Below are 56,108 nucleotides of genomic sequence, written 5' to 3'. Positions count from 1 at the left end.
CGCCTTCAGCTCCACCACCTCGCGGCTGAGCTTGGTATCGAAGGTTTGGGTACGGGTCTGGCTCACCGGGCCATTGAAGGCGGCCACCAGCAGCCGGCCGGCGGTGCTGTGCGACGTAAACAGCGCGTACACCGTGGTGCCCTCGGCGCACATACGAACAAAATCAAACTCCTCGTCCACTTCCAGCGGCAGCTCCTGCCGCAGGTGCAGGTCGCGGTCGTACTGCTGAAACGAGAACTTAGTTTTGTTCGACAGTGGCCGGTCGCGGCCTATCAGCACCACCACGGTGCTGTCTGGGGCCAGGGGCTGCACGTGCACCTCGCTTTCGTGGCGCTCCAGCAGGAGCTCGGTGCGGGCCGGCTGGTGGGGCGCGTTGGCGGGGGGCGGCAGCGGAAGCTTGTGCTGAGCGCGCACCGGTGCCAGGTCGGCCAGCGTGGCCAACGAAATCAACAGCAAAAGGTAGCGAAGTTTCATGCCCGTACGCCGTAAAAAGCAACCGTGAATACTTGTTTCTAACGCGCAGCTACTGCTTTAAAGTTACAACTGAATTCTGCGTTTTATCTGGCCGCTCAACCGGCTATTCGGCCCCCATCTCCAGGATGGCATCAAACTCCTCGGGCCGCACCGGTAGCACTGATAACCGCGACTGCCGGATGAGCGCCAGCTCGCCCAGCCGCGCATCGGCCTTGAGTTGGGCCAGGCCCACGGGGCGCGAAATGGGCTGCACCGGCCGCAGCGGCACGGCCACCCAGGGCGAGCCGGCCTCGGCCGTGGCATCGGGGTGGGCCAGGGCGGCTACTTCGGCCAGGCCCACAATGGCCTTTTCGCTCACGCTGTGGTAGAAGAGCACGAGGTCGCCGGGCTGCATCAGGTTCAGGTTGTTGCGGGCCTGGTAGTTGCGCACGCCGGTCCAGGCGGTGCCGTCTTCCTGCACGAAGGTGGCCCAGGAGTAAGCTTCGGGTTCTGATTTAACGAGCCAGTGTTTCAAGCGGTAAATGGGTAAGTGAGTGAGTGAGTAAATGAGTAAAGTAGGGCAATGGCGCGACACGCAAACGGCCGGCACTGGCATTGATGCCGGCCGGCCGTTGGTTTACACACCACAAAGAAAATAAAGCCGGGCGCAAATGCCCCGGTTTCTATAGGGCAAAGCCCAAATCGAAGCTGATAATATTGGCTTTTAGGTCGGCGCGGTCGGCGGCGAGGTAAATAGAGGAGCCGGTTTGCTGGTAGTTGGCGTAGCGTACATCCAGCGACTTGAAGCGCATGACGCGGGGCAGGCCCTGCGCGTTTTTGCCCGGTACGTGGAAGCGCCCGATGCCGTACACCGGCGAGTAGCGCAGGCCCAGGCCCACTTTGTTGGCCGAGAGGGCCGCCAGGTCGTAGTCGGAAGTATAATACGTGTCGTTGATGGAATGCTGAGCAAACGGCGCGAAATACTTGGCCGCCGTCTGGGTATGGTAGCGGTAGAAGGGGTAGGCCACGAAAAACGGCGTGATTTTCACGGGCAGCTCCAGCTCAAAGGTGTGGGCTACAACGCCAAAGTTGTCGTTGTAAAAGCGGTAGAATCCACGAATCTGCACCAAATCAGAGGCGTAGTAGTTCAGCCGCAGGCTCACCGGATACTTAAAGCGGGCGCGGGGCAGGTTTTCGATGCGGGCCGCCGTGGGGAAGCGCGGAATGAAGTTGTCGCTCAGGGTCGGAACGGTATTCTGCGCGGGGTTGTCGCGGAAATACACCCGGTGGAACGGCGTGCTCAGCAGCCCGTTTTGTGACACCAGCTCGGTGCTAATGGCCGCCTGCAAGCGCTTGGTGAGCACCTGCGAGTAGGTGGCCGTGAAGTTGTAGGTCTGGCGCGTGTCGGTGCCATACTGACTTTTGCCGCGACCATTGCCCGGCTCACGTAGCTCAATGGGTGTAATCAGCGTCACTTGGTCGAAGAATACCTGCCCGGCCAAGCTCAGCTGGCGGTTGCCGTCCTGCGAGGTTTTGGCGAAGGAGCCGGCCACGTTGAACGACAGGTAGTCATATTCTTTCGATACGCCCGTGCCCACGCCCCAGATGGTGCCCTTGGCTTTCTGCTCGCGGCTGTAGCCGAAATCGCCGTGGATGCGCACGTCGTGCGCCGAGGGCGTGCTCAGCGCAAAGTCAATCCGGTCAGTCGAGGCCGAGGCATAGAAATCGGCCCCCACGTTCACGCTCAGCCGGCTCACGGTATCCAGCGGCACATTCACGATGATAGCCGGGGGCACATCCGTGAGCTGCTGGGTGCCCCGGCCGCCTTCCACGGCCCCGTGGCTGCCGGTTTGCTGGTAGTAGCCGCCGATGATGTCGATGGTCGTTTCGTCGGCCGCACGGCTCACCGGCACCGAAGGGCTCACGGGCGCACCGTAGCCGTCGATGCGGTTCGGGTTTTGCGTGGTACCGGTCTGGGCCAGGGCCGGGGTGGCCAGGGCACTCAGGGCCAGCAGGGGGAGTAGTAGCTTTTTCAAGGAACTGGTTTTGTAGAACATTGTAAGAGAGCGTCATGCTGAGCGCAGCCGAAGCATCTCGCCTGTGGTAGTAATCAATGCTGGTTGCAACGAAGCGAGCGAGATGCTTCGGTTGCGCTCAGCATGACGCTCTTTTGTGCTTTGAATCAGTTGCAGCCGCAGCCGCCGCCTACTTTGCCGCCATTGGCCCCCCCGGCTCCCTCGCGGTAGCTTTCGAAGTTGGTTTCGGGCGTTTCCACGGTTTTGCTGGCCAGCTTCATGTCCTCGTCGTTGAGATACACTTTCTGGTAGGCTTTCACCGACACGCAGCTCGGCAGCGCCGCCCCGAAAGGCAGCAGCAGCAGCCCCAGCGCCAGGCGGGGATGCGCAGATAAGGAGATGGTTTTCAAAGTCATAGGAATTGCAAAAAATCAGGGACGGGCGGCCGGAGTCGCGCCGTGGTAGTAGTTCAATGTCATGCCCCGCGAGGCCAGCGTGCGGTTGTCGTCGGTTATCAGCGTGCAATCAATACCTTTCAGGCTGTTGATGAAAGCCAAACCGGCGGTTGGGCCTTTCACGAAGACGACTTCGTCTAATCCATCGGCGAGCTCCACATCGGAGCAGAGGATGGTAACCGAGCGCAGCCCGATAGACGGGTAGCCGGTGTGCGGGTTGATGATGTGGCCGTACACCTGCTTGTCCACCGTGAAATACTGCTCGTAGTTGCCGGCCGTCACCACGGCCATGTCCGTCACGTCCACCCAGGCGGCCATGCTGTTGGGGTGGTCGGGGTCGCCGATAGCTACGCGCCAGAGCGAGCCGTCGGCCTGCCGGCCCCAGCAATAGATGTCGCCCGAGCCATTCATCAGCCCGCCTTTGATGTCCATTTTGTCGATCACCTGCTTGGCTCGGCGCAGGCCGTAGCCCTGCAGAATGCCCGCTAAGTTGATGCGCATGCCTTTTTCGGGCAGGAAAACCGTGTGCTTCGCGGCATCCATCTGAATTTTCTGCCAGCCAATGCGCCGCACCGATGCCCGGACGGCCGCCGAATCGGGCAGGGCAGGGTGGGCATGCCGGTCAAACTTGTATAGCTTGTCGGCGCTGGCGAAGGTGATATCGAACGCGCCCCCGCTGAGCCGCGACAGGTTAAGGGTGCGGGTAATCAAATCGAACGTTTCGGCGGACACGGCCACCGGCTGCACGCCCGCCGCCCGGTTGATGCGCACCACTTCGGACGTGGAATCCCAGAACGACATCAGCCGGTCGATGCGCTTCACCTCGCCCAGGCCGGCGCGCAAGGCCTGTTGCCCCGCCGAATCATTCTCGGCCACCACCGTGAACGTAAAGTGCGAACCCATGAGGTGGGCGCTGCGCGTGAAGGTGTGGCGCGGGGCCGAAACGGTTTGGGCGCTGCCCGACCTTGCTGAAAACAGCATCACCAGCAGCGCCCAAACGGCTATTCCAGGTGTTAGTTTCATGTGCATGCTAGTCGCAAAGTCCAAAGGACCGACATTGGTTCGTGCCCGGCTGGCCCATCAGCCTTAAGATTTCCTAAAGCGTGGGCACCACCTTTTTCAGGTAGGCCTCGAAGGCAGCCGGGCCGCCGGCAATGTAGCCGGTTTTGGCCAGCACCTTGCCATCGGGCGCGATAACGACGGCCAGCGGGAAATCACCTTCCTTATTGAGCTGGGCAGCGGCGGCCTCGTTCAGCTTGAGCTGCGCGGCGGTGGGCTGGTTTTTTTTCATGCGTGGAAAATCGAAGTGCGCCAGCACCAGCTTATCCTTGGCATAGGCCATGAACTCGGGCTTGGCAAAAACTTCCTGCTCATACATAATGCAGGGCTTGCACCAGTCGGAGCCCGAAAAAACGGCCAGAATGGGCCGGTTGGTGGCCTTGGCTTGGGCCTGCGCCGCGCCGAGGTCGGAAATCCATTCGGCGGGCAGCCCAGCCGGAGCGGCCGGGGCCGCCGTTACTACCTGCGGCGACGAGGCGACGGGCGAAACTGGTGCGGGAGCGGGCTGCTCGGGTGCATTCGCAGGCCTGGGCGCATACTGGGGCTCCATTGCAACCACAGGGGCCGAAGGGGCTACCACAGTGGTTTTGCTGACGGTAGTGCCGGAAGCATCCGAAATCTTGGTTTTAACCTTGCTCTTGTTGGTCTTAACAGTGGTTTTCTGGGCTTGGGCCGGGGCCAGGCTAATGAGGGCCAGCCCGAGGGCAAAAGCCCGCACGGGACCAAAAGAATTGATGAGTGACATGAGGATATACACGTAGAAAGTGAGAGACTGTGAGCAATGCCGTCCATGCTCCGTCGGGTTCTACGACGGGCGGGGCCGGAAGTTGAAGCGCGGAGCCGAGGCGGGTTCGCTCGCTGCAGTATGCCAAAACTCCTGCCAGAAAATGAGTATGGCATGAAACGTCAGCCGCCGCCGCCGTTGGTGCTATAAAACCCAGGTTGGGAGTAGCCGTGTAGCGGCGGCAGGTTTGTAGCAGACCGGATAATAAGCGGGCGAAAGCCGCGTAGCGGTGACAGCTTACCAGCGGGAACGCCACCGCTACGCGGCTATTTCCAACCTGGAGCATAAAAGCCCTTTGTGAAGGGAAGCACCTTAGTTCACCCGCCGCAGTTCCAGTACCTTTTTGTCAAGCGACAGAATTTCAAAAGTATAGTCCGGCTGCTGGCCCTCGGTGAGGTGAATGCGCAGGCGGGTGTCACCGTCGGCGGTCCAGGTACCGGGGCGGCCGATAAGGCCGTCGGTGGGCGCGATATCGAACTGCTCAAACCGGCCGTAGGGCCTGATAGCGAAGCCCGTGCGGCCCCGCGTCGGTGGGAACTTGTGGGTATTGGGGCGGTACACCAGCGTATCGCCGTGGTTCTCTTCGTGCGCAGCCAGCCAGGTGCCTTCCAGCTGCTCAATAGAAGCGGGGGAGGAGGTAATAACGGCGGTTTTGGGGTGCTCGCAGGCGGCAGCCAGCAGGAGCGGTGCCAGCAGCAGCCGGGGCGAAAAAGGCGGTTTGGACATGGCAATGGGGTGGGCTGAGCGGGCTGTTTCGCGCTCCCGGCCCGGTGGCCAAGGTACTGCCTGCGGGCCGGGTACTTCCGAGCCGAGTGGGTTGGTCGCCCGTTGCCGCGCCACGTAAGCCCCGGGATAAACTACCTTCGTACCTCCCAAAGCCCCTTCCCCGTGGATAACCGCGCCCTCACCCGTGCCTTCAAGCTGGCCGCCCAGCTCATGGAGCTGCACGACGAAAACCCGTTCAAAATCCGCGCCATCGAAGGCACGGCCAGCGCCCTCGATGCCCTGAGCTTTCCGGTGGCGGAAGTGGAGCGCGCCGGCCTGCCCGACCGCACCGGCCTGAGCAAAACCGCCGCCGCCAAAGTGGCCGAGCTGCTCGATACCGGCACCTTCTCCGACCTGCAGCGCCTGCTGGACGTGACGCCGCCTGGCGTGGTCGAAATGCTGGCCATCAAAGGCATTGGTCCGAAAAAAATCCGCAGCTTGTGGCGTGAGTTGGGCCTCGAAACCATTGAGCAGCTGCGCGAGGCCGCCGAAACCGACCAGGTGAGCAAGCTCAAGGGCTTCGGTAAAAAGACCCAGGACAGCATTCTGGAGGCCTTGGAATTTGCGGGCCAGAGCAAGGGCAAGCTGCTCTACCCGCAGGCCGAAAAGCTGGGCAACGAGTTGGCCCAGCTGCTGCGCGATGGCCTGAAAACCGAGCAGGTGGCTGTGGCCGGCGAAATCCGCCGCCGCCTCGAAATCGTGGAAACCGTGCGCCTGGTGGCCGCTACCGAAAAGCCGGCCGCCGCCCACGAGCTGCTGAGCACCACGGCCGGCCTCACATCCGACCCGCGCCGCTCGGGGCCGTTTGCCTGGCGCGGCACGGCCACCGAATCGGGCACGCCGGTAGAAGTGCTGCTGGTGAAGCCGGAGGATTTTACCACCGAAGTTTTCCTGAATTCTGCCGCCGAGGCGCATCTGAGCGAACAGCTCACCACCTCACCAGCTCACCAGCTCACCCTGCGCCAGCTGGCGCGGCGCGAGAAATTCCAGCAGGAAGAAGCCTTGTACGAGCGCGCCGGCCTGCAATTCATCGTGCCCGAGCTGCGCGAAGGCCTGGGCGAAATTGCCCTGGCGGCCGATAAAAAACTGCCTCACCTACTCGAAGACGGTGACCTGCGCGGCTCCCTGCACAACCACAGCACTTGGTCCGACGGCAACCACAGCATCCGTGAGATGGCCACTTGGTTGCGCGACCACGGCTACGAGTACCTGGGCCTCTGCGACCACAGCCAGGCCGCCCACTACGCCAACGGCCTGAGCGTGGAGCGCGTGCGCCAGCAGCATCAGGAAATCGACCAGATGAACGCCGAGCTGGCCCCGTTCCGCATCTTCAAAGGCATCGAAAGCGACATCCTCAGCGACGGCTCCCTCGACTACCCCAACGATGTGCTGGCCAGCTTCGATTTCATTGTGGCCTCGGTGCACTCGAACCTGAAAATGGATGAGGCCAAGGCGACCAACCGCCTGCTGCGCGCCATCGAAAATCCTTATACGACCATGCTGGGCCACCCCACCGGCCGCCTGCTGCTGCGCCGCCAGGGCTACCCCATCAACTACAAAGCCGTCATCGATGCCTGCGCCCAGCACAATGTTATCATCGAAATCAACGCCAACCCCTGGCGGCTCGACCTCGACTGGCGTTGGGTACGTTACGCCCTCGACCAGGGCGTGCAGCTCAGCATCAACCCCGATGCCCATCACACCAACGGCTACGAGGACATGCGCTACGGTGTGCTGATGGGCCGCAAAGGCCATCTGACGAAGGAGATGACGTTCAACGCGAAATCAGTGGAAGAGGCAGCGGTTTATTTCGAAGCCCGCAAAGCCAGCATCACGCCGCCGCTGGAGTATAAGAAGTCGTTGTTTGAGTAGAACGAAACTCCCCTCCTTTTTTAAGGAGGGGATATTTTCACGAAGTGAAAATTGGGGTGGTGAGTCGTTGAATGATACCCGAACGATACCCGCCCAACTTGCTTCAGCGCATCGTTCAACGACTCACCACCCCCGTTCGCGCCTCTTCGGCGCTCACTTCCCCTCCTTTTTTAAGGAGGGGAAGTGAGCGTTCTGCCTTGCCTCAATGAAAATCCTCGTTCTCCGTTTCTCTTCCATCGGCGACATCGTGCTCACCACGCCGGTGGTGCGGGCGCTGGCCCAGCAGGTGCCGGGTGCGGAGGTGCACTTCGCCACCAAGCCCGGCTACCGCAGCCTGCTGGAACCCAATCCCTACATCGCCAAAGTGCACTGCCTCACCGGTAGCCTGGGCGAGCTGGTGGAGGCGCTGAAAGCCGAGCGGTTCGACTACATCGTAGACCTGCACAACAACCTGCGCACCCGCCTCATCAAGCTACGGCTGGGCGTAAAATCCAGCAGTTTCGACAAGCTGAACTGGCAAAAGTGGCTGCTGGTCAATTTCAAGATTGATAAGCTGCCGCGCGTGCACATCGTGCAGCGCTACCTGGCCGCCGCCGCCCCGCTGGGCGTGCACGACGATGGTAAGGGCCTCGATTACTTCATCCCCACCGGTCAGGAAGTGGCCCTGGCCACGTTGCCCGCCGGTTTTGCCACTGGCTACGTAGCCGTAGCTATCGGGGCGCAGCACGCCACTAAGCGCCTGCCTTTAGGCAAGCTGATTGAACTGTGCGAACGTCTGGCCCCACGGCCCATTGTGCTGCTCGGCGGCCCAGAAGATGCTCCCGAGGCTGAATTAGTGATAAGCGCTATCCGCTTTTTGAGCGAAAAATCTCACAGTAATAAAGTTGTGCAATCTTCAATTCACAACGGTTGCGGGCGCTACTCGCTGCACCAGTCGGCCTCGCTGCTGCGGCAGGCCGATTTTGTGGTAAGCCACGATACCGGCCTGATGCACATCGCGGCCGCCTTCGGCAAAGAGATTTTCAGCGTGTGGGGCAATACCGTGCCCGCCTTCGGCATGTACCCGTACCGCACCGAATTTAAGGTGCTGGAAGTAGAGGGCCTGAGCTGCCGTCCCTGCTCCAAAATCGGCTTTGCCAAGTGCCCGCAAGGCCATTTCAAGTGCATGCGCGAGCAGACCCTGAACCTGGAATTGCCGCCATTGCGCGATGGGCGCTAACTTGATACACCAACACCAACCCCCGTCGCCATGTCCGAAACCGAACCCTGCCAGCACCTTACCGCCGTCATCAAGCTCAAAACCGCCCCCGAGTACGCCTGTCCCGAGTGCGTAGCCCTCGGCGATACCTGGGTGCACCTGCGCGTATGCCAGCAGTGCGGCCACGTCGGCTGCTGCGACTCTTCCAGGAATAAGCATGCTACCAGGCACTTCCAAGCCAGTCAGCACCCGGTGGTATCATCGGCCGAGCCGGGCGAGCAGTGGCTCTGGTGCTACGTGGATGAGGAAATGGCGGAGTATTAGGTCTGAACCGCAGATTCGTCGGATTTAGCGGATTAATCGGATTTTGTGGTCGACAACTAGATTCATCAAACAAGAAAGGCAAAGAGGGACGAGGCTAATCGGCCACAAAATCCGATTAATCCGTTAAATCCGACGAATCCGCGGTTCAGACAATCATCCCAAACCCGCAGTAGCTGTGCAGCACTGCCGGCAGCTTGATGCCCTCCGCTGTCTGGTTGTTCTCCAGCAGCGCGGCCACGATACGGGGCAGCGCCAGCGCCGAACCGTTGAGCGTGTGCAGCAGCTGAGTTTTGCCGTCCACCTTGTAGCGGCACTTGAGGCGGTTGGCCTGGTAAGTCTCAAAATTCGAGGCCGAGCTTACTTCGAGCCAGCGGCCCTGGGCGGCGCTCCACACCTCCAAGTCAAACGTCAGGGCGCTGGTGAAGCCCATGTCGCCGCCGCAGAGGCGCAACACGCGGTAGGGCAGCTCCAGCTTTTGCAGCAGCCCTTCGATGTGAGCCACCATGGTGTCGAGGGCGGCATAGCTGTGCTCCGGCTCCGTGATTTGCACGATTTCTACCTTGTCGAACTGGTGCAGGCGGTTGAGGCCGCGCACATCGGCTCCCCACGAGCCGGCCTCGCGGCGGAAGCAGGGCGTGTGGCCGGCAATGCGCACGGGCAGCTTCTCAACGGGAATAATCTCGTCGCGGTAAATATTCGTCAGCGGCACCTCGGCCGTGGGAATGAGGTAGAGGTCGTCCTTGGCGTCGTGGTACATCTGGCCCTCCTTATCGGGGAGCTGGCCGGTGCCGTAGCCGCTGGCCTCGTTCACCAGAATGGGCGGCTGCATCTCGGTGTAGCCGGCGGCCCGGGCCTCATCCAGGAAAAAGTTGATGAGGGCGCGCTGCAAACGGGCGCCCTGGCCCTTGTACACGGGGAAGCCCGCGCCGGTGATTTTCACCCCCAGCTCGAAGTCGATGATGTCGTACTTCTTAATCAAATCCCAGTGCGGCACGGCATCGGAGCCGAGTTCGGGCTTGCTGCCGTGCTCGCGCACAATTTCGTTGTTGGCGGCGGCGCGGCCTTCGGGCACGCTGGCGTGGGGCAGGTTTGGCAGCTTATACAGGAGCTGCTGCTGCTCTTTCTCCACTTGAGCCAGCTCGGCGGCAGCGCTCTGCGTGTGCTGCTTCAGCTCGGCGGTGCGGGCCTTGAGGGTTTCGGCCCCGGCTTTGTCGCCGGACTTCATGAGGCCGCCGATTTGGCGGGCCAGCTCGTTGGCTTCGGCCTGGGCCGAGTCGTGGCTGGTCTGGAGCTGGCGGCGGCGCTGGTCGAGGTCGAGGATGGCGGCCACATCGGCGGGGCCGGTGGCGTAGCGTTTTTTGGCGAGGCCGGCCAGCACATGGTCGGTCTGGTCGCGGAGAACGGAAAGTTGCAGCATGAGGCAGGTTGGGGTAAGCCGGGCAAAGGTCGTAAGTAAAAACCGACCTCACCACCGCCTTGGCTGCGAAAGCTTTGGCACGACGCGCAACTTATTTTGCCCCATCCCGCGTTCAAACACTATTCGGAAGGCATCCGATTTGGCAGTTTGTCCGTAATGCGCTAACATTGCGGGAGCAACCGGCCGCCCTGGTCGGGCCCGCAGGCCACAGTGCCCGTCGTTGGTCCGTCTGTTTGCTGAATTTCCAGCGGCCCATTCTGCACCTCATTTTCCTGCGTATTCATCTCGCGCCGTGCGTTGCTCACTAGTAGCTTGTTCGGACCCCCGCGAATTAATATATTTCCAGCGGCCCCGCCGCCGTGTCGTAGCTGGCTTTTTGCGCCCCCAGTGGGCCATAGCGGGCAGCCAGCCCCCCGCGCTTTACAGCCAGATGTTCCCCCCTTATTTCCATTATGCATACCATTAACGAGTTGAAGGACCGGCTGCTGTCCGACCTCAAGGAAATTGCCGAAAACCTAAACGTTGGCAACTTTAAACGGCTCAGTAAGCAGGATTTGATTTATAAAATCCTCGACCACCAGGCTCTCACCCCCGGCGCGGCTCCAGTTCCAGCTATTGCTGCCCCGGCTGCCGTTGCTCCGGCGGCGGCCAGCCCGGCCGCTGTGGTGCCCGCCGCCAGTGCTGCCCGCCCAGCCCGCACGGCCACTCGCCGCGCCGCCCCCAGCACGGCCGAACAGCCTTTTTCCGATGTAGCGCCACCCGTGGCTAAGGCCCCAAATGCCCGCCCGGCCCGCGAGCCGCGCCGCGAAGCCGCCGTTGCCGTTGCCGAGGAGCCCGCCCCGGCAGTGGCCGTCGCGGTGGCCCCCACGGTTGAGATATTGGATTCTATTGAGGGCCTGGCCCTGGTTACGCCTTCCGAGGCCACTGGTGCCACCCTGGCCCAGGCACCGGCCACCGCTCCCGAAGAAGCTGCCGCCCCCGCCGTCAGCGCCGACGACCAGAATGCTGCCGCTCCGCGCCTCGACCGCCCCCGTCGGGAGCGCGTTGACCGTGCCGGCCGGCCCATCACCGAGCAGCGTGCTGCCGAAATGGCCGCCGAAAAAGCCGCTAATGAGGCTGCCGCCGCTGCTGCGCCCGCTCCCGAACCCAGCGCCGACAACCGCGAAGGCAATTCTAACGGCCGCCGCGAATTCGGTGGCAATGGCTTTGCCGACCGCCGCGAAAACCGCGCCGACCGTTTCGAGCGCGACAACCGCGAAGCACGCGAGCCCCGCCAGGACCAGCCCCGTGGCCCCCGCCAGGACCAGCAGCCCCGCGAAAACCGCGACAATCAGCAGCCCCGCAACGACCAGCCCCGCCAGGAGCGCGAGCCCCGCCAGGACCAGCCGCGCAACGACCAGCCCCGTGGCGAAGGCAACCGCAACCAAACCCGCGAGGAGCGCTACGCCCAGCGCGACCTGCAACGCCAGCAGCGCCAGCAAAACCCCGATGGCTCGCCCCGCCCCGACCAGCCCCAGGGCCAGAATCAAGGTCAGAACCAGAATCAAAACCAGCAGCAGAACCAGCGCCCACAGCGCCAGGAGTTGGATTTGGTGGTGCCCGGCGGCGGCACGTTTGAGCTGATGCCTGACGGCGGCTACGGCTTCCTGCGCTCGCCCTACTACAACTACCTCAGCTCGCCCGACGACGTGTATGTGTCGCCGCAGCAGGTGAAGCAGTTCGCCATGAAGCCCGGCGATACGGTGGTGGCCACCATCCGGCCGCCGCGCGAGGGCGAGAAATACTTCGCCTTGGTGGGCGTGGAAAGCATGAATGGCCGCACCGTGGAGGAAGTCCGCGACCGGGTGCCGTTCAGCCACCTCACCCCGCTTTTTGCCGACCACCGCATGAAGCTCACCACCAAGCCTAGCCAAATCAGCACCCGCGTGCTCGATTTGTTTGCGCCCATCGGCAAGGGCCAGCGCGGCCTCATCGTGGCTCAGCCCAAGACTGGTAAAACGGTGCTGCTCCAGGAAATCGCCAACGCCATTGCCGAAAACCACCCCGAAGTCTACCTCATGGTGCTGCTCATCGACGAGCGCCCCGAGGAAGTGACCGACATGGCCCGCACCGTGAAGGCCGAAGTGCTCAGCTCGACCTTCGACGAAACGGCCGACCGCCACGTAAAAATCGCCGAAATGGCGTTGGATAAAGCGCGTCGTTTAGTTGAATGCGGCCACGACGTGGTGATTCTGCTCGACTCCATCACCCGCCTGGCGCGGGCTTACAACACGGTGCAGCCCAGCTCGTCGCGCATCCTCTCGGGTGGTATCGACGCGGGCGCGCTGCAAAAGCCCAAGCGTTTCTTCGGTGCGGCCCGTAACGTGGAAGGCGGCGGCTCGCTCACCATCATTGCCACGGCCCTCATCGAAACCGGCTCCAAGATGGACGAGGTTATCTTCGAGGAATTCAAGGGCACCGGCAACATGGAACTGCAATTGGACCGCAAGCTGGCCAACAAGCGCGTGTTCCCGGCCATCGACATTCCGGCTTCCGGCACCCGCCGCGAAGACCTGCTGATGAGCAAGGACGAGCTGAACCGCGTGTGGGTGCTCCGCAAGTTCATGTCGGACATGACGGCCACCGAGGCCATGGAATTCCTCAAGGACCGCATCAAAGGCACCAAGGATAACGAAGAATTCCTGCTGGCGATGAACGGCTAAATAACCTGGTTATCAAAAGCGAAAAGGCCCGCTGCAGCAATGCAGCGGGCCTTTTTTGATGAGTCAGTACAGCCTAATCGTTTGAATTATTCATTTTATTAAAATAATTTAATCGACTCAAATGGTCCTGAAAAAGCCCGCCACATTGCTGCGGCGGGCTATCAGTAGAATAACAATCGTCGATAATAATAAATGGACGTATAAAAATTGTCCACTTGAATAGGGTTAGATATCACGGAGCAAACTGTGGGCTGGAAGAATAAATTCACCACCGTCGAAAATAAATTTTACCTGTTCCGCATAAGTCGCCGGACGAGCAATAGGGCGCTATTTTTGGCAAAAAAACTGCGTATGAATCCCGAATCTCTCGTCCAGCTGCCCGAGTTGCTCTACGTTCACGACCCGTTGTGCGGCTGGTGCTACGGCATGAGCTCGGTTATCAACCAGGTGCAGCGGGCGTTTGCGGGGCGCGTAGATGTGTCGGTGCTGTGCGGCGGCATGGTGCGCGATGCCGATGCCGGCCCGATTGGCGAAAGCTGGGACTACATCCGCCAGGCCCTGGGGCAGGTGGAAGACGTAACCGGCGTAGCCTTTGGCGAACCGTTCAAGGCGCTGGGCGAGGCCGGGACTTACTACTACGATTCCGAGCCGCCGAGCCGGGCCATTGTGGCGTTTCGGCAGCTTACGCAGGACCCGGCCCGCGCCGTGGCTTTTGCCCACGCCGTGCAAACGGCCTTTTTCCGCGACGGCCATGATTTGAACGCCGCCACTACGTATGCGCCGCTGCTGGCCCCGTTTGAAGTGGATGAGGCCGAATTTCTGCGGCGCTGGGCGGCACCCGAAACGGCTACGGCCACCCAACAGGAGCTTGCGGCCGTGGCCCGCATTGGGGTTCAGGGTTTCCCCACGGCCGTGGTGCGGATTGGAGAGCAGGGCTACGTGCTGGCTCGGGGCTACCAGCCGTTTGAGCAGTTGCGGGCGGGGCTGGAGCAGCTGTTGCGCGAGGAATCGGGGCGCTAACGCAGCCGCTACTGTAGCCGCACAGTTTGCTTTTTTAGGGGCGACCAGGTAATATGGCGGCGGTCTTCCTTGCCTTTCAGGTACTCGAAGCCGATGGCATCAGGCCGTTTGGCCAAGTCAGTCCAAGTGGTGGGGGCGAGGTTCTCAATGCCACCGACAAACGGCGTTAGGGCCCCCACGGCCGGCGTGTGAAACTGCGCTGGCAGGAAAAACCGGTCGATGCGGCGGAGCACGAAGGTTTCGCGCTCGGCGCGGGTGGCGGTGGGGGCTTTCATCTCATACACCAGGGCGGCTTCGAGGTCGGGCTCGGTCAGCATTTCGCGGAAAACAACCTGGCCGTTGGGGTCGGTGATAGTGAATTCGGCGGCGCGTTCGAGGATGGACGGGCCACGAAATACCAGCTGGAACTTATCGGTCGGGCCTTTGGGGCGACTGAAATTGTGCGTCAGCCGCGCCACGCGCAGGGTATCGCTCAGGGCCGAAACGGCTTTGGTGCGGGCAGTATCGGGGGCGGGCAGTGCCTGGGTGGTATCGGAGCCCTGGCGGTCAGCTGCACGCGAAACTGTTTCCTCATTTACGGCCGAAGGAGTGGCGTTGCAGGCGACCAGTAGCGGCAGCAACAGAAAGAGTCGGGTGGTACAGGGGGCACAGTGAAGTGAAATGCCCCATTGATACGCGCCGAGGGGCTGCTTAAGTTGCCGCTGGCGCACGGCCAGCGCTCAGCGCCAGAGCAGCATGGCGATAAAGGCCGCGCTCAGGCACAACGATGAAATCTGGTTCATTCGCATGGTGTGCTCAAAATCGGCGGCGCTTTCGTCGTGCCACACGGCCCAGGCCCAGCGGCCGAACAGCACCACCACCGGCCCGGTAGCCACCAGAAAAATCAGCAGTGGGTGGATTTCCTGGCGCAGCCAATAGGCCAGGCCCAGCGCCGCTGCGCCCGCCAGCAGCCCCACCGCCGCAAATATGAACGTGCCCCGAATGCCCAGTCGCAGGCTCAGGGTGTGGTCGCCGCGCCGGGCATCTTCCTCATGCTGGTACACCTGCGTGAGTGGGTAGGAGCCGCACAGGAACAGCGTGCTCACCAAGGCCAGCAGCAGATTGGTTTTCTCAAAAAGCTGCGTCGGCGTAGCGCCCACGCCCACCTGCGTCATCAGCAACGTGAAAGCGCCCTGGAAAATAACCACTACCAGCGTGCTCAGCAGCGGGTATTTCTTCAGCCGGATGCCCTCGTAGCTGTAGGCTTTTGACACCAGCAAATACACCACCACCAGCGCCGCGAAGGGCAGTGACAGCAGCGCCGCGCCCGCCACGGCCAGCGCATCGAACAGCCAGACCAGGTGCAGCAGCTCGGGCGTGACTTTGGGCGGCGCTTTGAGGCCACCAATGCTGCCTTCGTCCTTATCGTAATAGGAATTGTAGCCGTTGGAGGCGGGGTACGCCAGCAGGTGCAGCACCACAAACACGCTCAGGGCCCGCCAGCCGCTCCACGGCCCGCGCAGGGCACTCAGCCCAAACCAGAATACGGGCATGAGGTACACGGAAAACGGGATGCGCAGCAGCGGCAGTGCCCGCCGATAATTTTCAATTATCAATGAAGAATCAAGAATGAAGAATGAGGAATGACAACAAAGGTCGCTCTGTCAATTCTTCCTTCCTCATTCTTCCTTATCAATTAAGCGTAGCATTTGGCCAGCCGATGAGATACGTGACCTGTGGCCCCCACCAGTGCCGCTTTTTGCCGGCCTGCCAGGCGAAAGTGCTGTCCGGGTCGGCCGCCCGGGCCAGGGCCAGCAGCTCGGCCGTGGAGTACATGCGCAGCAGCGATACCGACCCATCCCAGATAGTGCAGAGCGGAATGATGGGAATTAAGTAAGTAAATACCAGTCGGCTGAGTCGAAATGGCCGGAAAAACGGGGTGAGCAGCAGCTGCGCCACCGGCAGCACCGTCACGGCCAGCAGCAGCTCGGCCCAGTGCTTGCCCGCCCCCTCAAACACGCCGATGCCGGTGCCGGCCCGCACGGCATCGCGCAGCATGGCAGTGGCCGCCTCGGGCGGGAAGTGGTGGAAGGCCGAAAAAATGGTGCGGAAGCCCGCCAGCTGCGCGGGCACAGCCAGGGCATTTACCGCCGCCGGCTCGTAGCCAATGGCGCCGTGGGTGCGCCGGGCAATATCGGCCCAGGCGACGGGCTGGGGGTAGAGGTCGGTGAGGGTGATGGTGGCCGTGGGCTGGCCGTGGGTGCGCAGGGCGGCCAGCACGGTCTCGGTGCCGCCGCCGGCCCCGGCACCTAGCTCCAGCACGTGGGTTTGGGCGGTGCGGGTGAGGCCCTCGGCCAGCAGCGGGGCAATGGGCCGGTAGGTGCCCAGCAGCGAAATCATAAATCGTAGGTAATCCATCATCCCGGCCCGAATGGTGGCCGGAAACCACGGCAAATCCTCAAACTCAAACAACCGAAGGCGAAGGCGCATAAACCGAACTTACGCAAAAACCACCCGGCCCGCCGACGTTGCTGCCGACAAACCGGGTGGTTTAAAGCCAGGACGCGGCAGATGAGCAGGGCCCTGCATTGAATGGGGTTGAATTGGCCATCTTTACGCCTCGGCATCTTTGCTTTTTCTTGGAAAAATATTAATATTCCATTAAAGTATTGGCTCATCTTCGTTCGGGGATACCCGCTGATAGGAGGATGCCGTTAAGCTGAACTTTGAACCTTTGCTCTCCGCTGCTGCGGTCGGCGCCTCCCCGCTTATGAACCTGCTACTCATCGAAGACGAATCCGGTATTGCCCGCTTTCTGAAACAGGGCCTCGAGGAAGAGGGCTTTGTGGTGGATGTGGCCGCTGCCGGCCCCGCCGGCCTCGCCCAGGCCCAGGCCCGGCCCTACGACCTGCTGCTCGTGGACTGGATGCTGCCCGGCCTCACGGGGCTGGAAGTGTGCCAGCAGCTGCGCGCCCGGCAGCTCACGACGCCCCTTATCTTCCTCACGGCCAAAGACACCGTGGCCGATACCGTGGCCGGCTTGCAGGCCGGTGCCAACGACTACATCAAAAAACCGTTTCATTTTGCGGAGCTGCTGGAGCGCATCAGAGTGCAGCTGCGGCCCGTGCCCGCGTCGGCCGAGCAGTTCGTGCTCGGCCCCATCACGCTGGATGTGGACACGCACCAGGTGCATAAAAACGACAAGAAAATTGCCCTCACCCAGAAGGAATTTGCCCTGCTTGAATACCTGCTGCGCAACAAGGGCAAGGTGTGCCGCCGCCAAAGCATTATCGAAAATGTGTGGGACATTCACTTCGAATACAATACCGGCGTGCTCGATGTGTACATGAACGCGCTGCGTAAGAAGCTGGTTATGAGAAAGGATGACGAGTATTTGCAGACCGTGCGCGGCATTGGTTACGTGGCCCGGGACTAGCTGAGGTAGGAGGGCGAAATGCCAGAACGTAGCAACTTTGCCACCCATGCCCCAAAATCCCCCAATGTCGCTCACTTTCAAAAACCGCATTGCCCTGCACTACATGCTGGCCACCGCCGCGCTGGTGGCGGCCGTGTACCTGGTGGTTTTTGGCGTGGTGCAGCACCGGGTGTACCTCGATTTGGACAACAGCCTGCGATTTGAGGTGGCCAAGCACATGGGAAAGTTGCGGCTGGATGGTTCGCAGGTGGTCTTTTTGCACCGGCAGGAGTGGCAGGAGCGGGAGCACCGCGAGGTGCAGGTGGCCCCGGTGTTCATTCAACTGGCCGATGCGCGCGGCCGGGTGCTCGACCGCTCGCCCAACCTGAAAAATGACCTGTTGCCCTTCGACGCCACCCCGCCGCTGGTGCCGCTGAATTCCACGCTGCGCGGGCAGGCCCTGCGGCAACTGGCCGAGCCTATTCGGCCGGCCGGCACCACGGTGGGCTATCTGGTGGCGGCCATTTCGTCGGAGGCGGCCCGGCACGTGCTCGACAGCCTCGAAACCGTGCTGCTGCTTTCGTTTCCGGTGGTGCTGCTGCTGGTGTTTGGGCTGGCGCGGGGGCTGGCCGGGCGCAGCATTGCGCCCATTGCCCAAATTACGGCCACCACCAACCGCATTACCAGCAACAACTTAGCCGAGCGCATTGCCCTGCCGCCGCGCCCCGACGAGCTCCACACCCTGGCCAGCGCCATCAACAGCCTGCTCCAGCGCATCGAGCAGGCGGTGGAGCGCGAAAAGCAATTCACCGCCGATGCCTCGCACGAGCTGCGCACGCCGCTGGCCGTGCTGCGCGGCACCCTCGAAGTGCTGGTGCGCAAGCCCCGCACGCCCGCCGAATACGTGGAAAGCATCGGCCTCGGCATCGGCGAAATCGACCGCCTCAGCCTCCTCGTCGACCAGCTGCTGTTGCTGGCCCGCTTCGGAACCCAGGCCAAAGACCTGAAGCGGCAGGAGCTGTCGGTGCTCAGCTGCGTGCACGATGTGCTGCATCGCCACCGCGTCGACCTCAGTGCCAAGCACATCCGCGTCGATGTGGAAGACGGTGACCTGCCGCCCATCGTGTCAGACCCATTTCTGGTCGATTTGATTCTGGACAACCTGCTGGCCAATGCCATTAAGTATTCGCCTGCCGGCTCTGCCATCACCGTGGGTTTCTCGCGGCCCGCAGCGCACCTGCGCTGCACCATCAGCGACGAGGGTATCGGCATTCGGCCGGAGGATTTGGCGCGGATTTTCGACCCGCTTTTTCGGTCCGATGCGCTGGCGCACAAGCAAATCGGCGGTACCGGGCTGGGCTTGTCCATTGTGGCCAAGGCTTGCGGTCTACTGCACATCGAGGTGAGCGTGGCCAGCGAGCTGGGCCGGGGCACCACGTTTACCCTGCTGTTTCCCGCCGAATCGGCGTAGGCTGACCGGTGAGTTGGGGTATGCTTAGTATTTGGACAGTAGGTTGATGCGCTGAAAACTGCTGTAAGCAGGCCAAATCCAACCCCGCCTCCGCCACCGGAGAATTACGAATCCTGTCCCGTAGATGCAAGTATTGAGCAAAGCGCTGCTTCCCCCGATTGTGTAGGCGCTAACTTGGGCTGGGCAATAGCTGCGGGGGCGGCAGGCATTGAGAATAAAATTTGGTGGAAGCATGACAAATACATCAACTCTTTTTATAAACTTTGCATTACAAAGCACTTCGAAAAATATGAAGTCCGCCGCTGCTCCCGACCCCCTTGCTCAGCTCACCGAAATCCGCGCTATTATGGAGCGCAGCTCGCGCTTTTTGTCGCTCTCGGGCCTGAGTGGGGTAGGGGCGGGCGTGGTGGCGCTGCTGGGGTCGGCGGCGGGCCACTTCTATTTGCAAAGCGAATTTCCCGACGGCTACCTGCGCCTGATGCAGGCCTCGGAGCCGGAACGGCGGGCAGCCCTGCCGTTTCTGCTGCTGCTGGCGGGCGGTATGATTGCGGCGGCGCTGCTGGTGGCCGTGTTTTTTACTCGGCGCCGCACCCACAGCAGCGGGCAAACCCTGTGGAGCAGCCCGGCACGCCGGCTGGCCGTGGCCCTGGCCGTGCCGCTGGTGGCGGGCGAGCTGTTCTGCCTGCGCCTGTACCTGGGCGGCGATGCGGGCATGGTGGTGCCGTGCCTGCTGCTGTTCTACGGCCTCGCGCTGCTCAACGCCAGCAAGTACACCCTCGACGAAATTCGTTTGCTGGGCCTCAGCCAAATCGGACTTGGGCTGCTGGCCATGCTGCAGCCCGGCTGGGGCTTGGCTTACTTTGCACTCGGCTTTGGCCTGGGCCACATTGGCTACGGCCTGCTGATGTATAACCGCTACGAGCGGCCGGGCGCGGCCGGCACCTCGGCCCAATAACCCCGCAGCAACTCGGTGAAGCACCTCATCCACACTCTCAATAAGGCCTTTGACCACCGCGTGCGGCTGGGCGTAATGGCCGTGCTGTTGGCCAACGATTCTGTGAGCTTCAACGACTTAAAAGAAGTGCTCGACCTGACCGATGGCAACCTTGCCAGCCACGTAGCCGCCCTCGAAAAAGCCGAATACGTCCTCGTCAGCAAGCAGTTTATCGGCAAGAAACCCAACACGACTTACACCGCTACCGCCGCCGGCAAGGCCGCGTTTCAGCAGCACCTGGCCACGCTGGAGAAGCTGCTGCGGCCCTGATTTTTTGAGAAAGGAGCAAGTCAGGCTCTTTTTTTTGACTAGTAACTTTGAATAGCAAAGTTTTTTTAAGATTGGTTCTTCGATTTATTCCAGCTGCTGGCCCGGCTCATTTAGCGGCCTTAAATCTATTCTTCATCTAACTGATTGTTCATGAACCCGGTCATTCCTGTTTCCGCCCATTCGGATACGGCCCAGCTGCAAACCACGGCTGCAGCGTCACTTTCAACCATCTAGAAGGCATTGCTGCCGCTGGGCGTAGTGCTATTCGACTGGCTTTTCTGGCGCGAGGGCGGCGGGATAAATATGCTGGTATTCAAGTTGTTTGTGCTGGTGGTGCAGTTTGTGCTGCTACCGCGCCACGCGGCGGTGCGCCGCTCCGGCTCCTTCTGGCTGATGGTGGGCGGCAGCCTGTTTGGGGCCGCCATGATGGCGGTATATGGTTCGGCGGTGGCGGCGCTGGCCTGTATGGCCTCGTTGCTGATGCTGCTGGGCTACGTGAACCAGCCGCACCTGAAGCTGGTGCTCTATGCCCTGCTAACGGCTGCTAATAGCCTGGCAAAAGCCTAGTTGCGCATAGTGTTGGGGGGCGGGCTCCGCGCAATACCGGGGCGGGCATGCGCCGCAGCTGGTTCTACGGCCGCTTTTTTCTGGTGCCGCTGGGCATTCTGGGGGCTTTTCACCTGCTCTTCGCGGTGGCCAACCCGCGCCACGAGGCCCTGAGCAGCCAGGCGCTGGCGCGGCTGGGCGAGTGGTTGGTGCGGTTGCTGCCCGATATCTCCTTGGGCCACCTGCTGTTTATCGCGCTGGGCTTTCTGGTAACGGCCGGGGTGGTGATAGTGGTGCCGGTGTACTACTTCGCCGACCACGAATCACGCTTCGGGGAGTTTGTGCGGCGGCAGCGCGACCGGGTGGCCTCCTTCGGGGTGCGCCGGCCCGATTTCGGCTTCCGCAACACCCGGATGCTCGATTTGCGCAAGGAATTTCTGGTCGCCGCCGCCGTTTTCGGGCTGGTGAATGTGCTGCTGCTAGCGGTGAATGCCATCGATATCAATTGGCTCTGGTTTGGGTTCGAGCCCGCGCCGATGTTCGACCTGGCGCAGTTCGTGCACGAAGGCACGTATGTGCTCATCTTCAGCATCCTGCTGGCCATGGGCATCGTGCTGTGGTTCTTCCGTCGCAACCTGAATTTTTATGCGCCCGGTCTGCCGTGGCTGCGCTGGGGCGCCACGGTGTGGGTGGCCCAAAATGTCGTGCTGGCTGCCTCGGTGGGCCTGCGCAATTATTACTATATTCTGAACAGCGGGATTGCCTACAAGCGCATTGGGGTGTGCTTCTTCCTGCTGCTGGTGTTTTTTGGGCTGGCCATGGTGCTGCTCAAAATCTGGCAGCGCCGCTCGGCCTACAGCCTCGTACGCCTCAATTCGCTGGCCGCTTATGCGGTGCTGCTGCTACTGGCCGCCGGCAACTGGGAGGTCTGGATTGCGGAGTACAACCTCCAGGCCCGCTTCCGCAGCGTCGATATTGGCTTTCTGCTGGCCATGCCCGGCCGCACGCTGCCCACGCTGGTAGCCCACCGCAGCGCGCTCGATGCCGCCGCCCACCTCACCACCGCCGATGAATACGGCAATGCCACCGCCATCATGGCCGCCGCTGCCCAGCAGCACCTCAACGCGGCCGTGGTTGAATGGCAGGCGCACCACCGGGCCCAAACCGGCTGGCAGGGCTTCACCTACGCCGACTGGCAGGCTTACCAGCAATTGAAAAACAGCAATAGTCACTTATATAGGACTTACGCAGTTGAAGCACTAACCAACTGAAAAACAGCAATATAATAAATATATGTCTTTAATGCAAGTCATTGATTTTCAGGTTACATAGCTTTTTAAGTGCGTAAGTCCTATTATAAATAAAGACTCCGGATGACCTCCATTTCCCAATTCGCGCTCACGTTTTTCGGCATCCTGTTCTGCATCGGCGATGTGGCCGCGCTGGGCCTGCTGCTGGTGTGGCAGGAACGCGCCGCCTCGCCCGATGCCCGCTGGCGGCGACTGATACGTGGTGTGCTGCCGGCCACCATTGTGCTGCTGAGCCTGCTGCTGCTGGCCTTCACCCAACTCATGCTGTTATGGTCGCGGCAGTAGGGGCGGCTGTTTCGCGCGCAGTCATGGCGGCTAACAAACGCAGCTGGCTACCGCCGTGGCCCGTGGTGCCGCCCCGCCTGTGGCTCACGGCGGCCGCCATCGTCGTGGCGGGCCTGAGCATTTTTTTTGAGAATGAGATAATGCCAAACCACCACAAAGCTCAGCTTTGGAGCTGGGTTGTGCTGGGAGCCTTGGTGCAGGTTGGGGGCGTGCAGCTACTCAGGGTCTTGCGAGCCTGGCTGCGCGCTTACCATGGCCCGGGCGTGGTGCGCCTGCTAATGTGGGGCATTGTGTTGCCGGCTTACATCTTTTTGTCACCGCTACTGTTTTTTACCTGCGTATTCACTTGTGTGGCCTTGTAAGTGCCCTGGCCGGGTAGCCAGAACAAAGAGTGAAAAGAAGCCTTTTGGAACGACGCGGGGGCGGTGTTCAATCAGGGGATTATGTAAACCGGTATCAGTCCTACTCTTGTGGGTTAATGACAAAAAATGCCTCGCAATGAATCAATTCAGGCTTTATGCTAGTCATAATATTCAGTTGCAAGATTTCTCGAAACTTGAAATAATGATTTATTAAAGATTATTGTTTAGCTTGGCGGCCCGTTAGGCTTCCCATACTGAGAACAGCCCACTACGGTATCATCATCGCCTACCCTACATGGCGCGTAAGCTGCTTCTGACTGTGCTCATCATCGCCCTGCTCATTGAGCTGGCGCTGACCGGGGGGGCGTTTTTCGCCCCGGTGTTCACCCTCACGCAATTTGGGGTGAAGTACGGTCCCGAAACCACGTTTCTGGCCTACATCGTGGCGTGGCTGTTGCTGTTTGTGTCGTTGGTGGCGGCGGTGGCAGTGGTGCAAGTGGCGCGTCGGCGGCCCGGGTTTGCTACCTGGTGCTACCTGCTGGGCGTGTGGTGGATAGGCATCGGCGCGGGTATTTATTTCGCCTTTGGCAAGCCCGACAACTTATTGCTCGATTCCGTAAAAGGCCTGCTGATTGTGGTGCTGACGTGGCGCTGCCAGGCTTCGCGCACCATGGCGCGGCGTTACTAGCCGAAGCTCAGTATCTTGGGGGCCACTTAGCTGCTTCGTATTGTCCCGCCCTATGCCTACTTCTCACTTGCACCCGTCGGCCGTCGTTCCCAAAATCTCGCGCTTGGGTCGGACCCTGGCCAGCGCGCAGGTACTAAAGGAAACGCTGAGCATCATCTTCCTGGGCCTGCCGCTGGTAAAGGCCGCGCCGCTGGTGCTGCTGTCGGCGCTGCCGGGCGTGGTGCTGTATCTGCTGCACTGGCATCTGGCGCTGGGCCGGGCCGGGCGGGTATTGGCGGCGGCGGTGTGGGCTTTCACGCTGCTCGATGAGCTTTGGGGCCTGCTGCTGTTTCAGGAGCTGGACTCGCCCACGCGCGGCCAAATCCGCCTGTTGCACTGGAGTTATTTCCTGGGTCTGGGCATTATCCTGCTGGCCCTGGGGGAGTTGGGCTGGCGTTGGCAGCGCCGCCGCGCCAAAGCCCTGCGCAACGTGCACCACAAAGCCGTGCTGGCGGCCCGGCAGCGCGACTAGCCTACTGGCCGGGGTACGCCTCCCGATTTGCCCACCGGGCGTTTATTCCTGACTATTGGGGCGGGGGTCTGGTATATTTGCCGTTCTTCGTGGCGGAGCCAAGGCTCCGTTTTTCTACTTGCCGCCTCTTATGGCCGACCTCAAAACGTCTCCTTCCGCTTCTTCTTCCGGTGCTAAGCCCAAGCCGCCGCGCCGCCGCTGGCCGCTGCGGGTAGCCAGTTGGGCCTGGGTAGTGTTCGGCTTAGTTATTATCCTGTTTTTGGTGTACCCTTTTCTGGTAAGCACCAATTTCATGTTCCTGTTTGGTAAGTCGCCCAGCCTGGCCGATTTGGAGAATCCGAAAGTGGAGCGGGCGTCGGAAATCTATACGTCGGATGGGGTGCTGATTGGCAAGTACTTTCGCGAAAATCGTTCGCCGGTGCGCCTCAGTCAGATGTCGCCCCTACTCATCAAAGCATTGGTCGCAACCGAGGACGTACGCTACTACGAGCACTCGGGCATCGACCTCACGGCGGTGCTCGGGGGCTTCTGGGCATCATTGCATGGCGAAAAGCGCGGGGGCTCCACCATCACCCAGCAACTGGCCAAAAACCTCTATAAAATTCGCCGCCAGCAGAGCCGGGGCGCTTTGGGCTACATTCCGGTGGTGAGCACCATTGTGGCCAAAACCAAGGAATGGCTCACCGCCGTAGAGCTGGAGCGGCACTATACCAAGCGCGAAATCCTACGCATGTACCTTAACACGGTGGAGTATGGCTCCAGTGCTTTCGGCATTAAAGTAGCGGCCAAAACCTTCTTCAACACCTCGCCCGATAGCCTGAAGCCCGAGCAGGCGGCCATGCTGGTGGGCGTGCTCAACAACCCCACGGCCTATAATCCCAAGTTCCACCCGGCGGCCGCCCTACGCCGCCGCAATGTGGTGCTCGACCGCATGGCCCAGGCCGGGGTGCTGCCCAAAGCCAAAATCGCCGTCCTCAAAGCCACGCCCATTGTGCTCGATTACCACGTCGAAAAGCACATCGACGGGCCCGATACCTACTTCCGCAGCGCCATCAGCCAGTTTGTGGATGCGTGGTGCGACAGCACGGGCCACGATATGTACCGCGACGGCCTCAAAATCTACCTGTCCATTGATTCGCGCATGCAGGCCCACGCCGAAGAGGCCCTGCACGAGCGCATGAAAGCCCTTCAGCGCCAGTTCGACAACTTCTGGCAGAACAAGGGCCGCGACCCGTGGGTGGACGACCAGGGCAACGAAATCCCCGACTTCATTTCGACCCAGATGAAGCGCACCGAGAGCTACAAAACCCTCGCCAACCACTACCGCAACCAGCCCCAGCGCCTCGATTCGGCCCTGAATGCCAAGCGGCCGATGAAAGTATTCACCTGGAAGCACGACGACAACGACACTACGCTTGTCATGTCGCCGCTCGATTCGCTGGCCTACTACAAGCATTTCCTGCAATCGGGCATGATGTGCATGGACCCCTTCACCGGCCACATCAAGGCCTGGGTGGGCGGGCTTGACTACCGCTTTTTCAAGTACGACCATGTGAAGCAGGGCAAGCGCCAGGCCGGCTCCACGTTCAAGCCCTTCGTGTACCTCACGGCCCTCGACAACGGCTATACGCCCTGCGACCGCATCCGCGACCAGCGCGTAACCATCAACTACGTCGAAAACGGCAAGCCCATGGAGTGGAAGCCCGACAACGTGACCCGCGAATACACCGGCATCAACATGACCCTGCGCCACGCCATGGCCCGCTCCGTCAACTCCGTGACAGCCCAATTGACTGAGAAAGTGGGCTGGGACAACGTGGCCAAATACGCCCACAAAGTCGGCATCACGTCGCCGCTGCTATCGGTGCCCAGCATCGGCCTCGGCTCGGCCGGCGATGTGAGCGTGTACGAGATGGTGGACGCCTACAGCACGTTCATGAACTCCGGCTTCCGCTCCGACCCGCGCCTCGTGACACGCATCGAAGACCGCAACGGCAACGTTATTAAGCAGTTTGACCCCGCGCAGCACCGCGCCATCCCGGCCGAAACCGCCTGGCTGATGACCTACATGCTGCGCGGCGGCATGGAAGAGCCCGGCGGAACCTCCCAGGCCCTGTGGGACTACGACCTCTGGCACAACGACAACCAAATCGGCGGCAAAACCGGCACCACTTCCAACTATTCCGACGGCTGGTACATGGGCATGACCAAGGACCTGATGACCGGCGTGTGGGTGGGCGGCGAAGACCGCAGCATTCACTTCACCGGCTCGCAGCAGGGCGAAGGCGGCCGTACGGCCCTGCCCATCTTCGGCAAGTTCATGGAGAAAGTGTACAAAGACAAAGAGTTGGACTACACCCCCGGCCACTTCCCCGCCGCTTCGGTCAAAATCGTGAAGAAGTATAACTGCGTGTCGGAATCAGAGCCTACCCGCCGCCGCGCCGAGGCCGTGGACACCATAGCCGCCGACAACCTGCTGGAGCAGATGAACAGCGGGAGTGGTGTGCCGGATAGTGTAAAGGGCCGGCGCTAGTTAGCGCTATTTTAGAAAACGGAGGCCGAAGCCGTTGTTAACACTAAGTGCTGATTTCCCAGCCCCAAAGCTTTTTTGAGCCGGCCAACTAGCGTTGTCTGAACCTCGCTGATTGCGTCCCACATTTCTTGCCCTGCCACCTGTTGGGGCCAGATGATGTTGGTTTTCCAGCTAGTCGAATAGGCCAGCCACCCTATTATCCCAGCTTCCAGATGAGCGCCTAATTCCTGTAGCATCTCCAACATTCCGGGAGTGTAGTGAGAAATCTGCGTCCAGTTCTTCTCCGAAGTCATGAAGACGATAAACCAATCGTCAGCCACTGGGCCGTTTGCCGTTGTGTATTCGCCAATCAGCTTTATACTATCAATAGGAATTCGGACTACTTCCTTGCTTCCTTGGGTTAAGACAACGCACTTGTCTGCTAGAAAAACTTTCGTTGCTGCCTGTTCCTGTATTGTAGCCATTAGTGGGAGGGTATGTGCAGGCACAATAATTTCCTTTCCGGTACATCGGACTCATTACTGGAGACCTCAGCTGGCTCGCGGGGCCATTAGAGAACTTTTCGGAGCCATCAGAACGGTTTTCGGAAACGTTGAATACATCACCGGCAACATATTATTCCAACAGCGAGCCCGCTGTCAACGGCCGTAACGACGGGTGCAGCGTGAGCATCAGAATTTCGGTCTGGCTCACGACCCGGTAATTCAGGCGGTATTTCTGATAGAATAGCTCACGCACATCCGGGCCTTCGGCTTCTGGCACCACGCGGCCCAGCAACGGCTGGCTTTCCAGTAAGGCAGCTTTGCCAAAAACGGCATCCGTCAGCCGCTCAGCCGAGCGGGGCGAAAAGGCGTGCAGGTAATCGCGGGCTTCGTGAATCTCCGTAATAATGCGCCGCGACCATCTTATTTGGACCATTGCCGCAACAGCTCGCGCGCTTCCTGGGTCGAGTACGTTTCGCCCCGTTCACCTTGCTTTATTGCCTCCTCAATTTTCTCTACCAGAATGAGCTTATCAACCAATTCATCGATGGAAAACTCGCGCGGCAAGTCTTTCAGGATAACGGAAATCTGTTCTTGGCTAATCATAACAAAAGAAATGATGGCAGTAGCCTAAGATACAGGAAAAACGCTAGTGACGGTTCAATCCCAAGCTCGCCAGTGTGCTACTCCGTCCCGTACAACGCCCCCAGTGCCCCGCGCAGCTCCGGATACTCAAACGTGAAGCCCTGCGCCAGTACCTTTTTGGCGCTCACGTTCTGTGAGGCCAGCACGATTTCACTCATCTCGCCCATCGCCAGCTTCAGGCCGAAGGCTGGCACCTTGGGTAATATCAGCGGGCGGTGCAGCACATCGGCCAGCACTTCGGTGAAGGCCTGATTGGTGGCGGGGTAGGGGGCCACCGCGTTGTAGGTGCCGTGCCAGGCCGGGTCTTCCAGCATGGCGATGAACAGGCGGCACAAGTCATCGAGGTGAATCCAGGACATGTACTGCCGGCCGCTGCCCAGCGCCGCGCCCGCGCCCAGCTTTACGGGCCGGGCAATCTGGGGCAGCGCCCCGCCGTCCGTGCTCAGCACCACGCCAATGCGCGGAATTACCGTGCGGATGCCCAGCGCCGCGATGGGTGCGGCCGCCAACTCCCATTGGTGCGATACATCGGCCAGAAAGTCATGGGTAGGCAGGGCAGGAGGCGTTTCCTCAGTCACCAGCTTATCGCCGGCATCGCCATAAATCCCCACCGCCGACGCTGAAATAACGGCCTGAACGTGGTGGCCGGGCTTGGCTAGCTCGCGGGCCAGCAATGCCAGGCCACCCAGCCGGCTGGTCATAATCTCGCGCTTGCGCTCATCGGTCCACTTGCCGTCGGCCACGCTGGCTCCGGCTAGGCTCACGATGTAGTCGGCATACGGGATGGCTGCCTCGTCAATCGTGCCGGCATCCACGTCCCACCGGAAACTATGGTAGTGGTTGCTTTTGGCAGGCTCGCGGCTCAGCAGGGCCACCTCAAAGCCGCTGTCAATCAGCATTTCGGCCAGGCGGGTACCAATCATGCCGGTGCCACCGGTAATAAGGACTTTACGAGGGGAGGTATCGGTCATGGTGGCGTTATCGGTTATGGAATATCAATTGCCCGCTTACTGGAGTGTCCTTGCCGGCCGACAACAGACACCGAATTAACTGCTAATTCCGGTATTATTTCCCAATCTGCCGCAGAAACTCCCGTCGCAGCGCCTCATCCTCCGCAAAACGGCCGCCGTACTCGCTGGTCAGCGTCGAGCTGCTGGTATCGTTCACGCCCCGGCTCATCACGCAGAGGTGGTCGGCTTCGATGAGCACGGCCACATCGTCGGTGCCCAGGCTCTGTTTTAGCTCCTCGGCAATCTGGCGCGTCAGGCGCTCCTGCACCTGCGGGCGGCGGGCATAGTACTGCACTACCCGGTTCAGCTTGCTCAGGCCCACTACGTTGACCCCCGGCAGATACGCCACGTGCGCCTTGCCAATAATGGGTACGAAATGGTGCTCACAGCACGAAAACAGCGTGATATCGCGCTCCACCAGCAGCTGGTGGTACTCGTAGCGGTTGTCGAACATGCGCACATCGGGCCGGTTCTTGGGGTCGAGGCCCTTGAACCATTCCTGCACGTACATCTTCGCCACGCGGCGCGGCGTGCCGGCTAGGCTGTCGTCGGTCAGGTCGAGGCCCAGCTCGCGCATGATAGCCTCAAAATGGCCGCTGATGGCCGTAATCTTGTCCTCATCAGAGCGCGCGAAAGCATCATCGCGCAGCGGCGTACGCAAGCCTATGGGCAAGTGCGCGTCGGAGGCCGGAAGTGGGCCGGAAGGGTTATCCATGATATTCTACAAAGTTACGGTCTGTCTCGTAGAGCGTGACCGAAAGGGCCAGCGCCGCGTCCAGATGCGGGCGTAGGCGCTGCCAAATGACCACGACGATGTTCTCGGCCGTGGGGTTTAGATTCCGGAACTCTTCCGTATCCAGGTTGAGGTTGCGGTGGTCGTAGCGGTCGAGGACTTCGTGTTTAATGAGGTCGCTCAGCCGTTTCAGGTCGTAAACGTAGCCAGTTTCCGGGTCTATCTCACCGGTCAGGCGCACGGTCAGGTTGTAATTGTGGCCATGAAAATTTGGGTTATTGCACTTGCCAAATACCCGCTGGTTGCGGGCGTCGTCCCAGGCAGGATTGTGCAGGCGGTGGGCAGCATTGAAATGCTCGGTGCGGCAAACAGTTATTAGCATAGGCGGCTACAACCTCCGATTCCGATACTTTGTTGCGTCAGGGTGCCCCTTACTAGTAGTATTCTGAGGTCGTGGGGAAGCAATAATAAATTTTTGTAGAATTTAATATGGCCCTGATATGAATAAATCAACAAAAATGGCATAATCCTGAAAAAAGCAAGGTCTATCAGAAGTTGCATAGAATAAAGGTCCTAAATTTGAAAACCGGACAACGGTACCGCTAGCAACGGCTTTCTGACCGACCATCTTTAATGCTTTCATAAGTTTTTATTCCCATGAAACGAAGCGTACTCATTCTAATCCTTATATGCCTGGCTACACTGGGCAGCTATGCCCAGAAATCCCCTGTGGATGAAGCAGATAAATCGATTAACAGCATTCCGCGCAAAGGTCAGCAGGTGAGCATGCAGCTCGATAACCGCCGCGTTGAAACCGCCTGGATCAAGCAGTTAGGGGATAAATTCGGTAGCAAGCTGAAGAATAATAAAGGCGTGCTCACGATGGATGGCGTGGTTATTGAAGAAATTGCACCCAACCCGATTCGCGTTATCAGCAAGGTCGACGCTACCCCCACCGGTACCACCGTATGGTGGAGCATCGACCTGGGCAATGCTTACCTCGGCAAGGAGTCGACGCCCGTGCAGTGGAAGTCGGCCGAGAAATACCTGAAAGATTTCGCCCGCATGATGTACCGCGAAGACCTGGTTTCGCAGATTTCGGAAGCTGAGCGTGCACTCGTGGCCTCGCAGAACAACCACATGGCTGTCATCGAGAAGGCGAACACCATCAAGAAGGACATCGATAAGAACAAGGCGCGCAAAGTTGAAATCCAGCAGATGCTGGCTGCTAACGCTGCTGAGCTCCAGCAATTCAATAACCTTATCGACACCAACCTGAAAGAGCAGGAAGCTGCCCGGGGCGATATTGTGAACATGCGCGTGGCTCTGGAAGCCGTGAAAGACCGCCTGAACAAAATCGAGTAGTGTCCGCCGGCCCCGGCCGTCAAATGCCTGCCAGAACAAAAAGCTCCACCCGCACCGGTGGAGCTTTTTGTTTGCCCTGCGCCCAACCCTGCCGGCTCAACTACGTTGGCAATAAAGGCAGTACTTGCTGCCCTATTAATCCAACCCAAGACACCCCACCCATGGAAAAGACCGAAGTTCAACACCAGGTTCATCTCGATAGCACCATCGAACTGCTCGGCGGCAGCCTTACCGAAGCGCTGGCCCGCGCAGGCCTCGACAATACCCTGCAGCAATGGATTGCCGACGTGAAGGCCCTCGACAACCCCGAACTACACCAGGTAGTGGTTGATTTGCAGGACCTGAAAGCCCATTTTGGCGGCACCAGCAACCCCGACATGCAGCTCGTGCGCAAGCTCCTGCATCGGATGGGTACCAACACTGACCGCGCTGCCGTTTTTGCCGATGGCAACACGCAGCCCCGCGTAAAAGCGCTGAGCGAGGCATTGCTGGCCGCAGCCAAGCAGCTGGGCCACGATGAGGAGAATACTCCTGCGGAGGATTTGAAGGCCGACTCGGCATCGAATAGCTAGAGCTGCAATACTACCGGTGACATAGCCGGCCGTATTACACGCAAAAAAACCGACTCTCTTTTGGGGAGTCGGTTTTTTTGTGGGGCAGCCTTGCGGCTGCGGCAATACTTAAGCTACGGCCGCCTTGGCTACCGGGTTCAAGCGACGCTCTTTGATACGAGCCTGCTTGCCCGAGAGGCCACGCAGGTAGAACAGACGGGCGCGACGTACTTTACCGCGACGGATAACCTCGATTTTCTCGATGTTAGGCGACAGCAGGGGGAAGATACGCTCGGTACCGATTTGGTTCGAAATCTTGCGAACGGTGAAGGTTTCACCGTTGGAGCTGGGGTTACGACGCTGAAGAACAACGCCCTGGAACTGCTGAATGCGTTCCTTGGCACCTTCGCGGATTTTTACGTGCACGTTCACGGTGTCGCCGGCGGCGAACAGAGGGAAGCTGGCGCGGCGCTCCTGCGATTCGGCCTGGATAAAGTCAAGTAGTACGCTCATGGCTGAGAAAATTGCGAAAGACGGCGCCGCCGTCGGGAATTAGTATTTTATCGAAACGGAGCGCAAAGATAGCGCTTTCCCGTGGGTTTAGCAAGTGATTTGTAGAACATGCGTTAGCTTGTTCCCTGATTTGCTGTCAATTCAACGACTGCGCAAGCTAAAGCATGCGCTACGAGAGCAAATCGGGGCGGCGGGCCTGCGTGCGGGCCAGGGCCTGGTCGTGCCGCCACTCTTCGATTTTGGGGGTGTTGCCCGAAAGCAGGATTTCCGGTACGGCCTGCCCACGCCACTCGGCGGGCCGGGTGTAGATGGGCGGAGCCAGCAAATCGTCCTGAAAAGAATCGGACAAAGCCGATTCTTCGTTGCCCAGCACGCCCGGCAGCAGCCGCACCACGGCATCGACCAGAATGGCCGCGCCGAGCTCACCGCCGCTCAGCACATAGTCGCCCACGCTGATTTCGTGGGTGATGTAGGTTTGGCGGATGCGCTCATCAATGCCCTTGTAATGGCCGCAGAGCATGATGATATTCTGCATCAGCGAGAGGCGGTTGGCCAGCGGCTGGCGCAGGGTTTCGCCATCAGGCGTGAGGTAGATGATGGCGTCGTAGGTACGGTCGGCCATCAGCTCGTCTATCCACGCCGCAATGGGCTCCACGCGCAGCACCATACCCGCGCCGCCCCCAAACACGAAGTCATCAATTTGACCGTGCTTGTTGATGGCTTTGTCGCGCAGCTGGTGGACGTGGATTTCGGCCAGACCCTTGTCCTGCGCCCGCTTCACGATGGAATGGGCGAAGGGGCTGACGAGCAGCTCCGGCAGGCAGGTAAGGATGTCGATTCTCATTTTTTTAGCTGTTAGCCAATAGCTTTTAGCTGTTAGCTCATCTCTCTGTTTTGTGAAATTTGAGAGTTAAAAGCTAATGGCTGACAGCTAAAAGCTGTTTCTACTCGGCTTCGTCCTGCTGGCGGGTACTGGGCTTGAGGTACACGTCGAGCAGGCCGTCGGGCAGGTTCACGTAAATCTCTTTTTTGGCGTGGTCGGCGTGGCTAATCAGCTCATCCACTACCGGAATTAGCACTTCCTGGCCCTGGTAGCTCATGGCCAGCATGTCCTGCTGGGGTAGCTCGTAGAAGTTCTCTACGGTGCCCAGCGGGCCCATATTTTCATCTACCACGGTGAAGCCGATAACGTCGTGGAAGTAGAACTGGTCTTCTTCGAGCTCGGGCAGGGCAGCCAGGGGCAGGTGTAGCTGCGAGCCGCGCAGGGGCTCGGCTTCCTCAATGCGGTCGATGCCGCGCAGCTTCAGCAGCACTTTGTTGCCGGATTGGGGCTGCACCTTTTCGATGTGGTGCTCCACCAGCTTGGTGGGCGCGCCGGCCAAGGTCAGGTACACCGTTTTGAGCTTGGTGTAAGCAGCTACATCATCCACGTCGAAGTGGGCCACTATTTGGCCGCGCAGGCCGTGGGTTTTGATGAGGTAGCCGAGCTGATAGGTTTCGTCGAGCGTCATAATAGGGGAGGGGATAACGAAAAAGCGTCTGGGGGTTGCCAGCCGGTCCGGCTCACAACTCCCAAACGCTTTCGGTTTTCAGAAACCGTACAACCTACTCGGCAGCAGCTTCGGTAGCCTCTTCGGCCGGAGCCTCGGTAGCTTCTTCGGCAGCAGGAGCGGGCGCGTTGGCGGCCAGCAGGGCAGCAGCCTTCTGGCGCTGCACCTCGGCGCGGTTGTCCTTCACCTTGGTTTCGGCGTCGAAAGCAGCTTTCTTGGCGGTAGCCTTGGCATCATCGAGGCCAGTGCGCTTGCCTTCGATTTTAGCATCTTTCTCGTCTTTCCAGGCGCTGAAACGCTGGTCAGCAACTTCCTGGGTGATGGCACCCTTGTCGACACCCAGCTGCAGGTGACGACGGTAGAGCACGCCGCGGTAGCTGAGCATGGCCCGAACGGTGTCGGTCGGCTGAGCACCAGTCATCATCCAGTAGAACGCACGGTCGGCGTCGTAGTTGATGGTGGCGGGGTTGGTTTGGGGGTTGTAGGTACCGATTTTCTCGATGAAACGGCCATCGCGGGGAGCGCGGGCGTCAGCTACTACGATGTCGTAAGTCGCGGCCTTTTTGCGGCCACGGCGGGCGAGGCGGATTTTAACTGCCATAAACCGGTGGGGTTGTGTGACGGAGCTCGTCCGTCGGGTTAGGGTTTCCCGAAATTGGGAGTGCAAAGGTAACGTTTGTTCAGGGTATTAGCTAGGCTTGGACATAAAAAAGCCCTGGCGCGGAGCCAGGGCTTTACAACGTCATTCCGAGCGCAGCCGAGGAATCTCGCGTATGGCAGCAATCCTCTTTTGTGATTGAATTACTTATTGCACGCGAGATTCCTCGACTGCGCTCGGAATGACGTTATAACTACGCCGCCATGGCTTCGCGCTTGGGCTTTGCCAGTTTCGACATCGTGTTCAGGTTCATGTTTTTGCGCTTAATCTTAATCACGCCGACCTTATCCAAACTCCAGATAGCCACATAAGTAGGGTCGAATTCCCACCACTTCACGCCGAAGTTGACACGCATGGGCAGCTTGTGGTGGTTGTTCTGGAAGAGCTCGCCGAAAGCCAGGAAATCTAGGGCCAGGGTGTTGCGCGATTTGTCGCGGTTGTCGAAGTTCTGGTAGCCGTATTTATGGCCGCCCCAGTTCACGATGGCCCCGTGGATAGGACCCATCAGGAAGTGAATGGGGAGCAGCAGATACTGCCACCAGGCCGTGGCGAAGTTGATGTAAAACAGCACGTAAGCCGTGCCCCAGCCAAGGCGCGAGTACACGGTGCCGCCGAACTTGTCGAGCCACTTCCACTCCGGAATGTCGCCCTCGAAGCGCTTGGCGCCTTCGTGCTCGTTGTTCACCACGTCGTTGTAAATCACCTTGGTCTTCCACATCATATCGAACGCGTTGTTCGAGAAGTGGGGCGAGTGCGGGTCCAGGGCGGTGTCTGAGTAGGCGTGGTGCATGCGGTGCAGCAGCGCGTAGGCCCGGGGCGAGAGGAAGCTGCTGCCCTGGCAGATGTAGGTGAACAGGAAGAAGAACTTCTCCCAGAACTTGTTCATCGTGAACATTTTGTGCGCCGCGTAGCGGTGCAGATAAAACGTCTGCGTGAACAGGGATAAGTAATAGTGGGCAACGAAGAAAATGAGGATAGCCATACGAGCTGGAATAGAGAAGCTGACTGTACAAGTAAAAGGCTTGGGCTTAGGTTCAGCAGCGACAATACAAAATTACGGCCGGGGTAGGCGCAGCACGGGATTTGGGCTGGGAAGGCCAAAATCTTGCACCTTCGGCAGGTGTTTGTCAGCCTGAGTTTGCTAAGGACCTTGTCACGCCTCACCAGGCAGTTCGAACGTGATAAGGTCCTTGGCTACGCCGACCTTCGGTTCGCAAGCTCAGGATGACAGGTGCTTACTTGTAGTACGCGCGGGCCGCATCCCAGTGGGGAGCATCAGGCAGGGGGGCCACAAAGGTCATCAGCTCCTTCGTGACGGGGTGCTGCAGCTGCAGCTGGCGGGCGTGCAGGGCAATGCTTACATCGGGCAGCGGGGCGATGAAGCCGTATTTCACGTCGCCGATGATGGGGGTGCCGAGGCCGGTGGCCAGCTGGGTCCGAATCTGGTGCGGGCGGCCCGTCACGGGGTTCACCTGCAATAAATAACGGTTGCCGGCCATGCCCAGCAGCTCGTAGCTTAGCTCGGAGCGCAGGCCCTGGCTGTGCTTCTCGGAGTAGGCTTTAGTGACGTTGCGCACGGTATCCTTCACCAGCCAGTGGATGAGGGTGCCGTTTTCGGGCACGGGCGGCCGGCCGGTGAGGGCCCAGTACGTTTTGTGGATTTTATCGTCCCGAAACATTTCATTCAGGCGGCTCAGCGCCTTGCTGGTTTTGGCCAGAATGACGATGCCCGATACCGGCCGGTCGATGCGGTGGCACACGCCTACGAAGGCTTCGCCGGGCTTCTTGTACTTGAAGCGCAGGTACTCGGCGGCTTTTTTGGAGAGGGGCTCGTCGCCAGTGGCGTCGCCCTGCACGAGCAGGCCGGCGGGCTTGTTGATGACGAGAAGATGGTTGTCTTCGAACAGAATTTCTCTGCCTTCGGACCAGATGTTGGGACGATTCACGCGGTGGTAACGGGCGGGATATGAGTATTCGCAGGAGCGGGCCGGGCCCCTCGGGGGCCATCGCACGTCGTCAGACCACACTCACGGGGCACTCCGCTCTTGCTGTTAGCGCAGCGAAGATACGAAGCTGGACGGGAGTGAATGGATTGCTTCAGAACGTCATGCTTCGGCGGCGCTCAGCATGACGTTCTGAAGGCTCGCTTCCAACCTAATACCCCTCCTCTTTGCTCGGAAACTCGCGGCTTTTCACGTCGGCCACGTAGTGTTCCACGGCTTCGGTCATGATGTCGTGCAGCTCGGCGTAGCGGCGCAGGAAGCGGGGCTTGAACTCCTTGGTGATGCCCAGCAGGTCGTGCACGACCAGAACTTGGCCGTCAACGTCGGGGCCGGCGCCGATGCCGATGACGGGAATGGTGAGCTCCTCGGCGACCTGCTTGGCCAGGGAGGCGGGAATTTTCTCCAGTACCAGGCCGAAGCAGCCTATTTCCTGGAGCAGGCGGGCATCTTCAAGCAGCTTCTGGGCTTCGGCTTCTTCCTTGGCGCGCACGCTGTAGGTGCCGAACTTGTAGATGGACTGCGGCGTGAGGCCGAGGTGGCCCATCACCGGGATGCCGGCCGTGAGAATGCGCGTGATGCTGTCTTTAATCTCGGAGCCGCCTTCGAGCTTGATGCCGTGGCCGCCCGACTCCTTCATGATGCGGATGGCCGAGCGCAAGGCCTCGGAGGAGTTGCCCTGGTAGGAGCCGAAAGGCATATCGACCACCACGAAGGCGCGCTTCACGGCGCGCACCACGCTTTGGGCGTGGTATATCATCTGGTCGAGGGTGATGGGGAGGGTGGTTTCGTGGCCGGCCATGACGTTGGAGGCCGAGTCGCCGACGAGCAGCACGTCGATGCCCGCGCCATCGAGAATCTGGGCCATCGAGTAGTCGTAGGCCGTGAGCATGGAGATTTTTTCCCCCCGCTCCTTCATGGCGAGCATCTGGTGGGTGGTAACGAGTTTGACTTCCTTGTGCTGAGACATGGCGGGCAGGTTTGCGAATAAGAGGCCGTTTGGCGGGACAAAGCTGGCAACAATTTCGTTACCCGGCGCGGAGCGGGCAGCAAAAAGCCCCTGGCCGGAGCGCAGGGGCTGAAAACGAAGCGTATTGGCTGGGTCGAAGGCTACTGGTACTGCGCGTAGCGGTTGCGGTTCAGCTTGAGGTCCTGCAACAGGCTGCTCTTGGCCGCGATGGTGAAGTTGTAGCCCTTGAGCTGGCCAAAGGGAATCCAGGTGCCGTTAATCTGCCAGCAGTGCAGGTCGCGGAAGAAGGAGACGGTGGGGAACGTGACGGCCTGACTAGTAAAGTCGTAGCCAAAGCCGGTGGTGAAGCGCAGATTTTCGGTGAGCTTGATGGAGCCGTCGGCGCGAATGTTGTTGAGGGCCAGGATGGGCGGGCGCTGGTTTTTCTTGAGATACTCCGAGGTGAGGGGCACGGCATTGGTCGTGTAGCCGGCCGAATATGACAGGTTGAGCTCCCACGGAATGTCGAAATCGACGTAGTCGGCGTAGTAGTTGGGGCCCACCGCGCCCAGGCTGGGGTTGTTGGCCGGGGCTACGGCGCGGGGTACCACGGTTTTTTTCTTGCCGCTGGCCGGGTTGAAGCTGTAATTGGTCTGGAAGGTGGCCGAGGCCAGGCGCAAAAACTTGCGCGGGTTGGCTTCAAAGAGAAACTTATTGGTGGGCAGACCCCGGCTGTCGCGCTGGTACGCTTCGAAGCTGGCCCCGCTGTTGAGGCTGAGCTTTTTGGCGACTTGGGTGCGGAAAATCACGTTCAGTGGCGTGAGGGCCTGGACATCTTTAGGGGCGGCAAAATTATAGCCGATGTTGAAATCAAGCCCGTCAATCAGGCTCACTTTTTTGAAGGGATTGAGGCCGGTGGTGTCTTTGGAATCGCGCACCTTCATCTCCACCGAGTTTTGCAGGCTGAAGGAAACCTGGCTCTGCCGCGAGCCGCCGGGCACGGCGTACAGGAAGTTGTTGTAATTATTGAAGGCGTAGCCATTGAGAATAGCGGCATCGGTGGGGTTGTCGGCGAATAAGGTCTGGCCAAACTGGTTCGTATAGCCCCTCAGTACGGTTGACCCCAGCGGAAACACATTCCTGTTTTCATTCAGCGGCGGGGCGTAGGCGTAGTTCAGGCTGGGCGTGGCCTTGTGGCGGATGGCCTGAATTTTATGCGTGCCCTTGCGCACAATAGTGCCGTAGAACGTGGTGTTCAGGCTCACGGACCCCGAGTAGCTGTTCACGCGGTTGAAGCCGTAGGTGGTGTCGATGCGTACGGCATTAGCCCCGGAAACGTAGCTGTAGTTGAGCTTTTGGGCAAACCACACTTCGCTGTACGACACCGACGGGCTCATCTTGAGGTGCGGCCCGATGGAGTACGAACCCAGCCCGATGCCAAACTGGTGCTGCATGCCGTTGCGGGAGTTGGCCAGCAGCCGGCCGATATTGGCAAAGCTCACCGGAATATTGGTCGATGCGCTGGTGCCGCCCAGCAGCGGCAGGCCATTGCTGAGGCTGCGGGCCGTGAGCACGTTGCTCAGCTCGTTGCGGGCCGTGAGGTTGTAGCTGAACGTGAACTGCTCGTAGGATTTGGAACCAAACTTGCCACCCGCGCCCGGCTGAATGCCGAACCATTGGTAGGGGTACTGGCGGGCCAGGCCTACGCTGACGTCGGGCAGCACGAAGGTCATGGTGCCATCGGTGCCCTGGCTCTGGCTGGCTTTGATGTCGTAGTTCCAGGGCGAGTTCCGAATCTGCTTCGCGTAGCCAATGCTGGAGCTGAACTGCGTGGAGAGGTAGCGGCGGGCATCGAAGCTGTTTACCTTGTTGAAGCTGCTGGTGCCGGCGTTCACGCTGGCCGTGAAGCGGCCCCCGCCCGGCTTGGGCACCGGCGTGTGGTTCCAGGTTACCCAGAATGAGTTGGCCGACGGCGGCTTGATGTAAACCGGCGTGGTCGTGAGCGCGTCGGTAGTCAGAATGGGGTTGAGGGGCCGGTTCGAGAAGCGGAAGTTGAAATTGCCCTGGTAGGTGTAGCGTTTCAGGTACGAAAAATCGGCGGTGGCCCCAAAGCCGCCCCAGGACTGGGCGTTGCCGGCGTAGATATCGCCGGTGAGGCGCACGCCAATGTAGTCGTTCGGGGCGAAGTAGTAGCCGCCGTTGGTGAGGAAGTAGCCCCGGTCGGCGGCCTGCCCGAAGGTGGGAATGAGCACGCCCGAGCCCCGGCTCTTATTGGGCGTGGGGAAAAAGCCGAACAGAAAGCCCAGCGGCGTGGGAATGTCGCCAATCACGAGGTTGAACGGCCCGGTCACCACTTCCTTCCCCGGAATCACCTTCATCTTCCTGGCCTGAATGTAGAAGTGCGGGTGCTCCAGGTTGCAGGTGGTGTAGCGTCCGTTCAGGCCGTTGATGTCGCCGTTGGGCATCCGCTTGATGGTGGCGGCGCTCACGTAGCCTTCGCCTTGGGTGGTCACGGCCTCGGTCACCTTGGCCTTTTTGCTCTTGAAATTGTAGGCAATGCTACCGGCCGTGTACAGGCCGCCCTTGTCCTTGAGTACGGGCCGGCCTTCCACCTTGTTTTTCAGCGTGTCGAGCCGGCCGTCGGCCTGCATGGTGTTGGTGCCGTAGTTTATCGTGATGAGGTAGGCCTTGAGGTCGGTGTCGCCATACGTCACGCTGGACTTGTTATACAGCCGCGCCACCTTCTGGGTCACATCAAACTGAATGGAGTCCTGGGCCTGGTACTTTATCGTGCTCTCGATTTGGCCTTTGGGCCGGGCCGCCACTTGCAGCGAGTCGTTGGCGCGGCGCATGCCGTTCACTAGCCTGCTGGTGTCGGTGGGCATGGCGAGGCCGCTGGGGAGGGCCAGGGTATCGGGCACGGCCTTGTGCGAAGCGCCGGGCACCCGCGACTGGCCGGTGTTGCGCACGCCGGGCGGCGGCGGCCCCACGGGGTCGCGCGGGTCCACAGAAATATTGCGCACCGGTGGGGTGGGGGCTGAGCCGGCGCGCTGGCCGGGCTTGGCGGCCGGAATGGCCTTGGGGCGGGCCCTGGTGGTGGTGGCACCCTGGCTGGTGGGGGCCGCCAGAATGGCCTTCACCCGCGCCTTGCGGGCCTGAATTTTGGCTTTGCGGGCGGTTTTGGGCTTGGGCTGGGCGGGCGTGCCGGTCTGGGCCCGGGCGGTGCCCGGTGCGCCGGTCAGCAATAAAAAAAAGAGGCCGGACAGGGCCCGGCCGGCCCATGAAAAGCTGGTGCGGCGGCGCAGCGCGGGCCGGAAATCAGCTTCGGAACGAAGGCCAAACCAAACAGGCAAAGTATAGTAGCAGTTAAATCGGTTACTTTTGGGGCTTCTACAAAGGTAGCAGGTCGCTACCGCCCCTTCAACGAACAACGTGCGGATTATTGTCATCCTGGCCAGTGCCGCTTTGCTATTACTGGGCGCCGGCAGCGGCGAGTGGAACGCGGAGGCCCAAACCCCGGCTGACTCCGCCCGTATCGCCCCCGATTCGGCCCTCCCGGCTACGGCTCTCAATGAGCCTTACCGCTACCGCCTGCGCACGGTGGTGCTCGATGCCGGCCACGGCGGCAAAGACCGAGGCTGCGCCGGGGCCAGCGCCCGCGAGGCCGACGTGGCCCTGAGCCTCATCCTGGCCCTGGGCAAGCAGATTCAGGAAAATATGCCCGAGGTGAAGGTGATTTACACCCGCAAAACCAACGTTTTTATTGAGCTCGACGAGCGCGCCGCCATTGCCAACCGCAACCACGCCGACCTCTTCATTTCCATTCATTGCAACGCCGGCCCCAGCCAGAGCCACGGCACCGAAGTGTGGACCATGGGCCTGCACAAAAGCACTGCCAACCTGGGCGTGGCCCAGCGCGAAAACTCGGTAATTCTGCAAGAAAAGGACTACAAAACCCGCTACGACGGCTTCGACCCCAGCTCGCCCCAAAGCCATATTCTGTTTTCCCTGTTTCAGTCGGCCTACATCACCAACAGCCTGCGCTTTGCCCAGCGCGTGGACCGGCAGCTGCGCACCAGCGTGAGCCGCCCCAGCCGCGGCGTGAAGCAGGCCGGCTTTCTGGTGCTCTGGAAATCGACCATGCCCTCGGTGCTCATCGAGTCGGGGTTTCTAACTAATCCGACCGAAGAGCGTTACCTCAACGATAAAGCCAATCAATCGTATATGGCCGCAGGCATCTATCGCGCCTTCCGCGAGTACAAGCGCGAGCTGGAAGGCGGTTAGGTAAGCGGTACGGCAAGGAGTTGCACTGCCCGGCGACCGGCCTTCGCACTTCCGTCGTAGATACCCGCAGTTCGCTTTCGCCTCCCTTCCGTTTTCATCCAATTATTACCCCTCGTGTCTAAAGAAATAAAAGTGGCGCTCCTCGCCATCGTTGCCATTGCCGCCCTCATCATCGGCTTCAATTTCCTGCGGGGCAGCAACGTGCTTTCCTCCGACCAAACCTACTATGCCACTTACCCTCGGGTCGATGGCCTGAACGTGGGGGCTCTGGTGGCGCTCAACGGCATTAAAGTAGGCCAGGTAAAAAGCATGGTGCTCCAGTCCGAGAAGGGCAACTCCGTGCGCGTGGCGCTGGAGCTGGAAAAAGGTATTGTGGTGGGCGACTCCACCACCGCCAGCCTGGGCGGCTCGCTGCTGGGCTCAAAGGCCATTACCCTCACCTTGGGTAACAACTCGAAAACGTATACCGGCGGCGAAGAAATCCGCACCGTGACGCCTTCCAGCATTGCCGATGCCTTCCAGGCGAAGGCCCTGCCCTTGCTCGATACCGTGGGGGCCACGCTGGCCAATATCAACGGCTTCCTGAACAAGGACGCCCAGACCAACATTCAGGGAACGTTGGTGGGGGCTCGCGCCAGCACTGAGGCGCTGCTCAAGCTCATTTCTTCCAACCAGGCCAACATCAACGAGATTACCCGCAACTTCGCCCAGATGAGCGTGGCGCTGAACAAAACGACCGGTAAGCTCGATAAAATAGCCACCAACTTCGGGCAGCTTTCCGACTCGCTGAAAACTGCCCCCGTGGGCCCGGCCCTGCGCCGCCTCAATGCCACCCTGGCCGATGCCCAAGCCACCGTGCAAACCCTCAACAGGGCCCTCAATGACCAGTCGGGCTCGATGGGCAAGCTCCTGCACGATTCCACGCTCTACAACAACCTCGCCGCCACCTCGGCCAGCTCCAACGACCTGCTGCTGGACCTGAAAGCCAACCCCAAGCGCTACGTGCATTTCTCGGTGTTTGGCGGCGGTAAGGATAAGACGAAAGTAGAAACCACCAAAAAGCCCGACGGCACCACCACCACCGAAGTGAAAAAGGTGGAAACCACGTCGGTAGTGAAGTAGCCATCTGTCAGCCCGAGCATTCGTCGCTGCTTGCATCGCAGAATGCTCGGGCTGACGGACGAGCATAAGCCCGCTAAGCCCGTACCTTTGAAATCCGCTTTCGGGCGGATTTTTTTGTGCTCAATCTTTCCCAATCCCACCCGCTTTCCTTATGAACGTCGAGTTCAACCGCAACGAAGACCAACTCAAGCAACTTAGCTTCAACCTCAGTCAGAAGTTTCAGAAAGTAGCCCTCGGCGGGGGCGAGAAGCGCATTGCCGCCCACAAAGCCAAGGGCAAGCTCACTGCCCGCGAGCGCATTGAATACCTGCTGGATGAGGGCGCGGCGCAGGTCGAAATCGGCGCGTTTGCCGGCGATGGCATGTACAAGGAAGAAGGCGGCTGCCCCGGCGGCGGCGTGGTCGTGATAATCGGCTACGTGGCCGGGCGGCAGTGCGTGGTGGTGGCCAACGATGCCACCGTGAAGGCCGGCGCGTGGTTTCCCATCACCGCCAAAAAGAACCTGCGGGCCCAGGAAATCAGCATCGAAAACAAGCTGCCGATTATTTACCTCGTCGATTCGGCCGGCGTGTACCTGCCCATGCAGGACGAGATTTTTCCCGATAAGGAGCATTTCGGCCGCATTTTCCGCAACAACGCGGTGATGAGCAGCACGGGCATCGTGCAGATTTCGGCCATTATGGGCCCCTGCGTGGCCGGAGGTGCGTACCTGCCCATCATGAGCGACGAGGCCATGATTGTGAATGGCACAGGCTCGGTGTTTCTGGCGGGCTCCTACCTGGTAAAGTCGGCCATTGGCGAAAGCATTGATAACGAGGCGCTGGGCGGCGCGAGTATGCATTGCGAAATCTCGGGCGTGACGGACAACAAGTTCGATTCCGACGCGGAATGCCTCGACCATATCCGCGCTATTTTCGACAAGCTGGGCAGCCACCCCACGGCCGGTTTCAGCCGCACCGAGCCGGCCAGGCCCGCGCTGGCGGAGCAGGAAATCTACGGCCTGCTGCCCGCCGACCGGGTGAAGCCCTACGACATGATGGACATCATCAACCGCTTGGTGGATAACTCCAAATTTGAGCCCTATAAGCCCGATTATGGCCAGACGCTGCTGTGCGGGCTGGCCCGCATCGACGGCTGGGCGGTGGGCATCGTGGCCAACCAGCGCAAAATCGTGAAGAGCAAGAAAACCGGCATGCAGATGGGCGGCGTCATCTACTCCGACTCGGCCGACAAGGCGGCCCGCTTCATCATGAACTGCAACCAGAAGCGCATCCCGCTGGTGTTTCTGCACGACGTGTCGGGCTTCATGGTGGGCAGCCAGAGTGAACAGGGCGGCATCATCAAGGACGGCGCTAAGATGGTGAATGCCATGGCCAACTCGGTGGTGCCCAAGTTCACGGTCATCATCGGCAACAGCTATGGGGCCGGCAACTACGCCATGTGCGGCAAAGCCTACGACCCGCGCCTCATCGTGGCCTGGCCCACGGCCCAACTGGCCGTGATGAGCGGCGCGGCTGCTGCCAACACCCTCCTGCAAATCCAGGTGGCCTCCCTCAAATCCAAGGGCGAAGTCATTACCCCCGAAGCCGAAAAGGAGCTGCTAGACCGCATCAAGGCCCGCTACGAGGAGCAATTATCGCCCTACTACGCGGCGGCCCGCCTCTGGGTCGACGCCGTGATTGACCCGCTGGAAACCCGCAAAGTCATTTCGGAAGGGATTTCGGCGGCCAACCATGCGCCGATTGAGAAGGCGTATAACGTGGGGGTTATTCAGGTGTGAGGTTATGATTGACGGAATGAAAACGCTAGGTGCCATAGTTTTTTTGCTTACACCTGTACTGGGTTATAGTCAGGAAATTCGCCTAACTGGCGCACAGCTGGATGTTCCTGGGCATAACCAACTACTCTTTGTTTCAATTGCTGATTGTGAGAAGGAAGGAATTCGGCTTGCTGAAAATGATATGGCTAAGGGCGCCTATTTTTTGCTTTTGCAGAGCGGATTGGGACCAGTAGTCTATGCTTCCGACAAAATTTTTGAGCAAAAATTTGGGGTACAGTATTTTGAAGAAGGATGTTCTGCACCATCCAAGGAATGTATGATGGCATATAATGCCCGCATTTTTCGGTATCTACAACGCAACTATGCCAAGACTTGGTGGGAAAGCATAAGGAAGGACACCGTCGGATTCAAAGAGTGGAAGAAATCAATTAAACCATAATTCGAGCGTTCGATTTTTTTCGTCGTGAAAACCCGCTACCTCCTGGCCGGCTGCAATGGCGCGGGCAAAACCACTGCCGCCTACGCCCTGCTGCCCGACCTGCTGGACTGCCGCGAGTTCGTGAATGCCGATGAAATTGCCCGCGGCCTCTCGCCCTTCCAGCCCGAAACGGTGAGCATCCAGGCGGGCCGACTGATGCTGGCGCGGCTGCGAGAACTGCTGGCGGCGGGAGAGACTTTCGCGCTGGAAACCACGCTGGCCACGCGGCATTACCTGCGGTTTATTGCCGAGGCGCGGGCGCGGGGCTACGAGGTGATGTTGTACTTTTTCTGGCTAAATTCTGCGGATTTGGCAGTTGAGCGGGTTGTGGCCCGTGTGAGCGAAGGTGGGCATAACATTCCCGAACTGGTAATCCGGCGGCGGTATGTGGGCGGATTACAGCAGTTTTTTAATGCCTATTGCACCGCCGTAGACCAGTGGTTATTTGTCGATAATTCGAATGGTGCCGCCCATGCCATTGCCGAAAACAACGGTAACTTAGTAGTAGCTAATTCAGCCATTTGGCAATCCCTTCAAGCTATTTATCATGGATAAGGAGGAGCGCAACGCACAGTTAATCAAGCAGGTAGAAAAGGGTCTTGCTGCTGCTTACGCCAATATGCTGGCGTTCAAAAAATACAAGAACAGTCCCGTCATCATCTCCCGCGACGGGCAGATACTGGCCGTGCGCGCTGAGGATATGCCCCCGCCTACTAAGGGCTGCGAGTAGCCTGCTGGGAACAGGCGAAGTCCCTGCGGAAGGGATTTCAGCCAAATACCGGTGGTGCCATTCGGCCAAAATTCGTAGCCCAGTTGGTTGGCCGTGGCCTTACTGGCTACTTTTGCCGCCTACTTGTTTTGTAACCACAATGGCCAAGAAAATTCCTGCCCCCAAGCCGCAGCTCGTGCACATCAAGTCGCCCGGCGCGGGCACCAGTTCGCTTTCCAAGGCCCAGAAGGAGTTCAACCGCCTCACCAAGCGCATTGCCCGGTTGGAAAAAGAAGTGATTGACTTCCGCGAAGCGGCCACCAAGATGCGCCAGCGCGTGCAAAACGAGTACCGCCCGCTGCAAGCCCGCCACAACGACGCCCGCGCCGCCCTAGTGCGCCAGCTCGATGAGGCGTTTGAAACCCACAAGCTCACCAAAGGCGAAAAGAATAAGATTACCGACCTCATCGGGCAGTGTGCCGACTTGCTCGAACGCGGCCACGCCGACCTCACGCCCATCATCGACAAGCACGCGCCGCCGCTCACGGCCGAAGAGGAAGCGGCTGCCGACCAGCACACGGCGGAGATGATGAAGCAGCTGGTCAGCCTGCAGTATGGTATCGAGTTCGACCCCGACGTGGACGTGAGCACGCAGGAAAAATTCATGGCCTACGTGGACCAGAAAATGGCCGAGCGGGAAGCCGAGTACGAACAGCAGGCAGCCCAGGCCGCCGAGCGCCGCACCCAGCGCAAAAAGAGCCCGAAGCAACAGGCCGCCGAGGAGCAGAAGCAGGCCGAGGAGAAGAACATCACCAAGGCCGTGCGCACGCTCTACATGGATTTGGTGAAGCACCTGCACCCCGACCTGGAACCCGACGAAGCCGAAAAGCTGCGCAAAACCGAGCTGCTCAAGCAAGTCACCACCGCCTACCAGGCCAACGAGCTGCTCACCCTGCTGCGCCTGCAGCTGGAGCTACAGCGCATCGACCAAAGCCACCTCGAAAACCTGGCCGAAAGCCAACTCAAATACTACAACAAGCTGCTGAAGGAGCAAACCCGTGAGCTGGACGAGGCCCTGCTGGCAGAGCAGCAGGACTGGTCGGCCTTCACCGGCAAGCCCTATTACTACGTCCCCACGCCCGTTGCGATGGAGCTGGACTACCAGCACCAGAAGTTCGGCCTGGACTATAAAATCAAGCAGCTGGAAGCCGAAGTGCTGGCCTTCAGCCACGACCCGGCGGCGCTGAAAGCCTTTCTGAAAACGCATAAAATGCCGAAGATGGGCACGGGGCCGCTGATTTTTGGGCTGTAAATAGCGTTCCAGGCGGGCGCTGCCTCCGGTGCGCTAAGCCCCTGCCATATTAAACTGACGCAACTATTCGCCGGGCTACTTCTTCGAAAAACGGCATGCCGTGCAGCGCGGTAAAATCCTTGATGTGGCTGCGTAGTCGGGTTGCTTCGGCCGCGTTGGTGTCGGCGGCAAAGTGCAGCTCGACCAGCCAGATGTGCACCTGGAAATAGTCGAGCAGCCAGCTGTTGGTTTCCAGGTTGAAAAGCGAATGCAGGTGCGGGGCGCGGGCGCTGATGAGGCCGGTGCGCAGTTCGGCCACGGCCAGGAATGCCCGCAGCAGCTGGTCGAATACGTTGGTTTCGAGCCAGGGTAATTTGGGAAATTCGCGGTTGGTGAGGGTAAGCCAATCGAGCAGCGCCGGAAACTGACCGGTGAGGAACAGCCCTTCGGCAATCAGAAAATGATAGCCGGCCGGAAACAGGTTGTAGAATGCCGGTAGTGGCGCCGGGGGTACCACCGTGCGCGGCACCGTGAGGGCTTCCTGGTGCAGGCGGGCCAGCAGGGCGGTCGGCACCACGCGGTCGGGCGCATCGTACCACGCGGCTACTATCTCGGCAAACGCCCGCCGGCCTCGGGGGAAAGCGTGGACATCGGGCGGCACGGGCAGGGCCAGCAGCCGGGCCAGGCGTTGGCGCCAGGCGGCTTCGTCTCCGGCCAGAAACTCGGCCAGGAACAGGGCTGAATGCCCAAAAATCTGGGCTTCGGGCGTGTGCTTGTGCTGCAGGTAGGTGGCCAGCACCTCGCCAAACGCGCTGGTGAGGTGCGCCAGGTCCACGAAGGATTCGACGAAGAACTCCTGGCCCGCTGGGTGGGTGGCCAGCTGCAGGGCCAGCGGCGAGGCAGCCCCGCCAGGCTGGGCCGGCCGCGTAACGCGCCCCAGGAAATAGCCTAGCAACAGGCGCTCGGGCTGGGCCAGCTGCTCCATGGCCAGTAGCTCCGGAATGTCGGTGGCTGCGCCCGGGGCGGCCGGGTGCTGCATGGCCCGCCCTGTAACCGACTGGCCGAAGGCCGCAAAGTCGGCGTGGCCCGCGTAGCGGGCCAAGGTGTCGAGGGTGTGCAGGTGATAACCGCCTTCTTTGTCTACCAGGCCGAAAAACCGCCGTAGCGTGCTGGGGCTTAAGCGTCGGCCGCCCGCTGCGGCGTTCTGCTGCAACTCAAGCTCAAGGGCATCGCAATGGCTTGGGTAGCGCAGCGGCTGGCCAAAGCGGGCCGCAACGGTCTCACGCAAAGCAAACTGGATGTGTAGGGGGAGGCGTGGCACGGTAGGGGAGGTAGAATCAATAGTCAAAGAAAAAGAAATTTTTGGCCTTTGCGTCGTTTGGGGTGCTGCCGGATATTTGAAGTCCGTTTTACATGGTGATAAATTATGAAAAAGAAGTATTGTGAACGCGGCCATATCGTCCTTGGCGATACCTGTAGCCAGTGCGCCTGGCGCGCCAATACGGCCGCTGGGGACGCCATAAAACCTGCTACGGTCCCTGCGCTCAATGGCACGCTGGTTGAGCTGCGGAATCTGAAAGGTATGCTGCAGAAAAGGCTTATTACCGAAGCGGAGTATGACGAGCGGCGCAATTATATCCTGGCCAATTTCTAGCTGCGCGTGTATCCAAGTAGTTTGCAAAAAGCAGATTAGAGTAGCGCCGCAAAATGCGATACGACGAAAATAAGCAGCTTTATATCCATTAAAAAGCCCATTCCTGCCCAGGAATGGGCTTTTTAATGGATAGCCAGAATAAAATTGGGAGGATTGAAAAAATTGTGCTTTGTGTTTGCAGTGTACTGGAACAATGAGTAGGTAGTCAGTAATAATTAGTCAGTAATCAGATTTCATCTATCTAAAAATCAGTCAATTGATTTCTGTCTGACTGCCGATTACTGACGAATTAATATACTAGACAGGTACGGATATGGTCCGCATTCGCAACCTTCACTTCGGGTATTCCCGCAAGCGTCCGCTTTTCCAAAACCTGAGCCTGACGCTGGAGCGCGGGCATATTTACGGCCTGCTGGGCAAGAACGGGGCGGGCAAATCCACGCTGCTCCAGAATATAGTGGGGCTGGCGTTGCTGATGACCTTCAACTACCAGGCCTTGGGCCTGCGCAGCTTCGATGCCGTGAGCGCGACCATCGCCCTGAGCGGAACCGCCGTCCGGAGTCATGGCACCGCCAAATAGTGCCGCTGCCATGACCCGCCAAGCCCTGAAACACGCGCTGCTGCTGCAGCTGGCCATCATCTGCACCCGGTATCTGGTGGGCGGTGCGTTTGTGTTTGCCAATCTGATTAAAATCAAGGGGCACCGTTTCACGCAGATGGAGGGCACGGTGGCCGGCCACAACCTGGGGTATTTCATCGAGGTGATGTACCATTCGGGGCTGTATTGGCAGTTTCTGGGCTGGGCGCAGCTAACGGTGGGGCGGCCATCAGATTATTAAGAAAATGTTATGTAATGGCCCGGGTCGGTACCTTTACAGTCCGACTGGCGCGTTGCCGGCCCGGGTGCTTCCTGCTGATAAAATACTCCGTTCTGGCCGGCGCGCTACTGGCTGCTTTGGTGGGGGCGGCCCGCGCCCAAACGTCCCTCAATACCGTGCAGCCCTGGGGTAGCTGGGTGGTAGCCACGGCCCAGCTGCCGGGCAGCAAAGAGCACCCGTGGGGTGGCTACGCCGAAATCCAGGGCCGCTCCAATACCTTGGCCCGGCAGTTTTTCTACTACGAGCTGAAGGCCGGCGTGAGCTACGACATCGACCCAAACTTCACGGTGTTGGTGGGCGGCGGCCGCTACTCCACCTCCGACTACCGCGACCTTCCTGCCGGCCCGCTGAACGTGGAAAAGCGCCTCTGGGAGCAACTAGTGCTCACGCAGTATTCGCACCGCCTCAAAATCGAGCACCGCTACCGCTATGAGCAGCGCTGGTTCCGTTTCCGCGACGACAGCAGCAGCTTTCGCCAGCGCATCCGCTACCGGCCGAATGGGTTTTTTTCGCTGAACAAGAAGGTTTTTACTACTGGCAGCCTTTTCCTTTCGGCCTACGATGAGCTTTTTATCAACCCTCGCGGCCCCGTGTTCGAGCGCAACCGGCTGTACGGCGGTATTATTTATCAGATTAATAACCAATTGATTGTGTAAATCGGCTACGTCAATCAGGCCAGCTATAACTACACGAACGCGCAGGGTGATTTCGTGCTGCAAAACACGGCTGCTAAAAACAACATCGTGCTGGGCGTGATCTATAAGCTGGCCCACCGCGCCCAGCCGCCCGGCATGGAAATGCTGCCCTCGCAGCAGGACTGATTGGGTAGTAGCGGCTAGGGCAAGAACGTCATGCTTCGTTGCGCTCTGCATGGCCGGCTGCTTATTGCCTATACCACCACCGTATTCCGCAGGAAATCAGCCGCGCCCGCGAAGTCGAAATACCGCTCCTTTAGCACGGCTACCTGCAAATGCTCCGGCAGCTTGGTGCCCCACTTGGCAAAGTCAATCAGCGCCGGGTTGCGGGCCAGGGCGTCGCGTAGGTGAAAATCCACGTCTTCCGCAAACAGTCGTAACTGCTCGAAAAGCGCTGGCAGCAAGTGCACGGCTACTGCGAGGCCGAAGCTGCTTTGGCTGTCGTCGAAAACGAAGTCCACTTCCAGCTGCCGGAGCAGGAAGGCCAGGCTGCGGTTGATTTTGGTGCCGGTGAAGGTGTAGAAAATCAAGCCCTTGTCTTTCACTAGCGCGGGGCGCTCGTGGGTGAGCTGGGCCGGCCAGACGCGGCCGGCAAACTGCTGGCGCAGGCTGCGCAAGGCCAGCTGGCTCAGCTCGTCCAGCTCGGGGTAGTCGTCCGGGGAAACGAGGATTTCCAGCATTTTTTCGCGGATGCGCGGGTGCACCGTGCCGCCGCCGCCCGAAAATATCGGCCGCTTGCCGTCGCGGGCGGGCACCACTTCAATGCGCTTGGTGGCCCCGTCGATGCCGGTGATTTTCCAGGTGCGGGCGGCCAAAAACAGGTTTTCCTGCTCCTGAACTTGCAGCGAGTAGGGAATTTCGCCCACCGTTTTGCCGGCGTGAACCACCTTGAACACCGGCTCGGTTTTGAAAACGCTGAAAAACTCCCGCGAATTCACCGTAAACTCGCCTTCGACCCCGATAATCAGCTCCCCGCCCAACGCTTCCAGCCAGTCGATGCGGAGTAATTCGTCCAGGATTTCATTGGCCGCCGCCGGGGCTATTTCGGTGAAAGCGGTGTTGGCCAGCAGCTCCTTGAGCAGCGCCGCCCGGCCGATGCCGGCGCGCTCCTTCACGATGGACAGCGCCTGGTGCAGCAGCAAATCATACGGGTGGCGGGCGGCCCGCAGCGGCTCCACAAAACCGTCTTGGTAGAGCAGCCAGCAGGCCAGCGACTGCACCAAGCTCCAGGGGTTGGTGGCGTAGAGCAGCAGCTCGCTGGCCGCGCCATCGCGGCGGCCGCTGCGGCCCACCCGCTGAATGAGCGAGGCCACCGACTGCGCCGCGTCAATCTGGACCACCTTATCGACCGAGCCGATGTCGATGCCCAGCTCCAGCGTGGACGTGCAGGCGATGCAAAACGGCTGGCGCTGATTGTGTTTGGCAAAATGCTCCACGTACTCGCGCACCTCCTTGTGCACCGACGAGTGGTGCGAAAAGTAGTTGGCGTGGCCGTGCACCCGGTCCGAAATCAGGCGCAGTTTCACGGCCACTACTTCGGCCAGCCCGCGGGTGTTGGGAAAAATCAGGGCCTTGCTGCGGCTGGTTTGCTTGTAGAGGTCTTTGAGCAAATCGAGCGGTAAATCGGCCCCGCTGCGGTCGGCCGGGAAGTAGCGGAACTGCGTGTGCATTTCCTTGCCGGCGCGGTCGAGCAGCACCTTCGTGCGGGCGGCCTCGCCGGTAAAGCGCTTGGCCTCGGCATAGTCGCCGATGGTGGCCGACAACCCCACCACCGCAAACCGCGCCCGGCCGGCGCGCCGCAGCCGCGCCAGCAGCGACTGCAGCTGCAAGCCCCGGTCGGTGCCCAGAAACGAATGAATCTCGTCAATCACCACGTAATCCAGCTGGCTGAACAGGGTTTTGACGCTGCGGGGCGCATGCACGAACATGGCTTCCAGCGACTCCGGGGTGATGAGCAAAATGCCCGCCGGCTGGTCCAGCAGCTTCTTTTTCTCGGTGCGGCTGGCCTCGCCGTGCCACTTGGTCACGGGCACGTCGAGGTATTGGCACAGGGTCTCCACCCGCTGAAACTGGTCGTTAATCAGGGCGATGAGTGGCGACACATACAGCACCCGCACGCCCGGCTGCCGGAAATCAACCTTCGACAAAATGGGCAGAAAAGCCGCCTCCGTTTTGCCCGAGGCCGTGCGCGAGGCTAGGATATAGTTGTCGTCATCGGCCAGAATATGCTGAATAGCGGCGGCCTGAATCGGGCGCAATTCCTCCCAGCGCTGGTCGCGCACGTAGCGGCGAATGGGCTCGGCGAGTAGGTGGAAGGCCATTTTTAAGCTGTTAGCTGTCAGTCATTAGCTGTCAGATTTTATTCTAAAGTAATCAAATAACGATAGCGCTAACAGCTGGCAGCTAACAGCTGAAATTTACAGCACGTCAATGCCGTCTACCAGCGCGTCTGTTCTCGACTCGTCGGGCCGCTCGTCCCGAATCTGAATGTCGCGGAACAGCTTGCGCTTTTCCAGGCCGGGGTTTTGCCGCAGCAGGCTCAGGATGTTGAGGAAGTCGCGGATTACCTCGCGGGGCGTGAGAAATTCGCTGGCTCCCGGCTTGTTAAACATCTCTTCCATAAAGGCTTCGATATCGGTATCGGAAATGGCCAACTCGGATTTGTAGTTGAAATCGAAGATTTCCTTCAGCTTTTGCAGCAGCACAAATACCTCGTTGTGCGAGAGCGGCAGCAGGCGGATAACGGGCTGGGCGAAATCGCGCAATTCACTGGTTTCGAACTTATTGGTTTCGAGCCGCGACTTCAGGGCCTGGTAGCTGAAGAGGCCGCGCCGCTCGTTTTCCAGCACCTCGCGGGTGCCGGCGAAGTTGAGGAAGAAATGGCTGACTTTGCCCTGAAAGCAGTCGTTATAAATGGTCAGAATCTTCTCGTAATTCTTCTCTCTCGATACCGAGGTGGAGATTTTATACAGGTTAATGGCCTCGTCGAGGTTAATCATGAACCCGCTGTAGCCCATGCTCACGAACAGCCGGCAGAAGTTCTTGAGCATGTCGTAATAATTGACATCGTTGATGATTTCGCGCACGCCGAGGTCTTGCCGGGCCTCGGTTTTGGTGCGGTACTCGCCCTTGAGCCACTTCAGCGCATTGCGGCGCAATAGGTCATTATCAGTGCTGTAGCCTTCGTAATACTTCATTACCACGGTGCCAAAATCGAAGCCGCCCACGTCGGTCAGCTCCTGAATGGTAGCCATGATGGCAGCCTGCACCCTGGGCAAATGCTGCTGGTCGCGGATGCTGGTGAGCGGAATATCGTGGTCGAGGGCCGTTTTGCTCATCACCTGCTCAATCCACTTTTCGAGCAGCGTGGCCAGCGCCCCGCCCTCGGGCTTGGTCTGAATAGCAATGTTGTCCATGATGGCCGAGTACAGGGCCACGGCCTTGCCATCGTTGGCGTAGAGGCGGTTATCGGGCGTGAAGTCGGCGTTGGCCACCACGAATTTCTGCTTCAGGGCCACCGTATTCAGCAGGTGCAGCATGAAGGATTTGCCCGAGCCGAAGTCTCCAATCCAGAACTTGACCATGCTGTGGCCATTCTTCACGTCGTCTAACGCCTGCAAAAACGCCGCGATTTCGGGCGAGCGCCCCACCGTGATGTGCTGCACGCCCAGCTTGGGCACCACGCCGCCCAGCAGCGAGTTGATGATGGCCGTGGCTTCCTTGGGTTTCACGTTATCGAGCATTGGGCAGTAATTTTCTGATAATAAGGTTCGTAGATGGCGTAGCCGTCGGCGGTTTCCTCCACCAGCACGTCGTCCAGCAAGTCGGCGCAGGCCTCGTTCAGGCCGTCGATGAGCTGGTTGCGCAGGGTGCCGTGGGTTTTGGCAAATGCCTCCACCGCGGCCTGAGGCAGGGCGAGCTGGTGGGCGGCAAAGAGGGCCAGCAGCGCCTGCTGTAGTGCGGTGAGCTGCACGCCGGCTGCAAAGGTAGCCGCCAGGGCCGGCGCTTTCGGTGGTTTGGGCGGGCGCGGTTTTGGGGCGGCTGGGGCCTTTTTGGGCGGTTTAGCGGCCGGTGGCGCGGGCGTGTCCTGCAGGTACTCGTTCAGCAGCTCCACGGTGCCGGCGTGCTGGGCGCGCACGGCCTGCACTGTGCCCATGTCCAGGGTAATTTTTTTGCGTTCCTGAAAATAGACTTTTGCCACTTCGGTCGTGGCTTGGTTTAAGTCGCGCGAGTGCAGCAGCGACTGGCAAATAGCCTTGAACCGCTCCTGGTGCTCAGGTTGCGGAAACAGCTTCTTTTGCAGGCGTTTGATGAGGGGCCGGGGCTTAAAATTCCACTTGCACGCCACGCCGTAGTGCAGGTAGTGCAGGTACAGGTGCAGGGCGGGCGCACGCACCAGCTCGCCGAGCTGCTTGGTGGCTTCGTAGTAAATCTGCGGCATCACCGGGTTGCGGTTGTTCAGGTAGCACAGCTCGTACACACCCGCCGCGAACCCGACCGTATCGGTGGGCAGCAGGGCCAGCAGCTTTTCGAAGTGCGGTTTGTAGCGCCCGTTGTCCAGCACGTTGAGCGCCTGCTCGGTTTCATCGTCGGGCAGCGGCACCGTTTTGGCCAGGGGCGCGAGCAGCGCCTGCACCGCCTCCCCAAAATACCGCTCGAAGGAATGCGCGGTGTCGAGCACGGCGGTGAAATACCGCTTTTCCGGGCTCATTGGCATGCCGTAGCGGTGCCGCACCACATCCTCGCAACGCTGTAAAACCGTGAAATACACGATGGCCGCCACCTTGCTGCCGGCGGCAGCGGAGCTGACGTAGCCCTGCTCTCTATGATTGAAATAGCCGTATTGCTCGCTTTTTTCGGTAAGCTCCTTGGCCTGCTGCTGAAACGTGGTGCCCGCCGCTTTGCACTTGGTTTCCAGCTCGTTCATCACTAGTAAATAAAGCCGGACGGCCTCGCCACGAGGGGTTTCAAGCTGCATCAAACCATTGCCGGGGGGCGTGAATTTGTTGAGCCAGCTGACCTCCTTCCTATTGAGCCGCAGGTTGTGCTCGTACAAGTCGCCCAGCGGAGTATGCGTATGGTAATAATAATGGCGGCGAAACACGGGCGTAACGTTAAAGTGGGCAGGGCATTAAATTAACCGGTTATCTTCTGGAAAAATGTTTACCACTCCCGAATTGTACAAATCCCCGAGGCATTAAATTAACCGGTTATCTTCTGGAAATACGGCTCGTAGATTGTGTAGCCGTCGCCGGTTTCCTCCACCAGCACGTCATCGAGCAGCTCGTAGCAGGTGTCATTCAGGCCGTCGATGAGTTGGTGGCGCAACGTGCCGTGGCTTTTGGCAAACGCCTCTGCTTTGGCCTGCGATAAAGTGAGCTGATGGGCTGCAAAGAGTTGCAAAAGCGCCTGTTGCGGCGCGCTCAGGCCCAAGCCGCTGGCGAAGCTGCCAGCGGTGGGCGTGGCGGGGGATTTACTGGGTTTTTTGGCTGATTGACTGGTTTTTATGGTTTTGGCCGGAGCGGTGGTTTTGGCCGGTTTGGCCGGTTTGCCTGGCGGCGTGGGCGTATCCTGCAGGTACTCGTTTAGTAGCTCCACGGTGCCGGCGTGCTGGTCGCGGGCGGCGTGAATGGCGGTTTTATCCAGCTCGATTTTCCGGCGCTTCACCTCATACACGGTGGGTACTTTGGCCAGCGCCTCATCCAGCTTTTTATAGAAAGCCAGCTCATTGGCGATAACCTGAAACCGCTCGGCCTGCTCCGGCAGCGGAAACAGCTGTTTGTGCAAGTTTTTAGGCAGCGGTTTGCCAACACGAAAAAGGGCCTGGGTGGTGTGCAGGTAGCGCAGGTAGTAGCCGAGCGCCGCCTCGCGGTGCGTAGCTGCCAGCCGCTTGGTTGTTTCCCAAAGAAGCAGGTCGAGGGAGGGGTTTTGCGCGTTGCGGGCGGCCAGCGTAGTCAGGGCCTTGAGTAGGGCCGGGGTCTTGGCCGCCAGTTGGTGCAGGAGCTGCTCCAGCTCGGTTTTCCAGCGACTGGTATTCTGTCTGTTGAGCAGTAGTTCAGTAGCATGGTCGGGCGCGGGCACCAGGGCCAGCAGCGGCGGCAGCAGCTCAAGTACCCGCCGCCCCAGCACCTCCTGAAACACGGGCTCTAGCTCGGCCAAAGCGCCGGTAAAGAGGCCGCCTACCTTGCGCTTGTGGCCCAGTTTTATCCGCGCAGCGTTTTCGCACAGCCGAAAAATGGCCAGGTACGCATCGGCCCCGGTTTTGGGTGGGGTGTAGTACCAGGCGGTGCTGGCGTAGTAGCGCAGGGATTTGGTGCGGCTGTCCAGCGTTTT

Annotated in this window: 59 protein-coding genes (2 of these 59 only partly in view); 29 read left to right on the top strand and 30 right to left on the bottom strand. The window is 59.9% G+C overall.

The genetic code is table 11. The features are described 5' to 3' along the window. The 7 genes from KQ659_RS16020 to KQ659_RS15990 form a co-directional block, all read right to left on the bottom strand. A protein-coding gene (locus KQ659_RS16020; protein WP_216680142.1) for a hypothetical protein crosses the window boundary here: on the bottom strand, positions 1-474 show its 5' end (the start). 1,122 nt of this gene lie to the left of the window's left edge; the window shows 474 of its 1,596 coding nt (coding positions 1-474); its start codon is at positions 472-474; its stop codon lies off the left edge, out of view. Positions 475-577: 103 nt separating this feature from the next. Further along, entirely contained in the window at positions 578-988 is a 411-nt protein-coding gene (locus KQ659_RS16015; RefSeq protein WP_216680143.1) for an EVE domain-containing protein, read from the bottom strand. Positions 989-1,136: 148 nt separating this feature from the next. Next, complete coding sequence (locus tag KQ659_RS16010) at positions 1,137-2,489, bottom strand: DUF3570 domain-containing protein (protein ID WP_216680144.1); 1,353 nt, start codon at positions 2,487-2,489, stop codon at positions 1,137-1,139. Positions 2,490-2,635: 146 nt separating this feature from the next. Then, on the bottom strand, positions 2,636-2,884 hold the full coding sequence (locus KQ659_RS16005) for a DUF4266 domain-containing protein (protein ID WP_216680145.1): 249 nt from the start codon (positions 2,882-2,884) through the stop codon (positions 2,636-2,638). Between the two features lie 15 nt (positions 2,885-2,899). Continuing rightward, positions 2,900-3,946, bottom strand: coding sequence for an FAD:protein FMN transferase (locus KQ659_RS16000; RefSeq protein ID WP_216680146.1), 1,047 nt, complete (start codon positions 3,944-3,946; stop codon positions 2,900-2,902). 73 nt (positions 3,947-4,019) lie between these two features. After that, positions 4,020-4,727, bottom strand: coding sequence for a thioredoxin family protein (locus tag KQ659_RS15995; RefSeq protein WP_216680147.1), 708 nt, complete (start codon positions 4,725-4,727; stop codon positions 4,020-4,022). Between the two features lie 351 nt (positions 4,728-5,078). After that, complete coding sequence (locus tag KQ659_RS15990; RefSeq protein WP_216680148.1) at positions 5,079-5,492, bottom strand: hypothetical protein; 414 nt, start codon at positions 5,490-5,492, stop codon at positions 5,079-5,081. Positions 5,493-5,654: 162 nt separating this feature from the next. Here KQ659_RS15990 and polX point away from each other — a divergent pair, with 162 nt between their 5' ends. The 3 genes from polX to KQ659_RS15975 all read left to right on the top strand — a co-directional run bounded on the left by polX (position 5,655) and on the right by KQ659_RS15975 (position 8,925). Then, positions 5,655-7,403: a DNA polymerase/3'-5' exonuclease PolX gene (gene polX, locus KQ659_RS15985; protein ID WP_216688223.1), complete on the top strand. Its 1,749-nt coding sequence runs from the start codon at positions 5,655-5,657 to the stop codon at positions 7,401-7,403. A gap of 205 nt (positions 7,404-7,608) precedes the next feature. Next, positions 7,609-8,622 (top strand): glycosyltransferase family 9 protein, encoded by a 1,014-nt coding sequence (locus KQ659_RS15980; protein WP_216688224.1) that lies wholly within the window; start codon positions 7,609-7,611, stop codon positions 8,620-8,622. Positions 8,623-8,652: 30 nt separating this feature from the next. Beyond that, a complete protein-coding gene (locus tag KQ659_RS15975; RefSeq protein ID WP_216680151.1) occupies positions 8,653-8,925 on the top strand; it encodes a UBP-type zinc finger domain-containing protein in 273 nt (90 codons plus the stop codon). Positions 8,926-9,070: 145 nt separating this feature from the next. On the opposite strand, the gene serS is transcribed toward KQ659_RS15975, so the two are convergent. Next, positions 9,071-10,342, bottom strand: a complete 1,272-nt coding sequence (serS, locus tag KQ659_RS15970; protein WP_216688225.1) for a serine--tRNA ligase — start codon at positions 10,340-10,342, stop codon at positions 9,071-9,073. A 452-nt stretch (positions 10,343-10,794) separates the two neighbouring features. Between serS and rho the strand changes: the two genes are divergently transcribed. Both rho and KQ659_RS15960 read left to right on the top strand, forming a co-directional pair. Continuing rightward, positions 10,795-13,044, top strand: a complete 2,250-nt coding sequence (rho, locus tag KQ659_RS15965) for a transcription termination factor Rho (RefSeq protein WP_216688226.1) — start codon at positions 10,795-10,797, stop codon at positions 13,042-13,044. Between the two features lie 351 nt (positions 13,045-13,395). Next, a complete protein-coding gene (locus KQ659_RS15960) occupies positions 13,396-14,064 on the top strand; it encodes a DsbA family protein (protein WP_216680154.1) in 669 nt (222 codons plus the stop codon). An 8-nt stretch (positions 14,065-14,072) separates the two neighbouring features. On the opposite strand, the gene KQ659_RS15955 is transcribed toward KQ659_RS15960, so the two are convergent. The 3 genes from KQ659_RS15955 to KQ659_RS15945 all read right to left on the bottom strand — a co-directional run bounded on the left by KQ659_RS15955 (position 14,073) and on the right by KQ659_RS15945 (position 16,533). Beyond that, entirely contained in the window at positions 14,073-14,684 is a 612-nt protein-coding gene (locus KQ659_RS15955; protein WP_216680155.1) for a hypothetical protein, read from the bottom strand. A gap of 99 nt (positions 14,685-14,783) precedes the next feature. Then, positions 14,784-15,659: a UbiA family prenyltransferase gene (locus tag KQ659_RS15950; protein ID WP_226915766.1), complete on the bottom strand. Its 876-nt coding sequence runs from the start codon at positions 15,657-15,659 to the stop codon at positions 14,784-14,786. 76 nt (positions 15,660-15,735) lie between these two features. Further along, the gene (locus KQ659_RS15945) at positions 15,736-16,533 is read right to left on the bottom strand and encodes a class I SAM-dependent methyltransferase (protein ID WP_216680156.1); all 798 of its coding nucleotides are present in this window, start codon (positions 16,531-16,533) and stop codon (positions 15,736-15,738) included. Positions 16,534-16,813: 280 nt separating this feature from the next. Between KQ659_RS15945 and KQ659_RS15940 the strand changes: the two genes are divergently transcribed. The 11 genes from KQ659_RS15940 (at position 16,814) to KQ659_RS15890 (ending at position 26,428) form a co-directional block, all read left to right on the top strand. Then, positions 16,814-17,479, top strand: coding sequence for a response regulator transcription factor (locus tag KQ659_RS15940; RefSeq protein ID WP_216686114.1), 666 nt, complete (start codon positions 16,814-16,816; stop codon positions 17,477-17,479). Positions 17,480-17,543: 64 nt separating this feature from the next. Then, complete coding sequence (locus KQ659_RS15935) at positions 17,544-18,929, top strand: sensor histidine kinase (protein WP_216680158.1); 1,386 nt, start codon at positions 17,544-17,546, stop codon at positions 18,927-18,929. Between the two features lie 289 nt (positions 18,930-19,218). After that, positions 19,219-19,884, top strand: coding sequence for a hypothetical protein (locus tag KQ659_RS15930; protein ID WP_216680159.1), 666 nt, complete (start codon positions 19,219-19,221; stop codon positions 19,882-19,884). Between the two features lie 15 nt (positions 19,885-19,899). Then, on the top strand, positions 19,900-20,193 hold the full coding sequence (locus KQ659_RS15925; protein WP_216680160.1) for a winged helix-turn-helix domain-containing protein: 294 nt from the start codon (positions 19,900-19,902) through the stop codon (positions 20,191-20,193). Positions 20,194-20,433: 240 nt separating this feature from the next. After that, positions 20,434-20,760: a hypothetical protein gene (locus KQ659_RS15920; RefSeq protein ID WP_216680161.1), complete on the top strand. Its 327-nt coding sequence runs from the start codon at positions 20,434-20,436 to the stop codon at positions 20,758-20,760. A 47-nt stretch (positions 20,761-20,807) separates the two neighbouring features. Continuing rightward, positions 20,808-22,010 (top strand): DUF4153 domain-containing protein, encoded by a 1,203-nt coding sequence (locus KQ659_RS15915; protein WP_216680162.1) that lies wholly within the window; start codon positions 20,808-20,810, stop codon positions 22,008-22,010. A 102-nt stretch (positions 22,011-22,112) separates the two neighbouring features. Next, positions 22,113-22,334: a hypothetical protein gene (locus KQ659_RS15910; RefSeq protein WP_216680163.1), complete on the top strand. Its 222-nt coding sequence runs from the start codon at positions 22,113-22,115 to the stop codon at positions 22,332-22,334. 23 nt (positions 22,335-22,357) lie between these two features. Continuing rightward, positions 22,358-22,696, top strand: coding sequence for a hypothetical protein (locus KQ659_RS15905; protein ID WP_216680164.1), 339 nt, complete (start codon positions 22,358-22,360; stop codon positions 22,694-22,696). Between the two features lie 295 nt (positions 22,697-22,991). After that, a complete protein-coding gene (locus tag KQ659_RS15900; protein ID WP_216680165.1) occupies positions 22,992-23,384 on the top strand; it encodes a hypothetical protein in 393 nt (130 codons plus the stop codon). A gap of 52 nt (positions 23,385-23,436) precedes the next feature. Continuing rightward, positions 23,437-23,895 (top strand): hypothetical protein, encoded by a 459-nt coding sequence (locus KQ659_RS15895; protein WP_216688227.1) that lies wholly within the window; start codon positions 23,437-23,439, stop codon positions 23,893-23,895. 130 nt (positions 23,896-24,025) lie between these two features. Continuing rightward, entirely contained in the window at positions 24,026-26,428 is a 2,403-nt protein-coding gene (locus KQ659_RS15890; RefSeq protein ID WP_226930008.1) for a transglycosylase domain-containing protein, read from the top strand. 11 nt (positions 26,429-26,439) lie between these two features. Here KQ659_RS15890 and KQ659_RS15885 read toward each other — a convergent pair whose 3' ends face one another. The 6 genes from KQ659_RS15885 to KQ659_RS15860 form a co-directional block, all read right to left on the bottom strand. After that, positions 26,440-26,892: a hypothetical protein gene (locus tag KQ659_RS15885; RefSeq protein ID WP_216688228.1), complete on the bottom strand. Its 453-nt coding sequence runs from the start codon at positions 26,890-26,892 to the stop codon at positions 26,440-26,442. Positions 26,893-27,043: 151 nt separating this feature from the next. Continuing rightward, positions 27,044-27,346 (bottom strand): type II toxin-antitoxin system RelE/ParE family toxin, encoded by a 303-nt coding sequence (locus KQ659_RS15880; protein WP_216680167.1) that lies wholly within the window; start codon positions 27,344-27,346, stop codon positions 27,044-27,046. Next, positions 27,334-27,516 (bottom strand): hypothetical protein, encoded by a 183-nt coding sequence (locus KQ659_RS15875; RefSeq protein WP_168671906.1) that lies wholly within the window; start codon positions 27,514-27,516, stop codon positions 27,334-27,336. The genes KQ659_RS15880 and KQ659_RS15875 overlap by 13 nt, the downstream gene beginning before the upstream one ends. 77 nt (positions 27,517-27,593) lie before the next feature. Then, a complete protein-coding gene (locus tag KQ659_RS15870) occupies positions 27,594-28,526 on the bottom strand; it encodes a TIGR01777 family oxidoreductase (protein ID WP_216680168.1) in 933 nt (310 codons plus the stop codon). 94 nt (positions 28,527-28,620) lie between these two features. Then, positions 28,621-29,280 (bottom strand): GTP cyclohydrolase I FolE, encoded by a 660-nt coding sequence (gene folE, locus KQ659_RS15865; protein ID WP_216680169.1) that lies wholly within the window; start codon positions 29,278-29,280, stop codon positions 28,621-28,623. Then, positions 29,273-29,680 carry a 6-pyruvoyl trahydropterin synthase family protein gene (locus tag KQ659_RS15860; RefSeq protein WP_216680170.1) on the bottom strand — a complete coding sequence of 136 codons (408 nt, stop codon included), beginning with the start codon at positions 29,678-29,680 and terminating at the stop codon, positions 29,273-29,275. The genes folE and KQ659_RS15860 overlap by 8 nt, the downstream gene beginning before the upstream one ends. Before the next feature lie 275 nt (positions 29,681-29,955). On the opposite strand from KQ659_RS15860, the gene KQ659_RS15855 reads away from it, so the two are divergent. Continuing rightward, on the top strand, positions 29,956-30,663 hold the full coding sequence (locus KQ659_RS15855; protein WP_216680171.1) for a hypothetical protein: 708 nt from the start codon (positions 29,956-29,958) through the stop codon (positions 30,661-30,663). 161 nt (positions 30,664-30,824) lie between these two features. Continuing rightward, entirely contained in the window at positions 30,825-31,235 is a 411-nt protein-coding gene (locus KQ659_RS15850; protein ID WP_216680172.1) for a hypothetical protein, read from the top strand. Positions 31,236-31,343: 108 nt separating this feature from the next. On the opposite strand, the gene rplS is transcribed toward KQ659_RS15850, so the two are convergent. The 8 genes from rplS to KQ659_RS15810 all read right to left on the bottom strand — a co-directional run bounded on the left by rplS (position 31,344) and on the right by KQ659_RS15810 (position 40,237). After that, complete coding sequence (rplS, locus tag KQ659_RS15845) at positions 31,344-31,727, bottom strand: 50S ribosomal protein L19 (RefSeq protein ID WP_168671900.1); 384 nt, start codon at positions 31,725-31,727, stop codon at positions 31,344-31,346. Between the two features lie 169 nt (positions 31,728-31,896). After that, on the bottom strand, positions 31,897-32,571 hold the full coding sequence (gene trmD / locus KQ659_RS15840; RefSeq protein ID WP_216686126.1) for a tRNA (guanosine(37)-N1)-methyltransferase TrmD: 675 nt from the start codon (positions 32,569-32,571) through the stop codon (positions 31,897-31,899). 100 nt (positions 32,572-32,671) lie between these two features. After that, positions 32,672-33,238 (bottom strand): ribosome maturation factor RimM, encoded by a 567-nt coding sequence (rimM, locus tag KQ659_RS15835; protein ID WP_216680174.1) that lies wholly within the window; start codon positions 33,236-33,238, stop codon positions 32,672-32,674. Between the two features lie 94 nt (positions 33,239-33,332). Continuing rightward, entirely contained in the window at positions 33,333-33,878 is a 546-nt protein-coding gene (locus tag KQ659_RS15830) for a 30S ribosomal protein S16 (protein WP_216680175.1), read from the bottom strand. A 250-nt stretch (positions 33,879-34,128) separates the two neighbouring features. After that, positions 34,129-34,917: an acyl-CoA desaturase gene (locus KQ659_RS15825; RefSeq protein WP_216680176.1), complete on the bottom strand. Its 789-nt coding sequence runs from the start codon at positions 34,915-34,917 to the stop codon at positions 34,129-34,131. A gap of 253 nt (positions 34,918-35,170) precedes the next feature. Continuing rightward, positions 35,171-35,881, bottom strand: coding sequence for an RluA family pseudouridine synthase (locus KQ659_RS15820; RefSeq protein WP_216680177.1), 711 nt, complete (start codon positions 35,879-35,881; stop codon positions 35,171-35,173). A 208-nt stretch (positions 35,882-36,089) separates the two neighbouring features. Beyond that, positions 36,090-36,905, bottom strand: coding sequence for a 3-methyl-2-oxobutanoate hydroxymethyltransferase (gene panB / locus KQ659_RS15815; RefSeq protein ID WP_216680178.1), 816 nt, complete (start codon positions 36,903-36,905; stop codon positions 36,090-36,092). Between the two features lie 140 nt (positions 36,906-37,045). Beyond that, a complete protein-coding gene (locus tag KQ659_RS15810) occupies positions 37,046-40,237 on the bottom strand; it encodes a putative LPS assembly protein LptD (protein WP_216688229.1) in 3,192 nt (1,063 codons plus the stop codon). Positions 40,238-40,418: 181 nt separating this feature from the next. On the opposite strand from KQ659_RS15810, the gene KQ659_RS15805 reads away from it, so the two are divergent. From KQ659_RS15805 to KQ659_RS15775, 7 genes are all read left to right on the top strand, one after another. Further along, entirely contained in the window at positions 40,419-41,168 is a 750-nt protein-coding gene (locus tag KQ659_RS15805) for an N-acetylmuramoyl-L-alanine amidase family protein (RefSeq protein WP_216690637.1), read from the top strand. Between the two features lie 114 nt (positions 41,169-41,282). Then, positions 41,283-42,290, top strand: a complete 1,008-nt coding sequence (locus tag KQ659_RS15800) for an MlaD family protein (RefSeq protein ID WP_216680180.1) — start codon at positions 41,283-41,285, stop codon at positions 42,288-42,290. Positions 42,291-42,441: 151 nt separating this feature from the next. Beyond that, positions 42,442-44,070 carry an acyl-CoA carboxylase subunit beta gene (locus KQ659_RS15795; RefSeq protein ID WP_216688230.1) on the top strand — a complete coding sequence of 543 codons (1,629 nt, stop codon included), beginning with the start codon at positions 42,442-42,444 and terminating at the stop codon, positions 44,068-44,070. Positions 44,071-44,074: 4 nt separating this feature from the next. After that, entirely contained in the window at positions 44,075-44,509 is a 435-nt protein-coding gene (locus KQ659_RS15790) for an FEKKY domain-containing protein (RefSeq protein WP_216680182.1), read from the top strand. A gap of 24 nt (positions 44,510-44,533) precedes the next feature. After that, positions 44,534-45,103, top strand: coding sequence for a zeta toxin family protein (locus KQ659_RS15785; RefSeq protein ID WP_216680183.1), 570 nt, complete (start codon positions 44,534-44,536; stop codon positions 45,101-45,103). After that, entirely contained in the window at positions 45,096-45,278 is a 183-nt protein-coding gene (locus tag KQ659_RS15780; RefSeq protein WP_216680184.1) for a hypothetical protein, read from the top strand. The genes KQ659_RS15785 and KQ659_RS15780 overlap by 8 nt, the downstream gene beginning before the upstream one ends. A 139-nt stretch (positions 45,279-45,417) precedes the next feature. After that, positions 45,418-46,569: a hypothetical protein gene (locus KQ659_RS15775; RefSeq protein ID WP_216688231.1), complete on the top strand. Its 1,152-nt coding sequence runs from the start codon at positions 45,418-45,420 to the stop codon at positions 46,567-46,569. Positions 46,570-46,618: 49 nt separating this feature from the next. Here the strand turns inward: KQ659_RS15775 and KQ659_RS15770 are convergent, their stop codons facing one another. Continuing rightward, positions 46,619-47,869: a hypothetical protein gene (locus KQ659_RS15770; protein ID WP_216688232.1), complete on the bottom strand. Its 1,251-nt coding sequence runs from the start codon at positions 47,867-47,869 to the stop codon at positions 46,619-46,621. Positions 47,870-47,974: 105 nt separating this feature from the next. Here KQ659_RS15770 and KQ659_RS15765 point away from each other — a divergent pair, with 105 nt between their 5' ends. From KQ659_RS15765 to KQ659_RS15750, 4 genes are all read left to right on the top strand, one after another. Continuing rightward, complete coding sequence (locus KQ659_RS15765) at positions 47,975-48,202, top strand: hypothetical protein (RefSeq protein WP_216688233.1); 228 nt, start codon at positions 47,975-47,977, stop codon at positions 48,200-48,202. Positions 48,203-48,515: 313 nt separating this feature from the next. Beyond that, entirely contained in the window at positions 48,516-48,782 is a 267-nt protein-coding gene (locus tag KQ659_RS15760) for an ATP-binding cassette domain-containing protein (RefSeq protein WP_216680188.1), read from the top strand. 10 nt (positions 48,783-48,792) lie between these two features. Further along, a complete protein-coding gene (locus KQ659_RS15755; RefSeq protein ID WP_216686133.1) occupies positions 48,793-49,041 on the top strand; it encodes a hypothetical protein in 249 nt (82 codons plus the stop codon). Positions 49,042-49,055: 14 nt separating this feature from the next. Further along, positions 49,056-49,736, top strand: coding sequence for a DUF2490 domain-containing protein (locus KQ659_RS15750; RefSeq protein WP_226930007.1), 681 nt, complete (start codon positions 49,056-49,058; stop codon positions 49,734-49,736). 233 nt (positions 49,737-49,969) lie between these two features. Here the strand turns inward: KQ659_RS15750 and KQ659_RS15745 are convergent, their stop codons facing one another. From KQ659_RS15745 to KQ659_RS15730, 4 genes are all read right to left on the bottom strand, one after another. Continuing rightward, a complete protein-coding gene (locus KQ659_RS15745) occupies positions 49,970-52,096 on the bottom strand; it encodes a DEAD/DEAH box helicase (protein ID WP_216688234.1) in 2,127 nt (708 codons plus the stop codon). A gap of 96 nt (positions 52,097-52,192) precedes the next feature. Continuing rightward, positions 52,193-53,518, bottom strand: a complete 1,326-nt coding sequence (locus KQ659_RS15740; RefSeq protein WP_216686134.1) for an ATP-binding protein — start codon at positions 53,516-53,518, stop codon at positions 52,193-52,195. Beyond that, positions 53,503-54,879 carry a tellurite resistance TerB C-terminal domain-containing protein gene (locus tag KQ659_RS21915; protein WP_216688235.1) on the bottom strand — a complete coding sequence of 459 codons (1,377 nt, stop codon included), beginning with the start codon at positions 54,877-54,879 and terminating at the stop codon, positions 53,503-53,505. Before KQ659_RS21915 ends, KQ659_RS15740 begins: the two co-directional genes overlap by 16 nt. Before the next feature lie 98 nt (positions 54,880-54,977). Next, positions 54,978-56,108 carry the 3' portion of a tellurite resistance TerB C-terminal domain-containing protein gene (locus tag KQ659_RS15730; RefSeq protein ID WP_216688236.1) on the bottom strand. Its footprint extends 375 nt past the window's final position, so the window shows 1,131 of its 1,506 coding nt (coding positions 376-1,506); its start codon lies beyond the right edge, outside the window; the stop codon is at positions 54,978-54,980.

The sequence above is a fragment of the Hymenobacter siberiensis genome (assembly GCF_018967865.2).
GTDB lineage: Bacteria > Bacteroidota > Bacteroidia > Cytophagales > Hymenobacteraceae > Hymenobacter > Hymenobacter siberiensis.
Note: the sequence above shows the minus strand (reverse complement) of the source record. Positions and strands in the feature narration are given on the sequence as shown.

Bases quoted from the DNA above. Each gene is read 5' to 3' on its own strand.
- KQ659_RS15760 (WP_216680188.1), top strand. From the start codon at position 48,516: ATGGTCCGCATTCGCAACCTTCACTTCGGGTATTCCCGCAAGCGTCCG.
- KQ659_RS15995 (WP_216680147.1), bottom strand. From the start codon at position 4,727: ATGTCACTCATCAATTCTTTTGGTCCCGTGCGGGCTTTTGCCCTCGGG.
- KQ659_RS15905 (WP_216680164.1), top strand. From the start codon at position 22,358: ATGGCGGCTAACAAACGCAGCTGGCTACCGCCGTGGCCCGTGGTGCCG.
- KQ659_RS15895 (WP_216688227.1), top strand. From the start codon at position 23,437: ATGCCTACTTCTCACTTGCACCCGTCGGCCGTCGTTCCCAAAATCTCG.
- KQ659_RS15890 (WP_226930008.1), top strand. From the start codon at position 24,026: ATGGCCGACCTCAAAACGTCTCCTTCCGCTTCTTCTTCCGGTGCTAAG.
- KQ659_RS15795 (WP_216688230.1), top strand. From the start codon at position 42,442: ATGAACGTCGAGTTCAACCGCAACGAAGACCAACTCAAGCAACTTAGC.
- KQ659_RS15980 (WP_216688224.1), top strand. From the start codon at position 7,609: ATGAAAATCCTCGTTCTCCGTTTCTCTTCCATCGGCGACATCGTGCTC.
- KQ659_RS15870 (WP_216680168.1), bottom strand. From the start codon at position 28,526: ATGACCGATACCTCCCCTCGTAAAGTCCTTATTACCGGTGGCACCGGC.
- KQ659_RS15855 (WP_216680171.1), top strand. From the start codon at position 29,956: ATGAAACGAAGCGTACTCATTCTAATCCTTATATGCCTGGCTACACTG.
- KQ659_RS15945 (WP_216680156.1), bottom strand. From the start codon at position 16,533: ATGCGCCTTCGCCTTCGGTTGTTTGAGTTTGAGGATTTGCCGTGGTTT.
- KQ659_RS15825 (WP_216680176.1), bottom strand. From the start codon at position 34,917: ATGGCTATCCTCATTTTCTTCGTTGCCCACTATTACTTATCCCTGTTC.
- KQ659_RS15885 (WP_216688228.1), bottom strand. From the start codon at position 26,892: ATGGCTACAATACAGGAACAGGCAGCAACGAAAGTTTTTCTAGCAGAC.
- rho (WP_216688226.1), top strand. From the start codon at position 10,795: ATGCATACCATTAACGAGTTGAAGGACCGGCTGCTGTCCGACCTCAAG.
- trmD (WP_216686126.1), bottom strand. From the start codon at position 32,571: ATGAGAATCGACATCCTTACCTGCCTGCCGGAGCTGCTCGTCAGCCCC.
- KQ659_RS15850 (WP_216680172.1), top strand. From the start codon at position 30,825: ATGGAAAAGACCGAAGTTCAACACCAGGTTCATCTCGATAGCACCATC.
- KQ659_RS16005 (WP_216680145.1), bottom strand. From the start codon at position 2,884: ATGACTTTGAAAACCATCTCCTTATCTGCGCATCCCCGCCTGGCGCTG.
- KQ659_RS15910 (WP_216680163.1), top strand. From the start codon at position 22,113: ATGACCTCCATTTCCCAATTCGCGCTCACGTTTTTCGGCATCCTGTTC.
- panB (WP_216680178.1), bottom strand. From the start codon at position 36,905: ATGTCTCAGCACAAGGAAGTCAAACTCGTTACCACCCACCAGATGCTC.
- KQ659_RS15875 (WP_168671906.1), bottom strand. From the start codon at position 27,516: ATGATTAGCCAAGAACAGATTTCCGTTATCCTGAAAGACTTGCCGCGC.
- rplS (WP_168671900.1), bottom strand. From the start codon at position 31,727: ATGAGCGTACTACTTGACTTTATCCAGGCCGAATCGCAGGAGCGCCGC.
- KQ659_RS15960 (WP_216680154.1), top strand. From the start codon at position 13,396: ATGAATCCCGAATCTCTCGTCCAGCTGCCCGAGTTGCTCTACGTTCAC.
- rimM (WP_216680174.1), bottom strand. From the start codon at position 33,238: ATGACGCTCGACGAAACCTATCAGCTCGGCTACCTCATCAAAACCCAC.
- KQ659_RS15780 (WP_216680184.1), top strand. From the start codon at position 45,096: ATGGATAAGGAGGAGCGCAACGCACAGTTAATCAAGCAGGTAGAAAAG.
- serS (WP_216688225.1), bottom strand. From the start codon at position 10,342: ATGCTGCAACTTTCCGTTCTCCGCGACCAGACCGACCATGTGCTGGCC.
- KQ659_RS15940 (WP_216686114.1), top strand. From the start codon at position 16,814: ATGAACCTGCTACTCATCGAAGACGAATCCGGTATTGCCCGCTTTCTG.
- KQ659_RS15860 (WP_216680170.1), bottom strand. From the start codon at position 29,680: ATGCTAATAACTGTTTGCCGCACCGAGCATTTCAATGCTGCCCACCGC.
- KQ659_RS15740 (WP_216686134.1), bottom strand. From the start codon at position 53,518: ATGCTCGATAACGTGAAACCCAAGGAAGCCACGGCCATCATCAACTCG.
- KQ659_RS15930 (WP_216680159.1), top strand. From the start codon at position 19,219: ATGAAGTCCGCCGCTGCTCCCGACCCCCTTGCTCAGCTCACCGAAATC.
- KQ659_RS15900 (WP_216680165.1), top strand. From the start codon at position 22,992: ATGGCGCGTAAGCTGCTTCTGACTGTGCTCATCATCGCCCTGCTCATT.
- KQ659_RS15765 (WP_216688233.1), top strand. From the start codon at position 47,975: ATGAAAAAGAAGTATTGTGAACGCGGCCATATCGTCCTTGGCGATACC.
- KQ659_RS15750 (WP_226930007.1), top strand. From the start codon at position 49,056: ATGGCCCGGGTCGGTACCTTTACAGTCCGACTGGCGCGTTGCCGGCCC.
- folE (WP_216680169.1), bottom strand. From the start codon at position 29,280: ATGGATAACCCTTCCGGCCCACTTCCGGCCTCCGACGCGCACTTGCCC.
- KQ659_RS15745 (WP_216688234.1), bottom strand. From the start codon at position 52,096: ATGGCCTTCCACCTACTCGCCGAGCCCATTCGCCGCTACGTGCGCGAC.
- KQ659_RS15775 (WP_216688231.1), top strand. From the start codon at position 45,418: ATGGCCAAGAAAATTCCTGCCCCCAAGCCGCAGCTCGTGCACATCAAG.
- KQ659_RS15790 (WP_216680182.1), top strand. From the start codon at position 44,075: ATGATTGACGGAATGAAAACGCTAGGTGCCATAGTTTTTTTGCTTACA.
- KQ659_RS15830 (WP_216680175.1), bottom strand. From the start codon at position 33,878: ATGGCAGTTAAAATCCGCCTCGCCCGCCGTGGCCGCAAAAAGGCCGCG.
- KQ659_RS15755 (WP_216686133.1), top strand. From the start codon at position 48,793: ATGACCCGCCAAGCCCTGAAACACGCGCTGCTGCTGCAGCTGGCCATC.
- KQ659_RS15880 (WP_216680167.1), bottom strand. From the start codon at position 27,346: ATGGTCCAAATAAGATGGTCGCGGCGCATTATTACGGAGATTCACGAA.
- KQ659_RS15935 (WP_216680158.1), top strand. From the start codon at position 17,544: ATGTCGCTCACTTTCAAAAACCGCATTGCCCTGCACTACATGCTGGCC.
- KQ659_RS15915 (WP_216680162.1), top strand. From the start codon at position 20,808: ATGCGCCGCAGCTGGTTCTACGGCCGCTTTTTTCTGGTGCCGCTGGGC.
- KQ659_RS15990 (WP_216680148.1), bottom strand. From the start codon at position 5,492: ATGTCCAAACCGCCTTTTTCGCCCCGGCTGCTGCTGGCACCGCTCCTG.
- KQ659_RS15975 (WP_216680151.1), top strand. From the start codon at position 8,653: ATGTCCGAAACCGAACCCTGCCAGCACCTTACCGCCGTCATCAAGCTC.
- KQ659_RS16000 (WP_216680146.1), bottom strand. From the start codon at position 3,946: ATGAAACTAACACCTGGAATAGCCGTTTGGGCGCTGCTGGTGATGCTG.